Raw genomic sequence first — 57,671 nt, forward strand, 5'->3', positions numbered from 1 at the left:
GGGTGGCCCAGCGAGATGCCCGAGCCATTCGGGTTGACCTTGGCCGGGTCCAGGCCCAGCGCCTTGGTCACGGCGCAGGCCTGCGCGGCGAAGGCCTCGTTGGCTTCGATCACGTCCAGGTCCGCCACCTGCAGGCCGGCGCGTTCCAGCGCGATCTTCGTCGCCGGCACCGGGCCGATGCCCATGGTCTTCGGATCGACACCGGCATGGCCGTACGAGACCAGGCGCGCCAGCGGCTTCAGGCCGCGGCGCTCGGCCTCGGCGCGCTCCATCATCACGGTCAACGCGATGTGCTGGGCCTGTGGGTCGAACAGACCGAAGGCGCCAAGTTCTGGCTCAAGGTCTTCAATGAACTCAAGAACCGAGGCTGCCAGGACATCCTGATCGCCGTGGTCGATGGCCTCAAGGGCCTGACGGAGGCCGTTGCCGCAGCCTATCCCCGCACGACGGTGCAGACCTGCATTGTTCATTTGATCCGCAACAGCCTGGACTACGCCAACTACAAGGAGCGCAAGGTGCTGGCCCAGGCGCTGCGGCCAATCTACAGCGCAGCCAGCGTGGGGCGAGAAGTACCCGATGATCGTACAGTCGTGGCGACGCGCCTGGGAGCACGTCACGCCGTTCTTCGTGTTCCCACCCGATATCCGACGTGTGATCTACACCACGAATGCCATTGAAAGCTTGAACATGCAGTTGCGCAAAATCATCAAGACCCGGGGGCATTTCCCTTCGGATGAGGCTGCGATCAAGTTGCTATGGCTGGCCCTGCGCAACGTGCTGACCAAGTCCGTTCGTACGACCTATGACTGGAAGTCCGCCATGAATCAGTTTGCTATTCTGTATGGCGAGCGATTTACTGCCGCTCGAGGCTGAAAGAATTCAAAACCGCCTCGCACACAAAAATACGGATAGGCCCTCCGGTACGGGAATGATGGAGGCTCGTCGTCCGCTGTCAATCGGGAGGGCGAGCACGAAGCAGGGTTGACAGACCGGCACGTACCACCGGCGAGCCCGAAGGCTCCCCCGCCACGGCCCGCCCCATAGGGAGCGTACGTAGGCGAAAGACGAGAGGATACCGCTTCGCTGCTCGTCCGGTGTACGTGGGTCAGGCTGTCAAACCTGGTCGACCAATGTGTTGGTGACACATCCAGTCTCCCAGAACAGCTTTCGCGAAGCTATGCGCAAACTCTCAATCTTGGCCATCTGATTGACCACGATTTGTCCTGGCACCTTGAGTTGGACTTTTGGAGATGAATTGCTGTCCCGTCAGAACTATAGTCTTTCGCCCTCTTCTCCCGCATGCCTGAGAATGACAGTAAACCGTTCTAGCGCGAGTGCGATCTCAATAAGCTTCAAAGCGATCACATAGACGGTTTGCATTGTTTGTCGCCAAGCCAGCCTAGTTGGGACACCCCCGGCGGCAACTTAGTCAGCTAGTAGTCCGCGCCGAACGTCGCAAGCAAACTCGCAGTACGGACATCGGAGGCCACTGCCCCGTGGGGCGGCAGGGTGATGCCTATTAGCTATGGAAGCGCCGCGCTGCCGCAGCACATGGTACGCCTCGCACTCATACAAGAACGCCTCTAGAGCAGTTTTAGCGTATCGATATATAAAGTACTCGAAGCGGTAGAGATAGTTATGGGATACCAGGCGAGCCATAACACATCTGTCCGAGCGCCCCACATAGCCAATCTGAAAGTCACTTCCGCAACCAAGCACGTACGCCCCAGGCCTACCCTCTTCTACAAGTGCTCGCACAATCTGCGGTAAGAAAAGGGTAGGGGTGTAGTACAGCATTCGGGCCTCACGACTTTATCGCAGTAGCGAGAGCAACGCCCCACTGGGACCGCAAATTCGTGAATACGTCGTCGTTATCGTCAAAAAAAGATTCTGCCTTGGCGTAACTGAGAATTAGCAGCAAGAGCGCCCTTCTTGCCTGGATTTTCTCCTCTGTGTCAGCCCCTTCGTCGAGCTTGGAGTCCTCAGCCAAAGACGAAATAGTCCCGCACAGGGGCTCAAAGACCTCCTTGTAGAAAGGATGCTGCACGTTGAGTTTCACGATAATCTTGCCTAGAATATGCTCGGTCTCAAAGAAGACGTTCTTCGGAAAGGTCACCGGTACGATCGAGAACGGTTTGCTCTTTAGCTCGTTCTTCTTTTGCTCCTTCTGCTCCGGTGAGGCGACGAAGATATCTTGGTTGGCCACGTCACCCAGCTGCCTTTCCGCTTCCTCTGGCGGCGTATCGACTCCTCGCTTGCCCTTAGGCAGTATCGTCTCAGCTTCCGCCATTGCGCTTTCGGCATCGGCGAACACCCCTTGCTCTCGGTCCTTGCTTGCCGGGTCTTGATTCAAGTCGCGTGAAATTTCCTCGCGGAGTTCTTTTACAGCTCTCCACACTTGCTCTCGAATTTTGTCGCGCAAGGAAGCGATAGGCTCAGCGCCACGCTTGATATAGCGGACATGGAAGTATTCATCGAGCTCAGGCGGAAAGGAGATCTCCAAGCCCCACCAGCGATCGATTTCCAAGGAGCGAGCCTGACCCTTTTTGCCTAGTATGAAAGGCACCGTTCCATACAGCACCTCACGGTCCGCCCTTAGGATCGAGACGCCCTCATTTTCGTGAATCTTTCGGTCTCGTGCGAACTGCGTTCCGCCCGAGTTTTTTGCAGAACGCCATTCCTTTGGCAATAGCGTAAGCTTTAGCTTAACTTTCGCGGTTTTGCCAGGCATGTTCGGCACGGCTAGTTCGAATTCGGTTTCGCCCTTGAGTTTAGCCTTGATGTCGAGCTTACCGGCTTTGTGCTCCGGGTACGTCGGCTCCATCAAATAGAGAGGATCATGCAGGAAGACAGGCTCACCATTTAGCCAAAAATTCCGCCCGGCGTCGATGAACTTGCGATAAGTGCGTCCGAGGAAGCCCATCAAAGGTTTGATCTGATCCGAGGCGGAAATTGGCTTATCGTATTCAACTGGTGCAGTTTGTAATCGGTCACAGTTTGAGATAATCACTACGGTGCCACCGGAGTCTGCAAGCAACTTGTTAAAATGCCCCGGCGGGTCCTTCGGATGGGGTTCAGGAATTGTGACCTGTGTCTTGTTTGCGATCTCGTCCAGATCAATGTATGTGAACAAGAATGGCTCGTCTCCGCTCGATCTCGCGTATACCTCAACCCGACGACCAAGCGAGATCGCACCCAAGGTCATGCCTACCCCAAATCTGCCGATTCCCGACTTGCCACTTGGCTTGGGTTGTCGCAGGGATTCACCGAGGACAAGGCACCGATGCAACACGTCCTTGGACATCCCTTCACCGTTGTCGACGACGGCGATCTGGGATATTACCTCCACAGATTTGGAGCCGAGTTTCTTAATCTCGTTTTCCGTAAAAACCCATACGTCCGCTGCTCCCGCCTCTACTGAATTATCGATCGCTTCGCCCATACCGTGGGACATGTCGTATTCCGCATAGCGAAGAGACTCGAGCATACGGTCAAGGCGAACCGGAAAGACTTTTTCCTTCATTGTGGCGCCAACTAGGCTCAGGGCATCAGCGTTGGAAGTTCGTTGGGAGGAGGGGATTGTGGTTGGAGCGGCTTGCATTTTTTCTCTCGCATGAGTTGACGGGTGAGCGAGCCCGAAACCGGCACCTAGAAATAAGAAAACCCGCCTCGCGGCAGGTCTCTCGGAATCAGGATGGCGTTGGAGCTAAGACTCACCAAGCACGGAATGACCGCCGCCTGCGCATCAGTTAGCTCGTTCGACGATTCTGTTCCCACGTGCCTTACGGCCACGTGCGACTTGTCGGACTCTCAAGTAGTCAAGGACAGCAAGAACCATTTTCAAAACATGCTACGTGCGGCATCGCACATATTCGCCATTCAAATACTATGAGGTGTAAGGCACGTTAAACTGCGGCGCAGCGAGCCGGAGATCATATGGCGTATGTGCTCGCGAGCGGAGCGGGCGGGTGGATCCGAGGGTCCCTAACCGTATCCGCTAGCCCAGAGCTGGAATGAGCCCAATAGGTTACTTTGCTCGGGACCGGCATCGGAAAGTAACCACATACTGTACAAATGTACAGTATAGTGACGCTGTGGCAATTTCGCATTCAGGTGGTTCGTGTCGAACTGGTGGCTACCGCCAGTTCCGCATAGCCGCTAAAATGGCGCAATGAAGACATCTCAGCAATCGGCGACTCCCATCCACTTCTCTGGCCACGAGACCTTCCCTCTTCGCCAAATGTGGCTTAAGAAGGCCTTCGATCAGGCTATCGAGGGAGGAAAGGTCCCTAAGTCCACATTTACTGACGAAAAAGCCATTGCTTCGTTTGGCGTTGGTAAGAACATGGTCGCTTCGATCCGACATTGGGCGATGGCCTGCGATGTGATTCGTGATTCAGTAGACGATCCGGACTCCTTCGTCATCTCCACAATCGGCCGGGAGATTTTGTCTGATGGAGGGCTTGACCCTTACGCAGAGAACCCCGCTACGGCATGGCTCGCTCATTGGTGCTTGGCCGGCGAAGGCAAGCGCTCGACCACGTGGCGCTGGCTCTTCAACCATGTGACAACACCGACTTTTACACGCCAAGAGCTCGAGCCGATGTTGGAGGTCTATGCTCGCAAGCTAGCCCCGCAGCGACGATTGTCTGCATCCACGCTTTCGCGTGACTTAGAGACATGCTTAAGAAGCTACGCGCCGAGGTTTGCCGGCGGTACGCCAGAGGACTTTGCTGAACCGCTGCTTGGAGAATTGGGCTTGCTGCAAGAGGTTCATAAGGGCCAGTACGCTTTTCGGCGAGGACCTAAGGTAACGCTGCATGATGGCCTGTTTGCTTATGCCCTGCTGGACTACTGGGAGCGATCTGCTCCGGGGCTTAGTTCGCTGGCATTCGAGACGGTCGCTTATGGAGAAGGCGCTCCTGGACGTGTGTTCAAGCTCGACGAGGACTCAGTCGCAGAAAGGCTGATGGCTCTGTCCGACCTCACCAATGACCACTTGGCCTGGACGGACACGGCGGGCCTCCGCCAAGTCCATAAGAAGACCGGCGACAGCGAGACTTTGCGCCTGAACCTAATTCGAATTGCATATGAATGACAAGGACTACCTCCTGTCGGATATTGTCCGAATTTCGCGGCACTATCAGCGCTCGATTCGCGTCGATGCGGACCTGGGCCGCAAAGACGCCCTTAGCGGGTATATCCGTAATGCCACCGCTACCGCTGTTCTGGACAGCATGGCCATCCAACTGGCAGAAACAAATCAACGCTCATTCACTTGGACCGGCCCATTCGGAGGAGGCAAGTCGTCTCTAGCAGTTGCGCTCGCGAGTGCGTTGCATATTGACAAGTCTTTGCGAGCACTGGCTCGCAAAGCTCTCGGTCTCGACTCTATGCCCGCTTTCGACCGAGCTTTCCCCGCGCGAAAAGGCTGGCTAACCGTTCCCGTTGTCGGAAAGCGCGGAAGCGTTGTAGCGGAGATTAATTCTTCCTTGCGAAAAGCCAAGGGAAAGGGCACAGACCATCGCAAGATTTCACCGACCGCGCTAATCAATGAGCTTTGCCAAACTGCAGAAGACCGCTCCCTAGATGGGGTTTTGGTCATTCTGGATGAGATGGGCAAGTTCCTGGAAGCATCTGCCCTCGGCAATGGCGATGATGTTTATTTTTTTCAAGAACTGGCAGAAGCTGCCGCTCGTGTCAATGGCCGGCTGGTCATCGTTGGCATTCTCCATCAATCCTTCGCTCAGTACGCCGCGCGACTTGGAATCGATACCCGGGACGATTGGTCGAAGGTGCAAGGTCGCTATGTGGACTTACCGTTCGTTGCCCCAAGCGACGAAGTCGTAGAATTAATCGGTCGAGCGATTGAAACTGACAGAAGCCCAGAGTGGCGGTTCGACGCGTCTCAGGTCATCGCGAACTCGATCCGATCGCGCCGGCCGGCTGTTGGTAGCAAATTCGCAGAATCTCTTGCCCGATGCTGGCCTTTGCACCCATCGATGGCCGCGCTTCTTGGCCCGATTTCTAAACGGCAATTTGGTCAGAACGAACGCAGCATCTTTGGATTCCTATCCTCCATGGAACCAAATGGGTTCCAAGCCTATCTGCGCTCCACCGAAGTGCCCGAAGCTACTTGGTATCGACCAGACAATTATTGGGACTACCTCCGAGCGAACCTTGAGCTTTCGATCCTTGCATCTCCAGACGGCCACCGCTGGTCGCAAGCAGTCGAGGCAATCGAACGCACAGAAGCCAAGACGGGCGATCCGTTCCTGGTTCAATTGATTAAGAACATTGCCATCATTGACCTTTTCCGCAATGGCTCTGGCCTTGCAGCTGACGCTACCGTCCTTGGTGCAATCTTTTTCAAGCGCCCGGCGGACGAAATTGAGAAGGGGCTGGAACAGCTAGCGCTTATGCGCGTTGCCCTTTTTAAGAAGCACATCGGCGCTTGGTCGGTATTCGAAGGCAGTGACTTCGACATTGATTCTGCAATCGCTCAGACTCTGGCGTCCTCGCCAGGCGTGGACTTCGCTCACCTATCCCAGCTCATGGGCTTACATCCGGTAGTAGCGAAGCGCCACTACCATGAGACTGGCACAATGCGCTGGATGAACCTATCGTTGCATCGGCTTGAGGACGCGGAGCGCTTGGCAAACAACTATGCTCCATCCAAGGGAGAGTTCGGATTGTTTGCGCTCGCACTGCCCGGTCGCGGGGTGAGCTATAAGAGCGCGCTGAAGCGAGCACAAGAATGGGCACGCAAGGATCCATGGCCAGTGCTTATTGGAATTCCGAAGAACCATGCGCGCATTGAGGAATTGAGCTCTGAGCTCCAAGCACTAGAAAGCGTCAAGAACCGGCATGAGCTTGGCGGCGATGCCGTGGCACGTCGTGAAGTCCATGCGCGTCTAGCCGCAGCTCAGGCGAACCTGGAAGAGCAGCTGCAAGCGGCCATAAGTGGCGCTCATTGGTTCGATGGCGGGGAGGCGCCGATGGATACCGGGTCACGCCTATCGGCTGTAGCTTCGGAACTTGCGGATGAGCTTTATGCGTATTGCCCTTCTGTTTGGAGCGAGCTTGTCAACCGGGATAGCGTGTCAAGTAACAGCGTCAAAGCCCGCCGCGATCTCCTGCATCGCATGCTCGACTTCGAAGGTTTCGAAAACTTGAGTATCGATGGCTTCCCCGCAGAACGTGGTCTCTATGAAACGCTCCTGAGAAGCACTGGCTTGCATCAAGAGGGCGACAACGGACAGTGGCGTTTCTCGCCCCCAGACAGTAATGATCCGCACTCATTTGCCAAGCTTTGGCAGGAGACACGCAATCTTTTTTCTGACGCGGCCTCCAAGGTTAAGGCGAGTTCGATCCACGAGCTTTGGTCCTCACCTCCATATGGGCTAAAGGTAGGTATTCAGCCAGTTCTCTTCGCTGCCTTTGTATTGGCTCACAAATCGAACATCGCCGTCTACAAGGATGGGATATTCATTCCGCGATTGACCGATGCCGATATTGACGAATACTTGCAGGATCCAAAGCGATTCTCCCTTCGCTGGATCGTTATCGACGAAGAGCGAACACGGATCCTGAAGGGGATATCGCAAATCCTGGCTGATGTTGGACATGCCTCAGAGGCGAATGATCCATTGGAGGCGGCACGTGGTCTCGTAGCACTGGTGTTCAATCTTCCCGCCTGGTCGCAGCGCACACAACAGCTTAGCGAGCAAACGCGAGCAGTACGCGACATCTTGCTTAAAGCCAGCGATCCCCATAAGGTACTTTTCGTTGATCTTGTCACGCTGCTCGATGCAAGCAGTGCAAAGGCCTACATAGCAGCCCTTCGACAGCCTATTGAAGAACTTGCAGGGGCGTACGATGCAATGCTACGAAAGGTGGAGGCAGCAATGTTGCTAGCTTTGGACGCTCCTGCGGAGCAGCTTGATAGGCTACGGGCTCGCGCAACAACCGTCGCCGGCCTAACCGGCGATTTGCGGCAGGATTCATTCGCAACTCGCCTGGCCAAGTATGACGGTGCGCGCCTAAGCATCGAAGGCGTCCTGAGTTTGGCGGCCAATAAGCCGCCTCGCGACTGGACCGACATGGATATCGATGCCGCAATGCTCGAAATGTCAAAAGTGGCACTCCGCTTCCGGCAAGCCGAAGCGTTTGCGTCTATCAAGGGTCGCAATCCCACCAGCGAAGCAATTGCTGTGGTCATTGGTGCTGGGTCAGCAACCAAAACTATCTCGCGATCGTTCTCGATCTCGGATCGACACCGCCAGGCGGTCGAAACGAAGGCGGCTGAGCTTGCAAAAGAGCTTAAAGAGCAAGGCTTCGAGACCGATGTACTTCTAGCCATCCTCGCAAAGGCAGGAATGCGCGTGGCAATGGAAGATAAGGAGGACGCCAATGGCTGATCGACACGTGTTGGGGCTCTCAGGCGGCAAGGACAGTGCAGCACTTGCAGTATTCATGCGCCAATACCATCCGGAGCTCGACATCGAGTATTTTTTTACCGATACGGGCAAGGAACTTCCTGAGGTCCATGAATTTCTTGGTCGCCTGGAAGGCTACTTAGGTAAGCCGATCATCCGCCTTAATCCGCGACGTGATTTCGACTTCTGGCTGCGCGAGTACAACCATTACTTGCCTTCTCCACAGACTCGCTGGTGCACTAAGCAACTTAAACTCGTTCCGTTCGAGCAGTGGATCAGACCTATGCTCGCAGCGGGGGATTCTGTAACGTCATATGTCGCCATCCGGGCCGACGAAGAATACCGTGAAGGCTATGCGTCTAAACAGAAGAACCTATTTGTAAAATTGCCCTTTCGTGAGTCCGGGATTGACAAGGCTGGCGTTACAGAAATCCTCGAGTCATCGGGCGTAGGCTACCCAAAGTATTACGAGTGGCGTTCCCGCAGCGGGTGCACATTCTGCTTTTTTCAACAAAAGATTGAGTGGGTGCGACTGAAAGAGCGACACCCGAAGGCTTTTGAAGAGGCAAAAGCCCTGGAAAAAGATGCCATTGAGCATGGCTCTCCGTTCACCTGGTCCGACCGTGAGTCCCTTTCTGAGTTGGAGCGGCCTGAACGTATGGCGCAGATCGTCGGAAGCTATGAGGTTCGCAAAGCCCGGCTACGTGCGAGCATTCCAATAAATCCACTTCGGCCCGCGAGGCCGAATCATGAAGACATTGATGATGTTTACGGTGACGACGAGGGGGGCGGGTCCTGCCTGATTTGCCACAAATAATGTCAGCTCATATGCACACGTTTTGCAGTCCCGCTTCCACGCGGCGCTCTTTCCGTTGAAAAAAATTCCCCTTTTTTGTTTCGAAAAAGGGGAATTTTTCATTTGACGTTTCAACAACAGCGGCCCCATTACTACTGGGGCGCCTGTCTCGACTGTCATACCAAACTGTTAAGTAGGATCTGGTGACTCACCACTCTCAGGATCGACCGAGCTTGCCGACGGGACGCCTGGCTCAAAGATACTCCTTGGCAACTTTACCTTTTTTCCGATTAAAGACGAAAGAAACTCTTCATACATTTCTTTTGATTTATCAAGAATTTCATCTTTTATATCCGCGTCGACGTCCGCCTCGGGAACTCGCTCATCTTCACAATAACTACGCAAACGCCTTCTGAAAAGTGCCTGAGCAATTTGCTCCCGTCCAGACTTGCGTTCCACGTCAATCAGCGATTTGATTTCCTCGCTGTCCGTCTCCCAGAGCTCGATCAGAATATAGCGATACTTCGGCCACTCAGCAGGTTGCAGTTCGGCAGGCAAGACTACCTGTCGGAATGTCGGGCCACCAAGAACTAGCTTGACCTCCGATTCGATTTCCAGGAGGCCCTCGAACGTATGTAAGAGGCGCTTCAAATCCTCAGCATTCCGCGGAGCAAAGAGCTTGTTCAAGGCCGCAATATACTGGTCCAGTAGCTCGACCGTCGATTTATCCACACCGCCTAATGCTTCCTGTACCGCTTCGGCATATGTGCAGACCAAAGCAGTTTGGAAGGCAACCGTCGAGAACACATTGTCGTACAAACGGTCCACAGCTTCTCGAACTGGCTTTACAACATGGCCATCAGCAATGAATTTCTTCTTAGCTTGCGGGCTAAGCTGTTCAAGCATGTAGTTGGCACGTTCGGCTTTCATCGACTCGACCATTTCCCGACGGCTTCGCACGACTCCGTCGACGCGTGCGAGCGTCTCTTTCAGTTCTGGTGTAGTCCAACCGGGCTCTTTGTCAATTACGCGTCGATATAGGCCCTCTCGAAAGTCGTCGAAGGTCCGAGCCGTTGCTTGACCATCGAAGAGCATTCTTTCCAACACCATATCCCGCCGGCCTGTCAGCTCTTTATTCAGACCGATTGCCGCTCGCGAGAAAGCCACCAAGGGATGAAATTTCCCAAACACCCGATCAACAATTGGTACATATAGATTTCGCCATTTTTTTCGAAATACTTCGGCGATCTCATCAGAATAGTTAAATCGAGTATTGAGCTCCTTCTGATCTGCGGTGAGCTCATCCTTGAGCCCTAGGCGTTCAAATGCTTCATCAAGTCGCTTTCTAGGCGCCCCAACCTTACCCCGGGCACCAATCCCTCGTACCGGCGCAGTTGACATAAGCAAGTGCTCAATTGAGTGGTAGAGGTGACTGACGCCTGTGAAGGCGACGTCGCTGCCAACTTTTACACGATCCCCCTCCTGATCCAATTCAACATTCCAAATTCGAAGTCCAGTATCATCCTTAGGACCAAGCCCCTTGATGAACGATAACGTTTCTCTCAAACATTCAGCTACAATATCCTGGTCATTTAGAAGCTTATTGCGCGAATCGGAAACCTTCTTTGCCGTCTTATTTAAAGTCAGAAACACACGCCGGGCAGCTCTTACCACGTCAACATCTTTAGTCTGACTTCCGTCAAGCTCCGGGAACGTACAAATTAGAACCGGGAGCTGAAGCTCGTTGAGGTTATATGCGCGAATCTCTTTGTCGGGCCAGACTTGATAGTAACCCTCATAAGGGCTGCGGCGAGCATCGGACCACCCCCCTTTCATGTTGCGGTAGAGAGCAAGAAGTGCCATTGCGCGGTGTTGGCCATCCACGATAGCAAGGGCGCAATTGTCACGTGCTAAACTTAGCCGCGCTCCATCCGAAGAAAGGTAATTACCATCCTTTGAGTACTGAAAGAATTCAAACTGCTCATCACCAGACAAACCCGCCGTGATCCGGTGTTCTGTATGGCCACTATGGAGCGATGACGGTAAATCCGAGCGCTGGATGGCACGATAGTACTCATCTGGAACGCGGCTGTTAGGCTTCAATGGCAAAACAACAGCCACGATCGGAGGAAAAAGCTTAATTTGCCCGGACGTGGAGGAATCAAGCAGATATGGAATTAGCTCCAGCGACACTCTAGCGTCGTCGATGTCGCGTTGCATTATTTCCTCAAATCCGAGCTGCTTGAGGTCAAAAACCTCTCTAACCGGAGCCAGCATGTCGAGCAACTGAGTTTGCCCCTGCTTTTCCGAAAGTGTAACGTGAGTCAGGAGATAGCGAACCTCCACACCGGCTGACTCACCACTTTCCGAGCTTACCCGGAACGTTCCGACGGTACCGTTGAGATGCACATCTAGTGCGCTTCTGTTCCCTGAAAGTAGTGCCATGTCAGTTGCGTCCGAAGATTGGGTAATTGATACGGTTGAGAATGTTCTCGATGTCGTTATGCTCGCCGCTATCCACATGCACTTCGGCAATATGCACAAATAAGTTTGTGGGATCGAAATTACGAGCTACGATCTGATTCGCAAAACCGGCTTCCGTTGGCTCATTAAAACCTGATGCGGACCAGTTGTCACGAAGGTCGACGATTTTAGCCTTATGCTGCTTTAGCCTATTACGTAAGTTTGAGGCCATGCCTATGTACAGGGGAGCCGTAAACCAGGGTGCAGCTGTCTTGAGAACTTCGGAAACGGCTTTGAGACGCTCAGGATCTTGAACGAGGCGTGCGATAAGCGAGTCGGATTTGGCGGGCTCATGCACAACTTCGCCATGGAAGCGAGGTTTGAGCGGGCCTCTCAGGCTGACTTTATACGGCGTCTCACGATAAGGGCTAAATATGAAGCGCTCGACAATTGCCTCAACCTCGGCGCGAGCATACAGCTCACCTCGCTCCTTAGCTTGATTGATGCGCTTTATAGCATCCTCGATATCAGCTTTGGATATCGTGATATGCGAATACCAAGCGTAGACGCCTGCCGTTTCCGGTGCTGCCTCAATCTCAGACCAGCTCAACGCACGACCGCGCTCAACGTTCATGAGTGACACACCGGCTTCGCCATGCATTCAGAAGTACATTTCATCTTTTTGTTACGTAACTCTGAGGGCATAGCCAAGCAATTAACGCGAGAAATAGTACTTCACGCGAAACACTGATCGCTACGCATCCGTCAGTGGCGTTTCAAGTAGCGTAACTTGCCATGCACCTATTTCGCTCAACGCAAATACTCTATATTCAGTCAACGGAGTCGCACGTATCAAGGGTTCGCCAATAAACGCAAGCCCTTGATCCGAACGAATTATAGTTGCAAGAACACATCCATTTCGCTGCTGGACACAACTGATCAGACGTCGATATTTTGTGCTACCAACGCATTCCTCTCAATAAAGTTCCGCCGCGGCTCCACCTCATCCCCCATCAGCGTGGTAAAGATCTGGTCCGCCGCAATAGCATCCTCAATCTGCACCTTCAGCAGACGGCGTTGCGTAACGTCGAGGGTCGTCTCAAACAACTGCTCAGGGTTCATCTCACCAAGACCCTTATAGCGCTGACGCGACACACCACGTTCGGCTTCGGACAGCAACCACTGCATAGCCCCATGGAAGTCATTGACAGTCTGATCCCTCAGCTTGTCACCTTCCCCGCGCTGCACCTTGGTCCCCTCAGGCGTCAGCCCCTGGAAAGTCTTAGCCGCATTGGAGAGCGCAGCATAATCCGCCCCATGAACAAAATCCGCATCCAGATGCGACAACCTCACATTGCCATGATGACGACGCGCAATCATCAGCCGATGCTTGTCAGTCTTCTCATCAAACTGCGCATACACATCAGCCGTACCATCATCATTCACGGCCGCGCCGAGCAGCGTCTTGGCATGCATCTCAGCCAGCTTGGCCTTCAGCGCCACGGCTGAGGCTTCCGCCGCAGCGGCACTGTCCAGATCCAACGCCACGCCGTCCGCAATGGCTCGCAGGGCGTCCGTATCAACAATACGTGACAGGCGGCCAATCACGCCTTCGGTCAGCTGATACTGCCGCGCCAGCTCAGTCAGCGCATCTCCACTGATCTCCGACCCATCCGGCCGCACCAGCACAGCCTTCTCCATCGCCAGCTTCAACAGATAAGCATTGAGCTCGACATCATCCTTGATATACCGCTCTTCTTTGCCATGCTTGATCTTGTACAGCGGCGGCTGCGCGATATAGACATAGCCGCGCTCGATGATGTCGGGCATCTGGCGGTAGAAGAACGTCAGCAGCAGGGTGCGGATGTGCGAGCCGTCCACGTCAGCATCGGTCATGATGATGATGCGGTGGTAGCGCAGCTTGTCCAGGTTGTAGTCGTCCTTGCCGATGCCGGTGCCCAGCGCGGTGATCAGGGTCAGCACTTCCTGGCTGGACAGCATCTTGTCGAAGCGGGCGCGCTCTACGTTCAGGATCTTGCCCTTGAGCGGCAGGATGGCCTGGAACTTACGGTCGCGGCCCTGCTTGGCGGAGCCGCCTGCGGAGTCGCCCTCCACCAGGAAGAGTTCGGACTGGGCGGGGTCTTTTTCCTGGCAGTCGGCCAGCTTGCCGGGCAGGCCCATGCCGTCCATCACGCCCTTGCGGCGGGTCATTTCGCGGGCCTTGCGGGCGGCTTCGCGGGCGCGGGCGGCGTCTACGATCTTGCCGCAGATGGTCTTGGCGTCGATGGGCGTTTCCAGCAGGAAGTCGGTCAGGGCCTTGCTGACGAGTTCTTCCACGGGCAGGCGCACTTCTGACGAGACCAGCTTGTCCTTGGTCTGCGAGCTGAACTTGGGCTCGGGCACCTTCACGGACAGCACGCAGGCCAGGCCTTCGCGCATGTCGTCGCCGGTGGTTTCCACCTTGGCTTTCTTGGCGACTTCGTTTTCTTCGATGTACTTGTTGATGACGCGCGTCATCGCGGCGCGCAGGCCGGTCAGGTGGGTGCCGCCATCCCGCTGCGGGATGTTGTTGGTAAAGCAGAGCACTTGCTCGTTGTAGCCGTCGTTCCACTGCATGGCCACTTCCACGCCGATGCCGTCTTTTTCGGTGTTGGCGTAGAAGATGTTGGGGTGCAGGACGGTCTTGGCGCGGTTGATGTACTCGACAAAACCCTTCACGCCGCCGGAGAAGGCAAAGTCTTCTTCCTTGCCGGTGCGCTGGTCGACCAGCTTGATATGGACGCCGTTGTTCAGGAACGAGAGCTCGCGAATGCGCTTGGAGAGAATCTCGTAGTGGAACTCGACGTTGGTGAAGATTTCTTCGTCGGCCAGGAAGTGGACTTCGGTGCCGCGCTTGTCGGTGGCACCGATGACCTTCATCGGGGAGACTTCAACGGGCTGGCCGTCGGGGCCGGGCACGGTCTCGATGATGCGGTTCTGCACATCGCCCTTGGCGAATTCGATGAGGTGGACCTGGCCGTCGCGGCGCACGGTCAGGCGCAGCCACTTGGAAAGTGCGTTCACGCAGGACACGCCCACGCCGTGCAGGCCGCCCGATACCTTGTAGCTGTTCTGGTTGAACTTGCCGCCGGCGTGCAGCTCGGTCATGGCAATTTCCGCCGCGCTGCGCTTGGGTTCGTGCTTGTCGTCGAACTTGACCAGGGGCGGAATGCCGCGGCCGTTGTCGACGATGGAGATCGAGTTGTCGCTGTGGATGGTGACCTGGATCTCGGTGCAGTAGCCGGCCAGCGCTTCGTCGATGGAGTTGTCCAGCACCTCGAAGACGAGGTGGTGCAGGCCGGTGCCGTCGGAGGTGTCGCCGATATACATGCCCGGGCGCTTGCGTACCGCCTCCAGGCCTTCCAGGATCTGGATCGAGGAGGCTCCGTAGGTGTTTTCCTGTTGCGGTTTCTGCTGTTCGGTCATGTCTTTCCTACTTGCGGCGAATACGGATTTCGGGCCGGGCCGGCATGCTCTGGATGCTGGCAGCGGGGCGCGAAGGGTCCGCATGGCGGGTTACTAAAAACGGCAAAAGGGGCGGATCGTCATATCGATCCTGCCCCCGCTGCGGGATGCTCATCCCCAGGACTTCCCGGCCGGGCCGGGTGTCAATGCGTGCCGTTTGCTGCTCCGGTAGCTCGTCTTCTGCGTGTCCTGTTACCGGATCATCAGATGCGCATCGGCATGACGACGTACTTGAAGTTGTCGTCTTCCGGCACGGTGATCAGCGCGCTCGAATTCGAGTCGCCGAGGCTGACCTGCACCTGCTCGCTCTTCAGGTTGGCGAGTACGTCGAGCAGGTAGGTCACGTTGAAGCCGATATCGAGCGCGTCGCCCGAGTAATCGAGTTCCAGCTCTTCCTGCGCCTCTTCCTGGTCGGCGTTGGTGGAGCTGATCTTGAGGACGTGCGTGTCGAGGATGCAGCGCACGCCCTTGAATTTGTCGGTGGTCAGGATCGCGGTGCGTTGCAGCGCCTGCTGCAGCCGCACGCGGTCGATCGCGAAGGCGTTCTTGTAGCCCTTGGGGATCACGCGCTGGAAGTCGGGAAACTTGCCTTCGACCAGCTTGGAGATCAGTTCGATATTGGCGAACGTGAACTTGACCTGGTTGGCGGCCAGCTGCACCGTGACCGGATCGTCGTTGTCTTCCAGCAGGCGCTGCAGTTCCAGGATGGTCTTGCGCGGGATGATGACTTCCTGGCGCGCGCCGACGCCGGCGGCTTCGTTCTCCAGCTCTACGCCGCAGTAGGCCAGGCGGTGGCCGTCGGTGGCGACTGCCATGACCTTCTTGCCTTCCACCACCAGCAGCATGCCGTTCAGGTAGTAACGGATGTCCTGCTGCGCCATGGCGAAGTGGACCATTGCCAGCAGGTGCTTGAAGGTCTTCTGCGGCAGCGTGACGCTGGCGTTGAATTCGCTGGCTTCGGCAACGGTCGGGAATTCTTCGGCGGCGAGCGTCTGCAGTGCGAAGCGGCTCTTGCCGGATTGCACGGTCATGCGCTTGTCGTTGAGCGACAGCGCAACGTCGCCGTCGGGCATGGCACGCAGGATGTCGAGCAGCTTGCGCGCGGCCACGGTGGTGGCGACGCTGTCGTTGCCGACGCCGCATTCTGCATGCGTGGTGATCTGGATTTCGATGTCGGTCGACAGGAAGGACACGTTCGACCCGGACTTGCGAATCAGCAGGTTGGCCAGGATCGGGAGGGTGTGGCGGCGCTCCACGATGCCGCTCACGATTTGCAGCGGACGCAGCAGGTTGTCTCGCGAGGTTTTGACCAATTGCATTGAATTTATCCTTCGTCGTTTGTAGTCGGCGACCGCAGAACGCAAACAACTCCGAATTCACTTAGGAATCAAGGAGTTAATGTGCCATTGTACCAAGGATAAGCCGCTGCGGTGAAGCGGGGCGGGACCGGCTGGCGGGCCAGCTGTGCACAAAAAGCCACGCTGGTGCCTTGGTGCGCTTTGGCGCACTTGCCATCCCGTCCCGACTCACCGCAAAGCCTTATCGGTGGCCACTTTCCGGACTGTTGCTCCGGCGACGCTGACGTTAATTCCCCAGGCGCCACGGGTTGTCCGTGGCGCGCACCCTACAGTATGCCAGCCTCGGAGGGCCGGCCCTTCAAAATGCGCCTTTCCCGGTCTACGGCCGGGAACGACCATGCATCAGCCCTTGAGCGTTTGCTCCAGCACGTGCAGCTCATGGTTGAGTTGCGCATCCTTGCTGCGTTCGTCGGCGATCTTGCGCACGGCGTGCAGCACGGTGGTGTGGTCGCGGCCGCCGAACAGCTCGCCGATTTCCGGCAGGCTCTTCTGCGTGAGCTCCTTGGCCAGGTACATCGCGATCTGGCGCGGACGGGCAATATTGGCAGGCCGCTTTTTCGAGTACATGTCAGCGACCTTGATGTTGTAGAAATCCGCGCAGGTCTTCTGGATGTTCTCCACCGAGATCTGGCGGTTCTGCACTGTCAGCAGGTCCTTCAGCGCTTCGCGCGTCACCTCGATGGTGATGTCCTTGCCGTGGAAGTTGCTGAACGCCAGGATCTTGCGCAGCGCGCCTTCCAGCTCGCGCACGTTGGAACGCAGGTGCTTGGCGACAAAGAAGGCGACTTCTTCCGGAACGTTCACGTTCTCGGCGGCGGCCTTCTTCATCAGGATCGCCACGCGCATTTCCAGCTCGGGCGGCTCGATCGCGACGGTCAGGCCGGAATCGAAGCGCGAGATCAGGCGATCGTCGATGCCGGTGATTTCCTTGGGGTAGGTATCGCTGGTGATGATCACCTGCGCCCGGTTGGCGATCAGGGCCTCGAAGGCGTAGAAGAACTCTTCCTGCGTGCGGTTCTTGCCGGAGAAGAACTGGATATCGTCGATCAGCAGCAGGTCGAGCGAGTGGTAGTAGCGCTTGAACTCGTCGAACGCCTTGCGCTGGTACGCCTTCACCACGTCGGACACGTACTGCTCGGCGTGGATGTAGCGGATGCGCGCGCGCGGGTTCTCCAGCAGCATGTAGTTGCCGATGGCGTGGATCAGGTGGGTCTTGCCCAGGCCCACGCCGCCGTACAGGTACAGCGGGTTGTAGGACTTGCCGGGATTGTTGGCGACCTGGATGGCGGCGGCGCGCGCCAGCTGGTTGGCTTTACCCGTGACGAAGTTGTCGAAGGTCAGGATCGGGTTCAGGCGCGAGCGCTCGTGGACCGTGTCGCTGGGCTGGTGGCCGGGCATGCCGTTGGGGCCGCCCATCGGCGGCTGCGACTGCGGCTGCGGCGCGCGGTAGGAGCGGGCGCTGACTTCGGCGGGGTCCATGTGGACCACGTCGATATCGCCCATGTCGTTGGCATGCTGGCCTGGATGGTTGCCAAGCGGGTTGCCGTGGCCGCCGTGCTGGCCGGGATGCTGGCCGCCCTGGCCCATGCCGGCCATTTGCGCGCGGGCATTCGCGGGCACCGGTGCGGCGGACAGATTTCCATAGGGCGGCTGGCCCATGCCGTAGCCGGCGGGCGGATAGTCGCCATAGCCGGACTGGCCGGCCATGGGGTAGGGCGCCTGCGCGGCCATCTGCTGGCCGCCCGGATAGCCACCCATGCCCGTACCCGGGGCTGCGTGACCGTCCACGCCCATGGCGCCGCCCTGCGGGTGCGCGCCCGGCCCGATGGCCGGTTGCGGCGCCTGCATATAGGCGGCGGCACGGCCGGAGGCCGCGGGATCGAGCACGAACTGGACGGTGACCTGCGCTTCCCAGTATTCGCAGGCCAGTGCGGTGATGCGCCCGGAGAACTGGCTCTTGACCCAGTCCAGCTTGAAACGGTTGGGCGCAGCAATCCGCAGCGCGTGCGTTTCTTCATCGAACGCAACGGGCGCCAGCGGCTTGATCCACGTTTTGAACTGTTGCGGCGTCAGCTCGCGCTCGAGTTGCGCGGCTGCCGCCTGCCAGAAATCTTGCATTGTTTGTTGTTTAGTAGTGGCACCCGGGGATCGCGGCCCGGGCACGTCACAAGCGGCGTATACGTCGCGTCGACCGGGCCTTGCTCGCCGAACTGGTAATCACTACCGGTTGGCGTACCCCCGCGGCATGCCATGCGCCAGCCAGCGAGCGACCAGCTCGCCGCACTGAGCGTGCGTTAACTCATGCGTTTTCGCGGAGGGGGCCCGGGTTGCGCCTGCGCCACGCAGCCCGTGATGTGTTTGGACCGGGATTGTACCCCCGCCCCTGAGTTATCCACAAAGGATAAGTCTGTGGACAACTTGTGCAAATTCAGTGGATTGTTGTGCACAACCCGTGCTGCAGTGCGGGGTAGCGGGCTGTGGAAAGCCGCGAAACACCAGGCAAAACAGGGACTTTGGGCTGGGTTGTCTTATATGTTGGCGGCGCCTCGGGCACAAAAGTTTATGCACTGGCCACTGTGGACAATGATGCACTGACAGGTTCTTCGGTTTGTGGCATATGTGTCGGCGCACAATGCCGTTTACCTTGACACCTTCTTTAAAACTGGGTTAAATGCCGGGTTCTGCGATGCGGCAGGGGATCACGTATGCGCATCGCCGGGTCTGGCCTGTTCGTGCCGTCCGCGCCCACAGGCCAACGCCTGCACTGCGCCGCCGGCCGGCAGCAAGACAGAACCAGAATCGTCGGCATTACCGCGGCAGTTCCTTGCCAGCGGCAGCCCCATGCGAACCATACGCGGCGGCCACGGCACCCCGGCACCGGCCGAAGCCGGGCACGCCCAGATCAACCAGAGAGTGCAACATGAAACGTACCTACCAACCTTCCGTTACCCGCCGCAAGCGTACCCACGGTTTCCGCGTGCGCATGAAGACCCGTGGCGGCCGTGCCGTCATCAACGCTCGCCGCGCCAAGGGCCGCAAGCGCCTGGCCATCTGAGGCCCGGGCAACCGGCCTGACGGCGCCAGCGGCGCCGTCGATGCCTCTTGCCTCGGGTCCAGGGCGGCCTGCGCAGTTTGCGCCGGGTTGCCGCCGGGTCCAGCTAGTCAGTCAGCAGTATCTCTCGCCAGCCTTGCCCAGCGTGTCAGCCCATGCCTTCCCCAAAGCCGCGAGGCTAACAAAGACGGATGAGTTTTCATCCGTTTTTGCTTTGCGGCCCCGGCGGCGCAGCACGCATTTCGTGCTGTACGTGCGCGCCAACGGCCAGGCCGAAGCCCGGCTGGGCGTGGTGGTGGGCAAGAAGTTCGCGCCGCGCGCCGCCGAGCGCAACCTGGTGAAGCGGATGGCGCGCGAGCTGTTCCGCCAGCGCCGCGAGGAGCTGGCGGGTCGTGATGTGCTGTTGCGCCTGCAGGCAAAATTCCCGCGGGCGGAATTTGCCACGCGCACGGCGGTCCGACAGGCGTGCGCGGCGGAAATCGCCAGCCTGCTGGAAGTGGCGGCCAGGCCGCTGCCGCCGCCGCCCGCTGCCAACCCTGCACCGCCCGCCCCGCCGCCGGCTTCTGCCCCGCAGAGCCAGCCACCGGGCCTTTAGGCCTGACGGTCTCATCATGAAGCGAATCCTGCTAGCCCTGCTGCGTATCTACAAGATCGCCCTGAGTCCTTACCTGGGCTCGCAGTGCCGCTTCCTGCCGACCTGTTCCGACTACGCCCGCGACGCGATCGTCCATCATGGCGCCGCGCGCGGCAGCTGGATGGCCGCCTGCCGGCTGTGCCGTTGCCATCCCTTCGCCCAAGGCGGGTATGATCCCGTGCCGGGCACGGAAACCGACACAGCCGGGGCGGACTCCGCATCGGGCCGTTCCGTCCATGCCGCGGCAGGCCATGCGCCCCATGTGCCTGCAGCGATCCGTCTGCCCAGACCCTGATTTCTCCGACCACAGCCAGACATGGATATCAAACGCACCATCCTCTGGGTCATCTTCTCGATGTCCCTCGTGCTGCTCTACGACAACTGGCAACGCTCCCAAGGCCACGCGTCGATGTTCTTCCCGAGCGCGACGCAGCAGCAGGGCGCTTCGGCGCCGGCCGCCAGCGGCGCGGCCGCGCAGGGCGACGTGCCCAAGGCCAACGTCCAGCCTGGCGCAGCCGCCCCGGCCGCCGGCGCTGCGCCGCAGGCCGCCGCCCAGCCCGCCGGCGAAAAGATCGTGGTGACCACCGACACGGTGCGCGCCGAGATCGACACCGCCGGCGGCATCGTGTCGCGCCTGGAGCTGCTCAAGGAGCTCGAAAAGGACGGCAAGCCGGTGGTGCTGTTCGAGCGTGACAACGTGCACACCTACATGGCGCGCTCGGGCCTGATCGGCGGCGACCTGCCGAACCACACCACGGTGTTCACCGCTGCTCCCGGTCCGCGCAACCTGGACGGCGCCGAGCAGCTGGAAGTGGTGCTGACCGCCGAGAAGAACGGCGTCAAGCTCACCAAGACCTATGTGTTCCGCAAGGGCAGCTATGTGGTGGACACCAAGTTCGCGGTGACCAACGCCGGCACCGCGCCGGTGTCGCCGACGCTGTACCTGGAACTGGCGCGCGATGGCAGCAAGATCGAGCAGTCGCAGTTCTACAGTACCTTCACGGGCCCGGCGCTCTATACGGACGCGGACAAGTACCACAAGATCAGCTTTGAAGACATCGCCAAGGGCAAGGCTACCGTGCCTGCCGCCGCCAACAACGGCTGGGTGGCGATGGTGCAGCATTACTTTGCCTCGGCCTGGATCCCGCAGACCGGCAAGGAGCACAGCTTCTACGTCCAGCAGATCGATCCGAACCTGTACCGCGTGGGCATCCAGCAGCCGCTGGGCGAAGTGGCCCCGGGCGCCACGGTGAGCACCGATGCACGCCTGTTCGCCGGCCCGCAGGAAGAACACATGCTCGAGAAGATCGCCCCGGGCCTGGAGCTGGTGAAGGACTACGGCTGGCTGACCATCCTGGCCAAGCCGCTGTTCTGGCTGCTGGAGAAGCTGCACGGCTTCCTGGGCAACTGGGGCTGGTCGATCATCGCGCTGACGGTGCTGATCAAGCTGGTGTTCTTCCCGCTGTCGGCGGCGAGCTACAAGTCCATGGGCAAGATGAAGGACCTGCAGCCGCGCATGACCGCGATCCGCGAGCGTTACAAGAACGACCCGCAGAAGATGAACCAGGAGATGATGGGCCTGTACCGCACCGAGAAGGTCAACCCGCTCGGCGGCTGCCTGCCGATCGTGATCCAGATCCCGGTGTTCATCGCGCTGTACTGGGTGCTGCTGTCGTCGGTCGAAATGCGCGGCGCGCCGTGGCTGGGCTGGATCAAGGACCTGTCGGTGCCGGATCCGTTCTACATCCTGCCGATCGTGATGGCCGTGTCGATGTTCGTGCAGACCAAGCTGAACCCGACGCCGCCGGATCCGGTGCAGGCCAAGGTCATGACGATCATGCCGCTGGTGTTCTCGGTGATGTTCTTCTTCTTCCCGGCCGGCCTGGTGCTGTACTGGGTGGTGAACAACATCCTGTCGATTGCGCAGCAATGGCAGATCAACCGGATGCTTGGCAAGGGCAAGACGGCGGTGGTGGCCAAGAGCTGATTGCCTGTTGCGTTGATGTAGTCAGCGGAAAGCCCGGCGGAGTCGCCGGGCTTTTTGTTTTTTTGTTTGATGACTGACAGGCGTTGATTCCCTGGCGGTTTGCTCCTCTCCCGCAAGCGGCGAGGGGAGCCGCGTTCGTGCGGTGTTGGCTGCGGCAGGCGTTTTGCAGGCGTATGCTACTGGCCTGCGCCTCAACGTCCGGAGATCCCCATGAGCTGGTCCGCCCGCCAATACGTTGCCTTCGAAGACGAACGCACCCGTCCCGTGCGCGATCTCGTCGCCGCCATCCCGAACGAGATCGTGCGCAATGCAGTGGATATCGGCTGCGGCCCCGGCAATTCCACGGAGGTATTGCTGGCGCGATATGCCGGCGCATCGATCACCGGCCTGGACAGCTCCGACGACATGGTCGAGGCCGCACGCAAGCGCCTGCCTGACGTGCAGTTCCGCGTGGCCGACATCGGCACCTGGGACGATCCCGGCCCGTACGACGTGATCCTCGCCAACGCCGTGCTGCAATGGCTGCCCGACCACGCCAGCCTTTTTCCCAGGCTCGTCTCCAAACTCTCGGAAGGCGGCACGCTGGCCGTGCAGATGCCCGACAACCTGGAAGAGCCCGCGCACCGGCTGATGCGGCAGGTGGCGGCGGAAAGCCCGTGGGCGCAGCAGCTGGCCAGCGCCAGCAAGGCGCGCGCCGAGCGTTCGCCGGCGCAGTGGTACTACGAACTGCTGCGCCCGCTGTGCCGGCGCGTGGATGTGTGGGTGACCACCTACCATCATCCGCTGGCCGGCGGCGCGGCGGCGGTGGTGGAGTGGTTCAAGGGCAGCGGCCTGCGGCCGTTCCTGCAGCCGCTGGACGAGGCCGGGCGCCTGGCGTACCTGGCGCGCTATGAAAGCGAGATCGCGAAGGCGTATCCCGCGCTGCCCGACAAGTCGGTGCTGCTGCCGTTCCCGCGGCTGTTTATCGTGGCGACGCGCTGATCGCCATCTGCCGCACCAGCCGGCTCAGGCCGGCTTGTGGCACACCGCCTCGATGTTGTGCCCGTCCGGGTCCAGCACGAAGGCGCCGTAATAATCCGGGTGATAGTGCGCCCGGAGCCCCGGCGCGCCATTGTCCCGTCCGCCCGCCTCGATCGCGGCGCGGTAGAACTTGTCCACAAGCTCGCGGCTGTCCACGCGGAAGGCCACGTGGATCGGCGGCCGGTTGGGCTCGCCGCGGTGGATCCAGAAATCCGGCTTGCCCGGCGGCCCAAAGCCCGCCACGTCGGCACTGCCCGTGACGCTGGCCGGAAATTCCTTGACGAGGCCGTAGCCGATGGCGCCGAGCGCAGCCAGGTAGAACGCGCGGCTCTTGCCGTAATCGCTGACACTGGCACCGGTATGGTCGATCATGCTTGGCTCCTTGCAGGATTGGGATTGGACTCAGGCCAGGTCCAGCACGCTCATGGTGGCGTTGAAGCGGCTTACCAGCACCGTTTCGCCATGCACGTCCGCAAACAGATCCGCCTCGACCACGATGATCGAGCGGCCGGACTTGAGCACGTCGGCGCGGCAGCGCAGCCGGTCGCTGCGCACGGCCCTGAGCAGGTTGATCTTGAATTCCGCGGTGACCACGTGCTGGCCCGCTTCGAGGATGGTGGTGGCCGCCGCGCCCGCGGTGTGCTCGGCCATGGTGGCCTGCACACCCGCGTGGACGATGCCGCCGTGCTGCAGGTGACGCGCGGTGATCGCCAGCGTCGATTCGCACCAGCCCGGCCCGCAATCCGCCAGCGCGATGCCGACATCATTGACGAAGGCGGCCTGGCGGAAGCCGGCCGCGATGGTGTCGCGCAGCAGGAGACGCTCCTGTTCGGTGGTCATGGCGGGTCCTCGTACGGTCACTGCTACGGTCACTGCATCACCAGGCGGTGTGCGCATTGCAGCGCGACCGCGGGCCGCTGTCAACCGCGGCAGCGCCTGATGCGCCGCCCGGGCACGTTCGCGCGTGCCGTCGCCTACACTGGTGGCATCTGCGTCTCCACCGGCGCGCCTGACCGCATGAAGACCGCCATGACTGACGCCCAGCCGCCCACGCTGCGCCGCAAGACGCATCCGGTCGTTGCCTTTGCCGCGCTGACACAGGCCAGCCTGGCGCGGATCGACACGTCCCTGCAGGATCTGCTGCACCGCGACGAAGCGGAAGACCTGCACCAGCTACGCGTAGCGGTGCGCTATGCGCGCGCGGTGCTGTGGGCGCTCGCGCCAGCGCTGCCACTGCTGGAGCGCGAGCGTTGGAAGCGCGAACTGCGCACGCTGGCGCGAGCGACCAGCGAGGTGCGCGACTGGGACGTGTTCCTGGCCGAGACCGTTGCCCCGGCGCACGGGAAAGCGCCGGACGATCCGGTGCTGGCCGCCGTGGCCGAGGTTGCCGCCACACGGCGCAACAGCGCTCGCGCGGCCATGCTGGCGACACTGGTCAGCTACCGCGACGGACAGTTGCCTGTCGTGCAACGCGATCTCGCCCACCTGGGCCACCTTGCGGAAAAGGTCGCCGCCCGAGGCAAGGCCGGGCGGCGCGACCGCCTGGGCCCGTTCGCAAGCCAGCGTGTGCGCCGCGGTCGCAAGCGATTGCTCGCGCTGAAGCAGGCCGCACAGGGCGGCGACCTGGGCGCGGTGCATGACCAGCGCATCGCGGGCAAGCGGCTGCGCTACACGATCGAGGCGCTGGCACCGGTGCTACCGTCGCGCTATACCAGGCGGCTGCACCGCAAGCTGATCAGGCAGCAGACGCGGCTGGGCGGCTTTGTCGACGCCATCGTCGCGCGCCGGCTGATGTGCGAGTGCCTTGACGTGGCGGAGCTGCCCGACGACGTGCCGCCGCCACCGCCCGGCGCGAGCTGACGCCCCGCCCGACATGGCGGCCGACCCACCGCGCCGCGCGGCGCTCCTGCAAGTGCAACCCGCGCCACGCCAACTGCAATCGATCTGCGACAATACCGCATGACTGCTACCCAGGTTCCCATTGCCGCCATCGCCACCGCGCCCGGACGCGGCGGCATCGGCGTGGTGCGCGTCTCGGGCTCCGATGTCGGCCCGGTCATGCGCGCCGTCTGCGGCCAGGCACTGAAGCCGCGCCATGCCACCTACCTGCCGTTCCTCGACGGCCACGGCAAGGTCATCGACCACGGCCTCGCGCTGTACTTCCCCGCGCCCAATTCATACACCGGCGAAGAGGTGCTGGAGCTGCAGGGCCACGGCGGCCCGGTGGTGATGCAGATGCTGCTGACGCGCTGCCTGCAGGCCGGCGATGGCATCGGCCTGCGGCTGGCCGAGCCGGGCGAGTTCACGCGCCGCGCCTTCCTCAACGACAAGCTCGACCTGGCGCAGGCCGAGGCGGTGGCCGACCTGATCGAAGCCAGCACCGAAGCCGCGGCACGCTCGGCGGCGCGCTCGATGGAAGGCGAGTTCTCCAATGCGATCCGCAAGCTTGTGGACAAGGTGATCCACCTGCGCATGCTGGTCGAGGCCACGCTGGACTTCCCCGAGGAAGAGATCGATTTCCTGGAGCAGTCCGACGCGCGCGGCCAGCTTGCGGCCATCCGCAATGATCTGGGCGGCGTGCTGGCGCAGGCGCGGCAGGGCGCGCTGCTGCGCGAAGGCTTGTCGGTGGTGCTGGCGGGCCAGCCTAACGTGGGCAAGTCTTCGCTGCTCAACGCGCTCGCCGGCGCCGAGCTTGCCATCGTCACGCCGATCGCCGGCACCACGCGCGACCGCGTGCGCGAGACCATCCAGATCGACGGCATCCCGCTGCACATCATCGACACCGCCGGCCTGCGCGAGAACGCCACCGATGAAGTCGAGCGCATCGGCATCGACCGCACCTGGGACGCGATCCGCCGCGCCGACGTCGTGCTGCACCTGGTCGACGCCACCGACTACCTGCGCCACGGCCTGTCCGAGATCGACGACGCCATCGACGACCGGCTCAGCGGCCATCTGCCACCGGGCTCGCCGATCGTGCGCGTGGTCAACAAGATCGACAAGGCGCCGGCAGTGGGCGACACGATGTTTGGCGGCAACCGCCCGCACGTTGTCGCAGCGAACGGGCCAAACCCGACGGAGATCTGGATCTCTGCCCGCACTGGTGCAGGCATCGAACTGCTGCGGCGCGAGTTGCTGCGGCTGGTGGGCTGGCAATCCGGCAACGAAGGCACCTTCCTCGCGCGCGAGCGGCATCTGACGGCGTTGCGCAATGCGCAGTCGCACCTCGATATTGCGGCGGAACAAGCCGAGCATCAGGCGCAGGCGCTGGATTTGTTTGCGGAGGAACTGCGGCTGACGCAGGAGTGCCTGAACAGCATTACCGGGGAGTTCACCAGTGATGATTTGCTGGGGACGATTTTTACGCGGTTTTGTATTGGGAAGTGAGGCGGTCGCAACCGGAACGCGCCACCATCCTCTCCCATGCGCCTCACCCTCATCACCTTCGGCACCCAAGGCGACTGCCGCCCCATCGTAGCCCTCGGCCTGGGCCTGCGTGACGCCGGGCATGACGTGCTGATGCTTGGCGAACGCGCCGCGGCACCGCTGGCCGCCGGGCATGGCCTGCCGTTCGCGCCGATGGCCGGCGACATCCAGCAAACCCTGCAGCCCGGCGGTGCCTTGCACAAGCTGATGACGGAGGGCGGCAACGTGGCCGAGGCCACGCGTGCGTTCGGGCGCATTGCGGAGGAGAACACCGAGGCGTGGATGGCGCAGCTGGCGGAAGCGGCGCGCGATGCGGATGGCATTGTATTTTCGGGGCTGACGGCTTATGTGGCGCTGTCCGTGGGCGAGCAGCTCGGCAAGCCGGTGATCGGCGCGGGCATGTTCCCGATCTCGCCGACGCGGGATTTCCCGTCGGCCCTGTTGCCGCCGTTGCGCATGCCGGGCTGGGCCAACCGGGCCAGTCATGCGGTGATCAACTTCGTGCTATGGCGCATGTTCCGCAATGCCACCAACGCGGCGCGCGCGAAGCTGTTCGGCGTGGCGCCGCGCCGGGCGATGTGGCGCGATTTCCCGTCGCTGTACGCGATCTCGCCGCACCTGGTGCCGCGCCCGCGCGACTGGCATGCGGACTGGCTGGTGACCGGCGCGTGGAACATGCCGGCGCAGCCAGCCTGGAAGCCGGGCGCTGCGCTGCGAGACTTCCTGGCGGCCGGCGCGCCACCGCTGTATATCGGCTTTGGCAGCATGGCGGGCTTTGACCGGCAGAAGGTGGTCAAGGCCATGCTGCAGGCCGTCGATGGCCGGCGCGCGCTGTTCTATCCGGGCTGGTCGGGCATCGATGTGTCGGCGCTGCCAGCCAACTTCCATGTGATCGGGGCCACGCCGCATGACTGGCTGCTGCCGCGCGTGGCGGCGGCGATCCATCATGGCGGGGCCGGCACCACGCACGCGGTGGCGGCGGCCGGCGTGCCATCGATCGTGCTGCCGTTCGCGGGCGACCAGTTCTTCTGGGCGGGACGGCTGGCGGCGCTGGGCGTGGCGCCGGCGTACGTGCCGGGGCACAAGATCGACGCAGCGCGGCTGGCGTCGATGATCGCCTTTACCGAGCGCCCCGAGACGCGCGGCAAGGCCGCCGCGCTGGGGCGCGCCGTTGCGGCGGAGCGCGGGGTGGAGCACGCGGTGGCTGCAATCGGGCGCTTCTGCGCTTCGGGTGGCGCATAATCGCGCTTTCGCCTTTTTGCATGCTCCCAGGCAGACCGCCAGATGTTGAACCGTACCCAGCAGATCCTCGTTGCCATCGTCGCCGTGGCTGTCCTTGGCATGTTGTGGCTTGCCGGCAATGACCGGCATGAAGACGCCGCCGCACCCGCTGATTCCGCAACGCCGGCGCAGGCCAGCGCGCCCGTTGCCACGGCCAGCGATGTGCGCGGCGTGCCGCGCGACGGCACGCTGGACCCGGTCAGCATCGACCCGCAGCGGCCCGCCGACCGCCTGCCGCAATACCAGGCCGGCACCATCCTGGAGGACTACCGCAACGATCCCAAGGCCGCGGATGCGCGTTACCTGAACCGCTACGTGATCGTCGAAGGCGTGGCCAGCGGCGTGCGCCGCGAGGGCGAGCAGGTGTTTGTCGATATTCGCACCAACGATCCCGCCGCCAATGTGCGTGCCTTGCTGCTGCAACGGCAGATCTGCGGCCCGGCGGGCCGGGTCTGCGAAGTGGAGGCCCGCGCCACCATGGTGCGGCGCGGCCAGAAGGTGGCGGTGGAGTGCAACGGCGCGGGCGTGGCCGATGGCGTGCCGCTGCTGCGCGACTGCCTGCTGCGCGGCGGCGCCAACTGAGCGCAAGCCTGAACCGGAGAACCTGCGATGCAATCCGTGCTGTCCGTGCTTGCGCTCATCATCCTGGCGGCGACCGCCGCCGGCCTGGCTTCGCCGCGCTGGCTTAGCGAGACCCTGCTGGGCGGCCGGCCCGTGACGCGGCTGCAGGTCGCGGTGGTCGGGCTGTGCCTGGCTGCGTTCTGCCTGATCCTGGTGGGCCGGCTCGCGCAAGGCGGGGCGGGCGGCTGACGCGCCACGCCGGCGCAGCAGCGCCGGTTTTGCGTCTCTGTTCCGGGAATTGGCCGGCGCCGGCAGCGCCTACAGTGTGAAGGCACACTGCCCGCATTGCGCGCCGGCGGCAGTGCCCCAAGCCATCCAGGATTCCCATGAACAAAGCCCTGCTGGCCGCCAGCGTCGGCCTGCTGCTGTGCGGCTGCTCGACCTACCAGGCCGTGACCCCGGTCGACCGCCCCGACCGCTCCGATCCCAATACCGCGTTCCAGGTGCCCGCCGGCGGCGGCCCGCGCGGCGACTACGGCGCCAACGGCATGCTGCTGTGCGTGGTGGTGAACCCGGTGAGCGGCAACAACTATGTCGAGGCCTTCCGTGCCTCGCTGGAACACCGCAACTTCGAAGTGAAGATGCTGCAGGCCGAGGCAGCGTCGGCGATGGCGTGCCCGATGGTGGCGTATTACAGCGCGCGCAGCGCCTGGTTCTGGACGTCATACCTGGACAGCGTGGACATCACAGTCTTTCGCCAGGGCGACCGCGTCGGCAAGGCGATCTACAGCGCCAACCGCAGCGCGGGCGGGCTCAACCTGAGCAATCTCGTGGACCCGGCGTCCAAGCTGAACGAGCTGGTCGAGCAGCTGTTCCCGGGCATGCTGCCGCCGCCGGCGCCGTCGGCGGGCACATTGCCGGCACCGACGGCGGGAGCCTGATCAGGCAGACCCTGACCTTCCAACCCGGCTCAGCGTTCGAGCCGGCCCAGCCGCACCACGGTCACACCGGGGCGAAGCTGGCGCAGCGAAGGCATCACCAGCACGCAGTCGGGATACGGCGTCACCACCGGCTCGCCGTCGCGCCAGCCGATGACCGCGCCGGCGTCGGCAAAGGTCTCCAGGCCGGTATAGGGGCCGGCAAAGCGGAAATCCATGCCGGTGGCGACCACCGGCTCGGTCACGCGTACCACCCGCTGCGCGGCGGGCAGCGGCTGCAGCCAGCCGGCGGGCAGGTCGGCGGCGTCGACCACGCCGGCGTGCAGCAGGAAGCGCGCGGTGCTGTCCTGCGCCACCGTCACGGCAGCCGGCTCCCAGTGCTGGCCGCATTCGATCAGCAGCGCATTGCGCGGGCTGGCGGGATCGCCAAAGCCGTCGTAGTCGCGCATGCGGCGGCCTTCGGGATGGCCTTCGTCGACGATCACGTCGGCCGGCGCGCCCAGCGCGCGCGACAGGGCGATGCCCTTGTCGAGCGGGCCCGAGACGATCAGCGGGCGGCTTTTCTCATGCATCGAATGCAGGTCGAGCAACAGGTCGACGGTGTCGATCACCGGGCGCATGGCGCGCGCGCGGCGCAGCTCGGAGGAATCGCGGCTGGTGTCGTCCAGCGTGGCGGCGGTCCATACGCGGTTGAAGTCCTGGTCGACAAAGCGCGAGGCGTCGGGCCGGGCCGGGTCGAAGCTGTGATAGGCATCGACGTTGGCGAAGGCCAGCGTCAGGCGGCCGCGGCGCGGGCGCAGGTTGTGGTCGAGCAATGCCTTGACGGCGATGGCGCCGCAGACCTCGTTGCCGTGGGTCAGGGCGTTGACCATCACGTGCGGGCCGGGCTGGCCGCTGTCGAAGGAGTACAGGTAGGGGATGCCGCTGTTGCCGGAGGCGTAGGGGCGGATGTCGGGGAAGGCGACGTCGACGGGGTAGGCGTCGAGGTGGGCGGGGTGGGTCATGGAAATCAGGTGCTCACAGGGTGCGCATTGGGTCGGTGCCTGGCGGGTCGTTTCTATTTGGTGTGTCGTGGGTACTGGCAGGCGCTGGCAGCACCGACACCCATCCCTCACTCACGAATCCCAGCCGTCTGCACAATCGTCCGATAACGCCCCGTTTCACGCTTGATAAAGCTGCCGAACTGGGAAGGATTGCCCGGCGTCACTTCCACACCAGCCTCGGCCAGCTTCTTCTTCACGTCCGGCATCGCCAGCACGGCCTGCATCTCGTTGTTCAGCCGCTCCACTACCGGCTTGGGCAGGTTGGCTGGCCCCATCAGGCCGAACCACACCCCCATGTCGACGCCCTTCAACGCCGGCGTCTCCGCCAATGCCGGCACGTTCGGCGCCACCGCGGCGCGCTTGGCGCCGGTCACACCATAGGCCTGCACGCGGCCCGCCTGGATATGCGGCAGCGCCGACGACAGCACCATCACCGCCAGGTCGATCTGGCCGCCGAGCAGGTCGGTGGCCATGGCCGATGCGCCCTTGTACGGCACGTGCGTGATATTGACGTTGCCCTGCTGCTTGATCAGCTCGCCGGCCAGGTTCAGCGGCGTGCCCACGCCTGACGACGCATACGACAGCTTGCCCGGCTGCGCCTTGGCCAGCGCGATCAGCTCGGCGGCGTTCTTCGCCGGCAGGCCCGGCTTGCCGACCAGCACCATCGGCTGGGTGCCGACGAAGGTCACGGGCGCCAGGTCCTTCTCGCCGTCGTAGCGCACGGCCGGGTTGGTCAGGCGAGCGATCGAGACCTCGCTGCCGGATCCCATCAGCAGGGTGTAGCCATCTGCCTCGGCCTTGACCACCTTGGACGCGCCGATGGTGCCGCCGGCGCCGCCCAGGTTTTCGATAACCACGCTCTGGCCCAGGCGCTTGCCCAGCTCCGGCGCAATGGTGCGGGCGACGAGGTCGACGCTGCCGCCGGCGGTATAGCCCACCACCAGCGTGATCGGCTTGGCGGGCCAGGTGCCGGCAAAGGCGCCGCCGGTGGCGGTGGCAAGGCAGAGTGCGGCAGCGGCAGCGCGCAGGATGGTCTTCATGGTCTTCATGGTCTTGTCTCTGGGGGTTCCGGAATCTATGTTGTGACCGGATGTTAGAGAGCGCGCGGCCCGGCCGGCATGCGGCTTTGGCAAGTGGGGTTGCCGATTCGGCAATGGCCGCAGCTAGCGCGGCGCCGCCACCGCGGCGCGCCAGAACGCCTCGGCCAGCGGCCGCATCGGCGCGCGCGGGCGGTACAGGCGGATATCGAGGGCAAGGTCGCCGCCATCGTCGGCCCCCGCAGCAGTGGCGCCGATCGCGCGCACCAGCCGGCCCGCGTGCAGGTCGTCGGCAATGAGCCGCGCGGGCAGCCACGCCAGCCCCATGCGCTGGCGCACCATCTCATGCACCGACTCGGCAAAGTCGCTGACCGCGATCACGTCCAGCCGCGGCGCCAGCTTGCGGCGCGCGATCTCCTGGTTGACCATGCGCCCCAGCGTCAGCGTCTCGGCATAGGCGATCATCGGCACCGGCTTTTCCTTCGCTGCCTTGCCGGTGCGCAGCCGGTGCAGCGGTGCGCCGTGCGCGTCGGCGGCGCTGACGCACACCAGCCGCTCCACGCCGGCCAGGTGGAACTGGTAGCGCGCGTCGTCCAGCATCACCGGCAGGTCGGGCGGGCTGTAGCACAGCAGGAAGTCGGCATCGCCCTCGGCAAACATCGCCAGCGCGTCGTGCATGGGGAAGGTCGACAGCCGCGTGCGGAAGCCTGCCGCGGCGGGGTCGCCGCGCAGCGTCTCGCGCAGGCCGGACAGCCACGCCGGCACCATCGAGCGCGCCAGCGTCTTGCCGGTGGCGATGGTCACGGTGCTGGCGTCGGCCCGGTGCGCGGCGCGCAGTGCCAGCCGCGTTTCATCGAGCGTGCGCAGCGCGCCCTGCGCGGCTTCCAGGAACAGCCGGCCCTCGGCGGTCAGGCGCACCGGGAACACGCTGCGGTCGATCAGCGGGGCGCCGGCCCATACTTCCAAGGCCTGCATGCGCCGGCCGAACGCGGGCGGGGTCACGTTGCGCAGCTCGGCGGCGCGCGCCAGGCTGCCGGCCTGCGCCAGGCAGACGAAATCTTCGAGCCAGCGGATATGCATGGAAGGCGGGCGGGTGGGGTTGGTCTGCCCTCATTATCGGCAAAACCAGCACGGGTTTTGCTACGCCTGCGCGACCCGGCGGCGCCAGCCGTGCGGCGTCTCGCCGGTCCAGCGCTTGAACGCGTGCGTGAATGCGCTCTGCTCGGAATACCCCAGCCGCAGCGCGCACTGCGCCAGGCTGACCGCGGGATCGGCCAGGTATTGCTCGGCCAGCGCGCGCCGCACGTTATCCACAAGCTGTGAATAACTGATGCCCTGCGCCTGCAGGCGGCGCTGCAGCGTGCGCACGGGCAGCCGCAGGTGCGCGGCCACGTCGGCGATGGGCAGCTCGCCGTCCTGCAGGCGGGCGCTGATATAGGCACGCGCCTGCGCCAGCTCGTCGGCGCCGGCGGGGACGCAAAGCTGCAACTGAGAGTCGGCGATGCGCGTCATCTGCGCCTGCATGCCGGCATCGGCCTGCAGCGAAGGCAGGGTCAGCAGCGCCTGGTCGATATGCATGGCATGGCGCCCGGTGCCGAAGGCGACCGGGCAGCCGAACACCTCGGCATGCAGGCTGGTGTCGGCCGGCGCGGGGTGCGGGAATTCAACCTGCGTGGCGAAGTAGCGCTCGCCGATCAGCCAGCGCGCGAACACCGACCAGGTGGCCATGTGCAGCTCATGCGCGTGGCGCGACAGCGGGCCGTGCTGCGCGGTCCAGGTCATGCACGCCATGCCCGGCGCTTCGACCAGGCGGGTGCGGCCGATATCGTTGGCCAGCACCTCATAGCGTATGCCCTGCAGGATGGCGTCGCGCACGGTCGGCGTGGTCAGCACCACATAGCCCATCTCGGCATAGTGGCGCGGCACGAAGGCGGCCCCGGCACGCAGCCCGACATGCGGATCGCCGGTGGCCTCGCCGAGCCAGTCCAGCAGCGCAAGGTAGGCGGCACCCGGGATGCGCGTGGCGATCGGCGCACCGGTGGCGCCGAGGATGCCGGCCGCCACGCCGACGGCGCGCAGCTGGTCGGCGGCGGCAATGCCCTGGCGTTCGCCGTGGTCGAGCACGGCGCGAAGGTAAGCGAGCGACACGGTGCCGGATACCGTGGCACCGCCGGCGGGCGGGATGGCGCGTGGCATCAATTCACCTGTCATGCGGAATCAAGACGGGGCTCCGATCTTTATCCAAACTACAGGTAGCGTCAATGCGGAGTCATCCGCCCCGACAACAACACCGACGCACAGGAGACACCCCATGCCCCCGCATTCCCAACCTGCGCCACACCGGCGCGCAGATGCCGGCGCCGAGGCGCTGCACGCGCTACACGCTCTCTCGCGCCGCGGCTTCCTCAAGGTCGGACTCGGCTTCTCGGCCGCGCTGGCGTGTACCGCGCTGGTGCCGTCGCTGGCCGGATGCAGCGCGGCCGATGCCGCGCCGCAGGCCGGCATGGCCTGGCTGCGGCCCGACGACGTGGCCACGTTCCGCGCGTTGCTGCCCGCCGTCGTCACCGAACTCGCCGAGGCGCCGCCGCCGCGGCGCGAGGCCCTGGTGCAGGAGACACTGCGCAATATCGACACCAGCTGCGCCGCGATGAACGCCGGCGCGCAGGCTGAGCTGCGCAAGCTGTTCGGCCTGCTCGCCAGCACGCCGCTGCGCTGGGCGCTGGCCGGCATCCGCCAGTCCTGGGACGCCACCACGCCGGAACAGGTCCAGGCCTTCCTGGAACGCTGGCGCGCCAGCCGGCTGGCCACGCTCAATGCCGGCGCGGTGGTGCTGGTCAAGCTCGCCAGCGTGAGCTACTACGTGCTGCCCGCCGCCTGGGCCGGCAGCGGTTATCCCGGCCCCAATGCGCCGGTCTACAAGGCGCTGCACGCCTGAATACAGACATGGCCATCGACAATCTCTACGATGCCGGCATCGCCGCCGGCTGGAAGGTGCTGGATGCCGCCACCTTTACCGCCTCCCGCACGCTCGACGCGGACGTTGTCATCGTCGGCAGCGGCGCGGGCGGCGGCATCAGCGCCGAAACGCTGAGCCGCGCCGGGCTGCGCGTGGTGCTGCTGGAAGAAGGCGCGCTGCGCACCTCCGACAGCTTCCGCGACATGGACGAGAACCGTGCCTACCGCGAGCTGTACCAGGAGGCCGCGGCGCGCACCACCGCCGATGGCGCCATCGCCATCCTGCAGGGCCGCGCCGTCGGCGGCAGCACCACGGTGAACTGGTCGTCCAGCTTCCGCACGCCGCCGCAGACGCTGGCGCACTGGGCCGGGCACCATGCCGTCAGCGGCCACGCCGAGGCCGACATGGCGCCGTGGTTCGCGCAGGTGGAAGCGCGCCTGGGCATCGCGCCCTGGGCCATGGCGCCGAATCCCAACAACGACGTGCTGCGCCGCGGCTGCGAAAAGCTGGGCTGGGAGTGGCACGTCATCCCGCGCAACGTGAAGGGCTGCTGGAACTCGGGCTACTGCGGCTTCGGCTGCCCGGTCAATGCCAAGCAGTCGATGCTGGTATCGACCATCCCGGCGGCGCTGGCCGCAGGCGCGACGCTGGTGCACCGGGTGCGGGTGCGCACGCTCGGACACGACGGGCAGCGCGTGCAAGCGGTCATCGGCGAAGCGCTCGGCGCAGACGGTTATACGCCCACCGGCGTCGGCGTGACCGTGCGCGCGCGGCACGTGGTAGTCGCCGGCGGCGCTATCAACACACCGGCGCTGCTGCTGCGCTCGCGCGTGCCGGACCCGCATGGGCGGCTGGGCGTGCGCACGTTCATCCATCCGGTGAATATCAGTGTCGCAGTCATGCCGGAGAAAATCGATCCCTATTATGGCGCGCCGCAGTCGGTCGCCTCCGACCACTTCCAGTGGGCCAACGGCGCCACCGGCCCGATGGGCTACAAGCTGGAGGTGCCGCCGCTGTTCCCCGGCATCAGCGCCGGCGTGCTCAACGGCATGGGCGACGCGCTGCGGCGCGATATCGCGCAGCTGCCCAATACCAACGCCATGCTGGCGCTGCTGCGCGACGGTTTCGTACCGCAGAGCGAGGGCGGGCGCGTGCGGCTGGCCCCCGACGGCAGCCCGCTGCTCGACTACGAGATGAGCGACTACGCCTGGGACGGCGTGCGCCGCGCCTGGCTGAGCATGGCACAGGCGCAGTTCGCCGCCGGCGCGGTCAAGGTGCGGCCGGCCCACCTGGACGCCACCGACTACCGCAGCTGGCCAGAAGCGCGCGACGCGATCGCGAAGCTGCCGCTCAAGCCGTTCCGCACGGCGCTCTTCACCGCGCACCTGATGGGCGGCTGCGGCATGAGCGACGACGCCCGCCGCGGCGTGGTGGACAGCCACGGGCGCCACCACCAGCTGGAGAACCTGTCGGTGTTCGACGGTTCGGTCTTTCCGACCAGCGTGGGGGCCAATCCGCAGTTGTCGGTGTTTGCGCTGACGGCACAGAATGCAGATGCGCTGGCTCGAAATATCACGGCATGATGGATCGGCGCCGCTGTGATGCAGGCGAAAAAAAACCAGTGGCGCTGCCACTGGTTTCTTCGCTTGAGCTGCTTGCTCCCCCTCCCGCTTGCGGGAGAGGGGAGCAAACCAGCAGTGAGCGTTACTGCGTCACCGGTTGCTGCGCCGCTGGCGCTGCCTGCTGCGCCACCGCGCTGTCCGCCTTCAACCCGCCGCCCAGCGCGCGATACAGGTCGATCGCGTTGTTCAGCCGCAGCTGCCGCGCCTGGATCAGCGCCTGCTCCGCGGTGAACAGCTGGCGCTGCGCGTCGAGCTCGTCCAGGTAGCTGGCCACGCCGCTGCGAAAGCGCAGGCGCGACAGCTCGTAGCGCGCGGCTTCGGCATCGCGCACCTGTTCCTGGCCGGTGACCTGGTCTTCCAGCGTGCCGCGCGCCACCAGCGCATCGGCCACTTCCGCGAAGGCCGTCTGGATGGTCTTCTCGTAGTTGGCGATCTGGATGTTCTTGCGCACGTTGGCCAGGTCCAGGTTCGACAGGTTGCGGCCATAGTCGAAGATCGGCAGCGTCAGCTGCGGCGCGAACGACCATGCGCGTGTGCCGGCATCGAACAGCCCCGAGAACGTCGGGCTGATGGTGCCCACGCTGGTGGTCAGCGTGATGCGCGGGAAGAACGCGGCGCGCGCCGCGCCGATATTGGCGTTGGCCGACAGCAGCTGCTGCTCGGCCTGCCGGATATCGGGACGCTGCTCCAGCAGCTCCGACGGCAGGCCCGCCGGGATATCGCTGATGATGCGCTCGTCCGACAGCCGCATCGGCTCGGGCAGGTTCTCGATGGTGCCGATGGGCTTGCCCACCAGCACTTCGAGCGCGTTCTGCGCCTGCGCGCGCTGGCGTGCCAGCTGCGCCGCGGAGACGCGTGCCTGCGCCACCAGCGATTCGTTGTCGCGCAGGTCCAGCGCCGAGGTGGCGCCGGCGTCAAAGCGCTTCTTGGCCAGCCCGTAGGTGCTTTCGCGCGCCTGCAGCGTGTTGCGTGCCAGCTCGTACTGCTCGGCAAAGGAGCGCTCGGCCAGGTAGGCCTTGGCGACTTCCGACACCAGCGAGATATACGCCGAGCGGTGCGCTTCTTCGGTGGCGAAGTACTGCGCCAGCGCGGCGTTGGACAGGCTGCGCACGCGCCCGAAGAAATCGAGCTCGTACGACGAGATGCCCAGGCCGACCCGGTAGACCTCGGTCACCCCTGGCTGGCCCAGCACGGTGGCCGCCTCGGCCGGGGTGGTGCGGGCCCGCGTATAGCCGCCTTCCACGTTCACCGTGGGCAGCAGGTCGGCGCGCTGCACCTGGTACGTGGCGCGCGCTTCCTCGATGCGCAGCGCGGCCTGGCGCAGGTCGCGGTTGTTATCCAGCGAGGTGGCGATCAGCGCCTGCAGGCGCGGGTCGCGGAAAAACTCGCGCCAGCCGATGTCGGTGGCGCGGCGGGTCTCGCCGCTCTTCACCTCGGCGGTGGCATAGCCCTCCGGTGCCACCGGGAAGCTGTCTGCCACCGGCGGGGCGGGGCGGTCATAGTGGGGTGCCAGCGTGCACCCGGTCAGAACGCCGGCCACCAGCAGCAGTGTGGTCAGGGTCTTGGTCATGTCAGATTTCCTCTTGCGGGTCATGCCACTTCTTGTCCAGCATGCGCTGGCGCTGGCTGCCCTTGAAGCGCTTGCGCACCACCACGAAGAAGACCGGCACCAGGAAGATCGCCAGCACCGTGGCCGTGATCATCCCGCCCATCACGCCGGTACCGATCGCGCGCTGGCTGCCCGAGCCCGCGCCGGTGGCGATCGCCAGCGGCAGCACGCCCAGGATGAATGCCATCGACGTCATCAGGATCGGGCGGAACCGCAAGTGCACCGCTTCCAGCGTGGCTTCGACCAGGCCCTTGCCTTGCGCCTGCAGGTCCTTGGCGAATTCCACGATCAGGATGGCGTTCTTCGCCGACAGGCCGATCGTGGCGATCAGGCCCACCTTGAAGTACACATCGTTGGGCATGCCGCGCAGCGTCACGCCCAGCAGCGCGCCGAGCACGCCCAGCGGCACCACCAGCAGCACCGAGAACGGGATCGACCAGCTCTCGTACAGCGCGGCCAGGCACAGGAACACGATGATCAGCGACAGCGTGTACAGGATCGGTTCCTGCGAGCCGGCCAGGCGCTCTTCATACGACTGGCCCGACCACTCGAAACCGAAGCCCGGCGGCAGCTTGGCGAAGTTCTCTTCCATCGCGCGCATGGCCTCGCCGGTACTGCGTCCCGGCGCGGCCTGGCCCGCGATCTTCACCGCCGGCATGCCGTTGTAGCGCTCCAGGCGCGGCGAGCCCATGATCCACCTGGACGTCGCAAACGCCGCGAACGCCACCATGTCGCCGTTGCTGTTCTTCACGCGCAGCTTGGTCAGGTCATCCGGCAGGCGGCGGTCGGCGCCGTCGGCCTGCACGATCACCTTGCGCACCCGGCCTTCATAGATGAAGTCGTTGACGTAGCTGGAGCCGAACGCGATCGACAGCGTCGAGTTGATCTCGGCCACCGACACGCCCAGCGCTCGCGCCTTCTCGCGGTCGATGTCGATCTGCAGCTGCGGCGCGTCTTCCTGGCCTTCGGGGCGCACGCCCATCAGCACCGGGTTCTGCGCGGCCATGCCGAGCATCATGTTGCGCGCTTCCATCAGCTTGGCGTGGCCCTGGCCGGTGCGGTCCTGCAGGCGGAAGTCGAAGCCCGAGGAGTTGCCCAGCTCGGCGATCGCCGGCGGATTGAGCGGGAAGATGATCGCGTCCTTGATGAACGACAGCGCGCCGAAGGCACGGCCCACCAGCGCCTGCGCGTTCTCGCCCTCGCCGGTGCGCTCCTTCCAGTCCTTCAGGCGCACGAACGCGATACCGCCGTTCTGGCCGCGGCCGAAGAAGGAGAAGCCCGCCACCGTGATCATCTGGTCCACCACCTTGCTTTCCTTCTGCAGGTAGTAGTCCTCGATCTGCTTGAGCACGCCGATGGTACGGTCCTGCGTGGCGCCGTTGGGCAGCTGCACCACCGTGATCATGTAGCCCTGGTCTTCATCGGGCAGGAACGACGACGGCAGGCGCTTGAACAGCACCACCACGCCGGCGATGATCAGCGCGTAGATGATCAGGTAGCGGCCGGTGCGCTTGAGGATGCGCGCGACCACGCCCTGGTAGCCGGTCGACGCGGTAGCGAAAGTGCGGTTGAACCAGCCGAAGAAACCCTTCTTCTCATGGTGATGGCCGGCTTCCACCGGCTTGAGCAGCGTCGCGCACAGCGCCGGGGTCAGCGTCAGCGCCAGCAGCGCCGAGAACGCCATCGAGGCGATCAGCGACAGCGAGAACTGGCGGTAGATGTTGCCCACCGAGCCCGAGAAGAATGCCATCGGGATGAACACCGCGGTCAGCACCAGCGTGATGCCGACGATGGCGCCGGTGATCTGGCCCATGGCCTTGCGTGTCGCTTCGCGTGGCGAGAGTCCTTCCTCGCTCATGATCCGCTCGACGTTTTCCACCACCACGATGGCATCGTCCACCAGGATACCGATCGCCAGCACCATGCCGAACATGGTCAGCACGTTGATCGAGAAGCCGAACGCCAGCAGCGCGCCGAACGTACCCAGCAGCGCGATCGGCACCACCAGCGTCGGGATGATGGTGGCGCGGAAGTTCTGCAGGAACAGGTACATCACCAGGAACACCAGCACCACGGCTTCCAGCAGCGTCTTGATCACTTCCTCGATCGAGATCTTGACGAAGGCCGAGGTGTCGTAAGGCACCGTGTACTGGTAGTCAGCCGGGAAGGTCTTCGACAGCTCTTCCATCTTGGCGCGCACCGCGGTGGCCGTGGCCAGCGCGTTGCCGGTCGGGGCCAGCTTGATGGCGATGGCCGCCGACGGCTTGCCGTTGGTGCGGGCCAGCGTCGAGTAGTCGGCGCCGCCCAGTTCCACGCGGCCCACATCCTTGATGCGCACCGACGAACCGTCGGGGTTGGTGCGCAGCAGGATGTTGCTGAACTGCTCGGGCGTGGACAGCCGGCTTTCGGTGGTGACGGTGGCGTTCAGCTCGGTGCCCTTGGGCGAGGGCGTGCCGCCCAGTTCGCCCACGGCGACCTGCACGTTCTGCTCGCTCACCGCGGCGGTCACGTCCAGCGGCGTCAGGTTGTAGCCGGTCAGCTTGGACGGGTCCAGCCAGATGCGCATGGCGTACTCGGTGCCGAACAGGTCGGCCTGGCCCACGCCCGGCACGCGGCGGATCGAGTCGATCACCTGCGCCGAGACATAGTTGCCGAGCTGGATCGCGCTGGCCGTGCCGGACTTGGACGACACGGTCAGGAACATCATGTAGTTGTTCCCGGCCTTGTCCACGCGCACGCCCTGCTGGCGCACCTCCGCCGGCAGGCGCGCTTCCACGCGCTTGAGGCGGTTCTGCACCTCGACCGAGTTCAGGTCGACGTTGGAACCGGGCGCGAACGCGATGGTGATCGTCGCCAGGCCGGTCGATTCGCTGGTCGAGTTGTAGTAGAGCAGGTTGGGGGCGCCGTTAAGCTCCTGCTCGATCACCGAGGTGACGGAATCCTCCAGCGTCTTGGCCGACGCACCCGGATAGGTGGCCGTGACCGAGATCGTAGGCGGCGCGATGTTCGGGTATTGCGCGATCGGCAACTGCATGATCGACAATATCCCGCCCAGCACGATGATCAGCGCGAGCACCCACGCGAACACCGGCCGGTCGATAAAAAACTTGGCCATAAGACTGGCTCCCTCTTTGTCTAGCCCTGTGTGCCGCGGCGGCTGGCTTCAGCCGCCGCGGCGCGGCGGTTTCAGCCTTGCTTGCCCTCGGCCTTCGCTTCCTGCTTCGCTTCGGCCTTGGGGGCCGAGGCCGGGGCAGCAGAAGCCGCAGCCGGCATGGCGGCCGGCGCCGAGGCACCCGCCTGCACGAACGGCACCGGCCTGGCCGGCGCGCCGACCTTGACCTTCTGCAGGCCCTCGACGATCACCTTCTCGCCGCCCTTCAGGCCTTCGGTCACGATCCAGCGGTCGCCGATGGCCTGCGGCGCCTTGACCGGCACGGAGGCGACGTTGCCGTCGTTGCCAACGACCAGCACGGTGGCGCCCTGCGCGCCGCGGATCAGCGCCCGCTGCGGCACGGTCAGCGCGTTCTCATCCACGCCCTGCTCGATCTTCACGCGCACGAAGGTGCCCGACAGCAGCTCGCGCTTCGGATTGGGGAACTGCGCGCGCAGCGTGATCGCGCCGGTGGTCGGGTCGACCGTCATGTCCGAGAACAGCAGCTTGCCGGTGTGCTCGTACTCGCGGCCGTCTTCCACGTACAGGTGCACGTTGGCGCCGCCGTTGACGCCCTTGACGGCGCCCGACTCGATGGCGCGTCGCAGGCGCGTGACTTCCGAGGCCGGCTGGGTGAAGGTGACCCACATCGGGTCGACCTGCTCCACCAGCGCCAGCTTGGTCGCCTCGCCCTTGCCCACCAGCGCGCCCTCGGTCACCAGCGCACGGCCGGCGCGGCCGCTGATCGGCGCGGTCACGGTGGTGTAGCCCAGGTTGATCTGGGCGGTGCGCACGGCGGCCCTGGCCGATGCCACGTCGGCGTTGGCCTGGCCGGCGGCGGCCACGGCGTCGTCGTATTCCTGCTTGCTGACCGCGTTGACGGCCACCAGCGGCTTGTAGCGCTCGGCCTTCAGCCTCGCAGTGACGGCGTTGGCCTCGGCGCGCTGCAGCGCGGCCTGGGCCGACGACAGTTCGGCCTGGTAGGGCGCCGGGTCGATGCGGAACATCACCTGGCCGGCCTTCACTTCGCCGCCCTCGGTGTAGTTGCGCGACAGCACGATGCCTTCGACGCGAGCGCGCACTTCGGCCGTGCGCACGCCTTCCAGGCGGCCCGGCAGTTCATTGACGACGGCGACCGGCGACGGCGTCACGGTGACCACGCCCACTTCCGGCGGGGGCGGGGCACCGCCCTCGGCCTTCTTGTCGCCGCAGGCAGTGAGCGCCAGCGCCGACAGCGCAGCGGCTGCAAAAGTGGCAACGCGACTGATATGTTGGGACTTCCTCATCGATAACCCCATGATGGCAATTTGAGATCTGCCGCATCGCCCCGGCCTGACATCTCAGGAAAGCGAAAACGACGCAGCCCGCCGCAATATTTGCAGCGGATAAAAGCGTGATGCTAGCCACAAATCGCGTCGGCGCGGTGACGAATACGACGAACGGTGGCTTTTATATGACGACTGGATTGCCGTCCGGCTGGCCTGCGCAAGGAGTCGCCCAGGGTGCTGGCTATGTCACAGGGGGCGGCTGGCCGAAAGCCGGGCGAGCGCGTATTATATATACATTCAAGCATGTATGTTAAAGTCGATTCATCAGCAGGGGCTTTCACATCACGCCGGGCGGGTCCGATGCGAACCATCGGATCCCAGCGAAAAGCCGGCCAACCTGATCCGGTATCCGGCGCAAACCGCCGACTCGGGTTAGGATGCGCGCCGTCCTGTCGGACCCAAGGGCTTGCGACAACATAGCCATGTGACGACAACGACCCGCCGCGCACCTTGCGCGGCACCGGGGAGATTCAACACGCCGGACCGTGGACACCGTGTCCATGCGCCTCCGGCATATGAGACAGAAATGGTCAGACGCACCAAGGAAGAGGCGCTAGAGACGCGCCACCGGATTCTCGACGCGGCCGAAACCGTGTTCCACGCCCGCGGCGTGGCACGGCCGTCGCTGGCCGACATCGCCGAGGCGGCGGGGGTCACGCGCGGCGCGATTTACTGGCACTTCAAGAACAAGAGCGATGTGTTCGCCGCCATGTGCGACCGCGTGCACCTGCCCGTGGAAGCGCTGTGCGATCCGGAGCGGATCGCGCGCCAGGAAGACCCCCTTGGGGGCGTGCGCGACATCTGCGCCTACGTGATGCGCCAGACCGTGGTGAACCCACGCCTGCGCCGCGTCTTCGAGATCATCTTCCACAAGTGCGAGATGGTGCAGGACAACGGAGCCATCTTCGAGCGCCAGCGCCAGTCGCACAAGGAAGGCCTGGTCAAGATCCGCGAGCACCTGCGCCTGGCGCGCGAGCGCGGGCAGCTGCCGGCCGACCTCGACCTGGATCTCGCCGTCAATGCGTTCCACGCCTGCATCGGTGGCGTGCTGGCGCACTGGCTGTTCTCGCCCGAGGACTTCGACCTCGACGCCAACGCCGAGCGCATGGCGGATGCCTTCATCGATACCCTGAGATTGTCCCCCGCGCTGCGGCTCGGCTACGTGCCGCGCCCGATGGCGCAGCTCGACGACGAACTGTCGACGCTGTGCGAGCAGGCCTGCCAGAAGGAAGCCGCGGGCCTGGACACCAGCGACCTGGTGCCCTGATCTCCTGACTCCCCTGGCTCCCCGAAACCGGCCTGGGTGCTAGCCGCGCACCGCTTCGTGCCAGCGCGCCAGGAAGGCGCGCTTGCGCAGGGTGTCCTGCGCGGCCAGCAGGCCCGGCCCCACGCTGATCGGCTTGAGCGCGTAGCCCAGGCGCTCCGACAGCGCCGCGGCGGTGTGCACGCTGTCGGTATCGGTGCGGATGGTATAGAGCTGCGTGGTCGACTTGGCCAGCAGCGCCTGGCCCTCGCGCGACAGCAGGAAATCCAGCCACAGCCGCGCCGCATTGGGCCGCGGCGCGCGCCTGGCGATAAACGCCACCCGCGACATCACCAGCGTGTAGTCGCGCGGCGCGATCACGTCGATCGCCGCGCCGCGCTCCATCAGCGACAGCGCGTAGGAACCCAGCAGGTTGTACCCCATCACCAGCTCGCCGCTGGCGATGCGCTCGACCATCTCCGCGGTCGACGACGACAGCTGCACCCCGGCGCGCCCCAGCGCTTGCGCCAGGTACCAGAACTCGCTGCCCATGCGCGCGTCCTGCTGCGCCAGCAGGTAGCCCACGCCGGAGCGCTCCACGTCATACGTCACCACCTTGCCGCGCCAGCGCGGCGCGTTCTCCTGCAGCAGCCGCGCCAGCCCGGTGCGGCTGCGCGGCGCGCGCATGCCGGCGAAGTGGTGGCGGTTGTAGACGATCACCGCGGGCTCGAAGGTGGTGCCCCAGGCCTCGTCGCGCCACACCGCCCAGCCGGGCAGGCCGGCGCGCTCCGGCGAGGCGTAGCGCTGCGCGTTGCCGTCGTTGACCAGCTTGATCTGCAGGTCCATGGCGGTGCTCCACAGCACGTCGGCATAGCGCGCGCCCGGCGCCGGGCGGCCGCTGCCGAGCGCGGCGGTTTCGGCGAGGAAGCGCTGGTTCAGGTCGACGGTGTTCAGGTCTTCATAGCGCACCCGGATGCCGGGATAGCGCGTCTCGAACGCCGTGATCAGCGGCTGCGCCACTTCCAGGTCGGTCGAGGCATAGACCACCACCTCGCCTTCGCGCAGCGCGCGGGCAATGGTGGCGTCATACCCCGACGGATAGCCCGGCGGCGGCGCCGGCAGCATGGACTGGGCCTGAAGCGGCAATGACAGCGAAGTCCCGGCAAGCAGCGCGGCACCGGCCAGCCGGCGGCGCCGCGGTGAGGCGGGTGACGGGTGTGATGCGTGACGTGATGCGGGAAGGGCGGGCGACCCATGCGCCGCGGGCGGCATGGAAGCGGACTGCTGGGGCGGACGCTTGGGCACGGTGATCGGGAACTGGGGGGACGGCCCTGCAGCGGGCGCGCCGGGACAGGCGGGGCGGGGTTATTATAGGCGCCCGCGGCAGGCGCGCCATAGCGCTGGGGCCGCCATGCACAACCGGCAGAGGAGGAGGACCGGCATGCGCATCCTGCTGGTGGAGGATGAAGTCGAACTGGCACGCTGGGTCGCCCGCGCACTGGAGCAGGGCGGATTCGTGATCGAGCACGTCGCCGACGGCCTGCAGGCCGAGGCACGGCTGCAGGCCGAGGAATACGACGCGGTCGTGCTCGACCTGCGCCTGCCCGGCAAGGACGGGCTGGCCGTGCTCAAGTCGATGCGCGGGCGCGACGACCGCACCCCGGTGCTGATCCTGACCGCGCAGGACACGCTCGACGAACGCGTGCGCGGCCTCAACCTCGGCGCCGACGACTACCTGCCCAAGCCCTTCGCCATCGCCGAGCTGGAAGCGCGGCTGCTGGCGCTGATCCGCCGCAGCCGCGGCCGCGCGCACCCGCGCCTGCAATGCGGCACGCTGGTGTTCGACGGCGAGACGCGCAGCTTTACGCTCGATGGCCAGCCGCTGGCGCTGACGCCGCGCGAATCGACGCTGCTGGGCGCGCTGCTGGCGCGCAGCGGCCAGCCGCTGACCAAGGCGCAGCTGCTCGACAAGGTGTTCTCGCTCGACGCCGACGTCTCCCCCGACGCGATCGAAGTGCTGGTCTACCGGCTGCGCAAAAAGCTGGCCGGGCACGGCGTCACCATCGTCACGCTGCGCGGCTTCGGCTACCTGCTGGAGCCCGAGGCCGGGCGCTGACATGCGCTGGATGGCAGGGAATATGCGCATGGGTCCGCGCCATCCCATACTGCTGTGGCGGCGCGGCAGCCTGCGCCGCCAGCTGCTGTTGCTGCTGGTGCCGGCGCTGGCGGCGATGATGGCGATCGACACCTGGCTCAGCTACGGCACGCTGCGCGACGCCGCCAACCGGGCCTACGACCGCTCGCTGTACGGCTCGATCCGCACCATCGACAACGCCATCGGCATGGCCGGCGAAAGCGTCCAGCTCACGCTGCCCGACGCCGCCATGGAAATGTTCGAGAGCGCGGCGCAGACCCATGTGTACTACCGCGTGTCGCTGGAGCGCGCCGGCAAGGTGGAGACCATCACCGGCTACGACGACCTGCCGCTGCCCGCCGGCAACCTCGTCAACAACCAGCCGCGCTTCTACGATACCGAGTACCTGGGCGAAGCGGTGCGCATCGGCGTGATGGCGCGCCCCGTGTACCGGCCCGATGCGCGCATGCGCGTGATCATCCAGGTTGCCGAGACCGCCGAGCCGCGCAGCGCGCTGATCGCCACGGTGTGGCGCAGCGCGCTGGCGCGCGACCTGATGCTGATCCTGCTGAGCGCCGCGATCCTGGTGGGCGGCGTCACTTACGTGCTGCGCCCGCTCAAGCGCGTGCGCGACGACGTCGAGGCGCGCTCGCCCGACGACCTCGCGCCGCTGTCCTTCGAGCGCGTGCCGTCCGAGGTGCGGCCGCTGGTCGACGCGGTCAACCTGCACGTGTCGCGCTCGGCGGCAATGGCGCAGGCGCAGGCGCAGTTCATCGCCGATGCCGCGCACCAGCTGCGCACGCCGCTGGCAATCCTGAAGACGCAGGCCGAATACGCCCAGCGCCAGCTGCGCGACCCCGATCCGGAAGCCGCGCGCCGCGCCGCGGGCGAGGCCGTGGGCGGCATCGTCACGCAGCTGGAGCAGGCCGCGCGGCTGACCAACCAGCTGCTGGCGCTGGCGCGGGTACGCCAGCACCATGGCGAGAATGCACAGCCGGGCGAGGCCAGCGACGCCATCGACATCATCGACGCCGTCGCCGTGGCCGAGCAGGTGGCGCTCGACTACCTGCCGCTGGCGCGCGGCAAGCAGCAGGACTTCGGCTGGGAGCCGGTGCCGGGGCTGAAGCTGCCGGTGCGCGCCGATCCCGCCCTGCTGCGCGAGGCGCTGGCCAACCTGGTGCACAACGCGATCCAGTACTCGCCGCGCGGCAGCCGGATCACCTTGTCGGCAAGCCGCAACGACGAAACGGCCTGCCTGGTCGTGGAAGACGACGGGCCGGGCATCCCGGCCGAAGAGCGCGAGAAGGTCTTCGCGCGCTTCTACCGCCGCGTGGGCAACGCCGAGCCCGGCTCGGGGCTCGGGCTGGCGATCTCGCGCGAGATGGCGTCGCGCTTCGGCGGCACGGTGGAGCTGGGCGACGGCGCGCAGGGCGTTGGCGTGCGCGCCGTGCTGAAGCTGCCGGTCGGTGATTGAACCCGAGTAGCGCTCAATAGCGCTCAGCCGAACAACTCCTCCGCCACCGTCGGATGCAGCTGCACCGTGGTCTGCAGGTGCGATTCACGCACGCCCAGGCGCAGCGCCACCGCCAGCGCCTGCACGATCTCCGGCGCGGCGTTGTCCATCAGGTGCACCCCCAGCACGCGCCCGCTGCGCGCGTTCAGCACCAGCTTGAACACGCTCTGGTACGCCGTGCCGCCGAAGCGGTTCTCCAGCGAGACAAAGCGCTTGACCACGGTGCGGATGCGCTCGGGCTTGCCGGCATCGGCGATCGCCTGCGCCTCGGTCATGCCGACTGCGCCGATGGCCGGTTCGCTGAACACCGCGGTGGGCACGAAATCGAAGTCGGCACGCTCGCCGCGCCGGCCATACAGCCGGTCGGCCAGCCAGCGGCCCTGCGCGGTCGCCACCGGCGTCAGGTGCAAGCCGTCGGTGGCATCGCCGACCGCATAGATCTTGCGCACGCTGCTGCGGTACTGCTTGTCGACATGGATGCCGCCCTTGTCGCCAAAGGCCAGGCCGAGTTCTTCCAGCCCCAGCCCCCGCACATTGGAGATGCGCCCGATCGCCGCCAGCGCGGCCTGCGCGCGCACGGCCTCGGTCTGGCCGGGGCGGTCGGTGGGGCGGTAGCAGACTTCCACCGCGCCATTGGCCTGGCTGAGCAGGTGGACTTCGGCATTCAGATGCAGGCGCACGCCGCGCGCCGTCAGCGCCTCGGCCAGCGCAGCGCCGATCTCATGGTCGAAATGCCGCAGCAGCCGGTCGCCGGCGACGATCAGGTCGACCTTGACGCCATAGCGCGACAGGATCGATGCCAGCTCCACGCCGATATAGCCGCCGCCGATCACCGCGACCGAGGCGGGCACGGTCTGCCAGGTAAAGACATCGTCGGAGCTGGCCGCCAGTTCGCCGCCGGGCACGTCCAGCGGGCGCGGGCGCGCGCCGGTGGCGATCAGGATGCGGCGCGCATGGATGGTCTCGTCGCCGACGCGGACTTCATCGGGCGCGGTGACGCGCGCGTCGCCACGCAGTATCTCCACGCCGGATTCATGCAGGCGCTGGGTGTAGCCCGCGTTCAGCCGCGCCACCTCGGCATTGACGCGCACGATCGCGTCGCGCCAGTCCTCGTGCCCGCCGGTGTGCGACAGGCAGCCCGACAGGATCGCTGCCCACGAGGCGCCATACGACAGCATCTTCTTCGGTACGCAGCCGCGGTTGACGCAGGTGCCGCCGATGGCATCGCGCTCGACCAGGATAACGCGCGCACCGTGCGCCGCCGCGCGCCGCGCGCAGGCCACGCCGCCGGAGCCGCCGCCGATCACCACCAGGTCGGCGTCGCGCGCCTTGCCGTTGCGGCGCTTGCCTCCCTGGCCGCGGGCGCGCGGGACGCGCTCGACGGGTGGCGCAGCGCTGACCTGGCGGGCACGCCTCGGTTCGTTGGTCCCCTGCGTTGCGGTGGGGGTTGTCTTGCGCTCGGTCATCCATGCCTCCTGTCGCGGCACGCGGGCCGCATCGACAATCGATCGGGCCGGTGCCACAACACGAAGCTAGGCGGCCGGCCGCAGTTCGGTATTCAGGATCGACGGCCACTCGCGCAGGAAAGTTTCCCCGTCGCGGCGGCCGAGTTCGTAGGCGTGCGTCATGGCATCGGGCCGGGTGTAGTCCCAGCTCGAGATCGGCACGCGCTCCGAGGGCTGCAGGTACAGGCGGCGCTGGCCGCCTTGCTCGATGACGAAACGGCGCGGGCGCGGATAGAGCCGCGTCACCAGCACCAGCACATTGCCCGGCGCGGTGTCGAGCGCATCGACCGGTACGTTATCCACAAGGCCGCCGTCGAGCACCGGCCGGCCGTCGCGGCGCAGCACCGGCGTGAACGGCGGCGTCGACGCCGACTGCAGCAGCAGGTCGGCCAGCTGCTCAGGCGAGGCGCAGTCCTGCGCGCGCACGAACTCGGGCCGGAAGCCAAGCTTGCGCCCCAGCCGCGGGTGCAGCGTCTTGAGCACATGCTTGTCGATGTTGTAGGCCAGCAGGCCTGCGGCCACCGCCAGCCGCGGACCGCTCCAGCGCGGGATATGCGCCACGCCGATGCGGATCTCGGGCGCCTGTAGAAGCTGCGCCAGGCGGCCGTCGGCAAAGATCGTCAGCAGCGCGGTGCGGTAGATACCGTAGTGGGGAAACACGCGCTCGTTGCGCAGCAGGTTGCCCCAGTAGGCATTGCGGCGGTTGTTGGACAGCACCTCGCGGTAGTAATCCATGGTCTGGTGCGAGTCATGCGCATAGACCATGCACGCGGTGGCCGCGCCGGCCGAGATGGCCGCGATCACCCGCGGACGCAGCTGCAGTTCGGGCGCGACCATGTCCCACCAGCCCGCCTGCCACCAGCAGCGGTTGCCGCCGCCGGCAAAGACGACCTGGTCGAAGGGATTGGCGGGATGGGCGGGACTGGTGCCCGCGCTGGCTGGCATCAGAGCAGCGCGTAGGTGGTGGTGGCCTGCACCGCGAGCTTGCCGTCGGTGCCGGTCAGCTCGATCTCGCCGAACACCACGGTCTTGCCCAGGCGCAGCACGTTGGCGCGCACCAGCACGTCGCCGTCGATCACGGGACGCATGAAGTTGGTGGTGAGCGAGACCGTGGTCATCGGGCGGAAGCCGCCGAGCGCACTCGCGACGGCAACGATCATGGCGGTATCGGCCGCCGACATCAGCACCTGGCCGCAGACCACGCCACCCGCGTGGCGAAATGATTCGTTGAAAGGCAGGCGCAGCGTTACGCCTTTTGCATCGACGGCTTCGGCCCGCAGGCCGAGCTGGCGCACCCACGGCGCCAGCACGCGCTCCAGCGTGGCGTCGATGTCGGCAAGGGCAAGTTGCGGTGATGCTTCAGACATGGCGGTCCTCGTTCTTGTATCCATGTTCCTGGCCGCACCCGTGGCCGACCGTGGCCGACCTTACGCTGTCTCCCCCGGCGCGACGCGATGCTTCAGGCAATGATACAGGGGGCCGGTGGCAAGCACCACGAAGGCCATCCGGATCACATGGAAGGCCGTCACCAGCGGCACGCCCAGCTCCAGCACCTTGGCGGTGATGCACATCTCGGCAATGCCGCCGGGCGTGGAGGCCAGGATCATGGTGGCCGGGTGCGCGCCCGACAGCGCAGCCAGCGCCCAGCCGAACAGCGCCGACACCACCAGCGCCAGCACCGTGTACAGCGCCACGCCCGACAGGAAGCGCGGCGCGGTGTGCAGGAACTCGCGCGAAAAGCGCACGCCCAGCGACACCCCGATCAGCAGCTGGCCGGCGCGGCTCATCCAGGCCGGGATCGCCGACAGCTCGATGCCCGATGCCGTCAGCACCGCGGCCGCCAGCAGCGTGCCGATCACGAACGGGTTGGGCATGTTCAGGCGCCTGACCAGCAGCGCCACGCCCAGCGTGATTGCCACCAGCGCCAGCAGGCCCGGCGCGCTGACCACGCGCGGCCCGGGGATGTACGTGTCAAGCCCATGGATGCCGCCGTACTGGAAGATCGCCGGCACCGTCACCACCACCATCAGCACCCGCAGCGAATGCGCCGCCGCGACCTGGTCGATGCGCGCGCCGTTGCGCTCGGCCAGGTTGGCCATCTCGGAAGCGCCGCCGATGGCTGTGGAAAAGTAGGCGGTCTTGAAGGCGACCCCGGTGGTCCGGCGCAGCATCAGCGCGCCGCCCGCGCCCATCGCCAGCGCGAACAGCGAACCGGCGACGATGTACGGCAGGAACTCCACCAGCCGCGCCACCACGTCGGGCGTGAAATACAGCCCGAGCGAGGCGCCGATCACCCACTGCCCGGCATTGCGCGCCTGCGACGGCGCGCGCAGGTCGGCGCCCCACATGCGTGCCGAGGCGACGGCCAGCAGCGGGCCGATCATCCACGGCAGCGGGGTATGCAGGACGGTGCAAAGCAGGGCGGCGGCCAGCCCCAGTGCCAGCGTGGGCACCGCGGACAGCCAGCGGTTGGCGGCGAGACTCATCGGTCAGCGGCCTGGCGCGCAGGCGCCGGCGCTTGTTGTTTTAAGGGGATGGAAATGCAAAGGGCCCGCACGCCATGGCGCCGGGCCCCGGAAACTACCGCATGCTAACGCGCATCACGCCGCGTTGTCAGCCTGCGCATGCGCCGAGCCGCGCGCGGCATGCCAGCGCAGCAGGCGCGGGATCACCACCACCGCCACGGTCAGCGCCAGGATGGTGGCCGAGATCGGCTGGCGCACGAACAGGCTCCAGTCGCCCTGGCCGATCGACAGCGCATTGCGCAGCTGCTTCTCCGCCATCGGTCCCAGGATCATGCCGACGATCACCGGCGCGGTCGGGAAGTCGAAGCGGCGCATCACCATGCCGAGCAGGCCGACCACGAACAGCAACAGCAGGTCGAACCACGACTGGCGGATGCCGTACGCACCCAGGCCCGCGAAGATCAGGATGCCGCCGTACAGCAGCGGCGTGGGCACGCGCAGCATGCGCACCCACAGGCCGATCGCCGGCAGGTTCAGCACCAGCAGCATGACGTTGCCGATATACAGCGACGCCAGCAGGCCCCACACCAGGTCGCCCGAGGTCTGGAACAGCATCGGGCCCGGCTGCAGGTTGTAGTTCTGGAACGCGGCCAGCAGGATCGCGGTGGTGTTCGAGGTGGGGATGCCCAGCGTCAGCAGCGGGGCCAGCGTCGCGGTCACGGCCGAGTTATTGGCGGCTTCCGGGCCGGCCACGCCTTCGATCGCACCGACCTTGCCGAACTCTTCCTTGTGGTCCGACAGCTTCTTCTCGGTCGCATACGACAGGAAGGTCGGGATCTCGGCGCCGCCCGCGGGGATCAGGCCGAACGGGAAGCCGATAAACGTGCCGCGGATCCACGCCGGCAGCGAACGCTTCCAGTCCGACTTGTTCATGTGGACCGAGCTGAGTTTGTTGAAGGTGCCGTCCGGCTGCGGGAAGAACGCATTGAACAGGGCCTCGCCCACGGCGAACAGGCCGACGGCCACCACCACGATGTCGATGCCGTCATACAGCTCCTGCACGTTCATCGAGTAGCGGGTCTGGCCCGACAGCGAATCCATGCCGATCAGCCCGATGCCCAGGCCCAGGAACAGCGCCGTCATGCCGCGCAGCAGCGACGAGCCCAGCACCGCGGAAACCGTGGTGAAGGCCAGCAGCATGATCATGAAGTACTCGCCCGGGCCGAACTGCAGCGCCACGTCGGCCGCCACCGGCGCGAACAGCGACAGCATCACGGTGGCGATGGTGCCGGCCACGAACGAGCCGATCGCCGCGGTCGCCAGCGCCGGGCCGGCGCGGCCGTTCTTGGCCATCAGGTTGCCTTCCATGGCCGTGACCATGGTGGACGATTCGCCCGGCGTGTTCATCAGGATCGACGTGGTCGAGCCGCCGTACATCGCGCCGTAGTAGATGCCGGCGAACATGATCAGCGCGGCGGTGGGTTCGACCTTGGCGGTCAGCGGCAGCAGCATCGCCACCGTCAGCGCGGGGCCGATGCCCGGCAGCACGCCGATGGCGGTGCCCAGGAAGCAGCCCACCAGCGCCCACATCAGGTTGATCGGCGTGATCGCGACGGCAAAGCCGTGCATCAGCATGTTCAGCGTTTCCATTCGAAGACTCCTTGCTGGACGGGCGGGCTCAGAAGCCGGCGATGGGGAGCAGCGGCAGGTTGATGCCGAGCAGGAATTCAAACAGCGCCCACATCGGCACCGTGATGCACAGGCCCACGATCAGGTCGCGCACGATGCGGCGGCTGCCGTAGCCGCGCGCCACGCACATCATCAGCAGCGTGGAAGAAAACACGAAGCCGAGCGTGCCGATCAGCGCCATGTTCAGCACCAGGCCGGCGGCCACCCACAGGAAGCCCTTGAAGTTGTGCGGCGCGCTGGGCAGTTCGGCATCTTCCTCCGGCATGTTGTGGAAGCCGCCGCGCACGCCCTGCCACGTCAGCAGCGCGCCGCACACCGCCAGCCCGACGGCCACCAGCGTGGGCACGAAGCGCGGCGACAGGCCGGCATAGCCCTCTTCGCCGGTAATGCCCGACAGGCCGAGAAAGAAGAACAGCGAAAGCGCCAGGACGGCAACGCCGATGGCAACGTGCGAGGGTTTCATGGAGACTCCTTGGCCTTTGTCGCCAGCAAGGGGGCTGGCGTCCGCGACGCTGGCTTAGCTAAGCTTGCGGCCCGCGCGGCAATGAGGCCCGGCGACATATGGTTGTTGTCTTCGGTATCGCAGGTGGACACCGGGCCCCATGCCGTTTTCCTGCCGCCGGGATCGCCGGCGGTGTTGGCAGGCACGACAGGTAAAGCGGTTTGATGCGGTTTTCTGATGCGGTAACGGGGGGGTTCACAGGCCGCGCCGGCTTGGCGCGGCAGCGGGCTTTACTTGGCGACGCCCAGCTCGCGCAGCGTGCCGCCCAGGCGGGTCGATTCGCTGTCGACAAACTTGCCGAACTCATCGCCGGTCAGCAGGAACGGGGTCCAGTCGTTCTTCTGCAGCGTGTCCTTCCAGGCCTTGCTCTCGGTGGCCTTGACCACCGCATCGATCATGGCCTTGCGCTGCTCGGGCGTGGTGCCGGGCGCGCCATACACGCCGCGCCAGTTGTAGATCTCGACGTTGACGCCCTGCTCCTTCAGCGTCGGGATGTCGGCGGTGCGGTCCTTGGAGGTCACGGCCAGCGCGCGCATCTTGCCGCTCTTGATGAAGGGCAGGAATTCCGACACGCCGGCGATGCCCACCGTCACGTGGCCGCCCATGATAGAGGCCGAGGCTTCGCCGCCGCCCTGGAACGGCACGTAGTTGATCTTCTTGGGATCGACACCGCTCTCCTTGGCGACCAGGCCGGCCAGGATATGGTCGATCGAACCCTTGGAGCCGCCGCCCCAGCTGACGCTGCCCGGGTTGGCCTTGAGCTGCGTGGTCAGGTCCTTGATCGACTTGATCGGCGAGCTGGCCGGCACGGTGATGACCATGGTGTCGGCGAACAGGCGCGCGATCGGCGTGGCGTTCTTCAGCGTGACCGGCGGCTTGTTGGTCTCGATCGCGCCGACCATCACGGCACCCACCACCATCAGCGCGTTGGGGTTGCCCTTGTCGGTGTTGACGAACTGCGTCAGCGCGATGGTGCCGCCGGCGCCGCCCTTGTTGTCGTACGAAGCGGTCTTGGCCTGGCCGGCTGCGATCATCGCGGCGCCCAGCGAGCGGCCGGTCTGGTCATAGCCGCCGCCGGGGTTGGCGCCGATCATGACCTTGACGCTGTCCAGCGCGTAGGCGGGCGCGGCAACGACGGTGGCGGCAACGGCGGCCGATGCCAGCGCGGCATGGGCAAAACGGGAAATCGAACGGCGCATAGCGGTCTCCTTGGTTGTACCGGTGATCGCTTGCCAGTCACTGGCTGGCCGCGATCCGACCCGGGGGTTCCGGCGGCAGCCTGAGCGTTGCTGGGGACTGGGACACGGCTTGCCGGCGGCGCACGGGGCGCTGCCGGGCTTGTCTCCTGTCCGGGCGCAGCGGGGCGTGGCCGGGACTGTTCTTGGATTATTGGTGAACATCAGACCGGGGTTAGCGGTCATGGGGCGGATTCTAGGCGGGGGAAACTGTCAAAAGGCTGTCAAAAGTGGTGGGAAGGGGTTGGGGTTTACGTGGATAGCGGGGGATTGGCATGTGGACGGGCGGGAGAGGGCCCGCGCATCCGGGGACTGCAGCCCTGCAATAGCTCAATAGCGCTCACCCTGCAGGCACCGCCTGCAAGCAAGGATCCTTGCGCGCCACCGCCGGCACCACCACCGCCAGGTCGAACTCGCCGTCCGCCGCCGCGCTCTCCACGTAGCCCACGCTGACAACCTTGCCGGCCTCGCCAGTAAGCCAGCGCGGCACCCCCACGTCGCGCCGCACATGCCCGTTGCCCGCAATCAGCACCGCGCCGCGCTGCGCGTAAGGCCGCAGCGCCCGCGCCATCACCGCGTCGCGCGCCGCCTGTGCCGCCAGCATGCCGGGCAGCATTGCCTTGGGGAAATTGCCGCAGTGCCCGCGGTCAAGCACAGCGGTCTGCGCCGCCACCAGGTCAGGCGGCAACTCTCCCGTCAGGCCAAGCTTCTCCCGCTCGTGCGCCGGGAACAGCCCGTCCAGCCCACCGCGCACGATCTTCCCCGCATCCGCGCGCGACAGGTTAGCCGCGACCAGCGGCAGGTCGTACTGCAGCGCCAGCGCCACCACCGGCCGGTACAGCGGCCACTGCCAGGCACCACCGCCGGCCTGCGCGATCAGGTAGTCGGCATCCTTGGGCCGCTCCTTGCGGGCACGGTCGATATCGGGCTGCCGTTCGCGGTCGAACTGCTCCATGGCGATGGCCGGACGCCAGCCCTGCTCGACCGCGCGCGTCAGCGCGGCCAGCCGCTGCTGCTGTCCGGCGGCATTGTCATGGACCTCGCCCAGCAGCACGTAGGGCTTGCCGGCAAAGCCGGCGCTGACGGCAGCCGGCGAGGGGCCCGAGGCAGCACAGCCTGCGGTCAGCAAGGCGGCAGCTGCGGCCAGCATGGTCGGAACGCGCAAGCGGAATGACATCACGCGGCTTCCTTTTTTTCTTGTTTCGTTCGTTAGCATGGATCCGGCTAGCGCCCTCAGTGCTGCCGCACCGTCTCCCCAGGCACCTTCTCCGGCAGCTTGTTGCCTTCCGAGTCGATCTGCAGCGGCCCCGTGCCCGAGAACCTGTCCAGCGCCAGGTAGATCACCGGCGTGATGAACAGCGTAATCACCTGCGAGAACAGCAGCCCGCCGACCACCGCCAGGCCCAGCGGCTGGCGCAACTCGGCGCCGGCGCCGAGGCCCAGCGCCAGCGGCAGCGCGCCCATCACCGCGGCGAAGGTAGTCATCATGATCGGACGGAAGCGCAGCAGGCATGCCTGCCGGATTGCCCTGGCCGGCGTCATGCCTTGCTCGCGCTGCGCCGCCAGCGCGAAGTCGATCATCATGATCGCGTTCTTCTTGACGATGCCGATCAGCATCAGCACGCCGATGACCGCGATCAGCGACAGCTCGATATTGAAGACAAAGAGCGTCAGCAGCGCGCCGACCGCGGCCGACGGCAGTCCCGCCAGGATGGTCAGCGGGTGGATGTAGCTCTCGTACAGCACGCCCAGCAGCGTGTAGATCACCGCGATGGCCGCCACCAGCAGCACGATCTGCGTGGCCTGCGATGACTGGAACACCGCCGCGTCGCCGCCCCAGCTGGTGAAGATCGACGTCGGCATCGCGATCTCCTGCTTGTAGCGGTCGATGCGCGCCGACGCGTCGCCCAGCGCCGCGCCCGGCGCAAGGTTGAACGACACCGTCACCGACGGCAGCTGCCCCTGGTGGTTGACCGCGATCGGGCCGACGCGGCGCTCGGTGGTGGCGAACGCCGACAGCGGCACCATCTGGCCGGTCTTGCTGCGCACGTAGAGCTTGGCGAACGCGGTCTCGTCGACGCGGTCGAGGTCGGCCGCCTGCAGGATCACGTAGTAGTTGTCGATCGGCGTGTAGATGGTCGACACCTGCCGCTCGCCGAACGCCGAATACAGCGCGGTGCGCACGTCCTGCATCTGCACGCCGAGCGCGTTGGCCTTGTCGCGGTCGATCGACAGGTGCGCCTCCAGGCCCGACTGCTGCGAGTCGCTGGTGACATCGCGGAACAGGCTGTCGGCGCGCATCTTCGCCATCAGCTTGTCGGAGTAGTCCTGCAGCTGGCCGGCCTTCACGCTTTGCAGCGTGTACTGGTAGCGGCTCTTGCTCTGGCGCCCGCCGAGCTGCAGGTTCTGCACCGGCGCGAAATACACCGCCAGCCCGGGCACGCCGGCCACGTCGCGGCGCAGCGACTCGATCACCTTGGGCATCGCGTTGCGCTCGCCGCGCGGCTTGAGCTCGACGAACATGCGCCCGGTGTTGATGGCCGGCGACGGGCCGCCGCCGATCGCCACCACGATGCTCTTGACCGCGGGGTTGGCGCGCATGCGCTCGGCCGCATCGCGCAGGCGCTCGGACATGGCATCAAAGGAAATGTCCTGCGGCCCTTCGGCATTGACGCGGATCTGGCCGATGTCTTCCTCCGGGAAGAAGCCCTTGGGGATCGTGACGAACAGCACCGCGGTCAGCACGAAGGTCAGACCCGCCGCCACCAGCACCGTGCGCCGGTGCGCCAGGCACCAGTCCAGTCCGCGCGCATAACGGTGCAGCGTGAACTCGAACAGGTTCTCGAACCACTGCGTGGAGCGCATGCCGATGGTCTGCCTCTGTGGCACGGCAGGCTGCGCCAACGCGTGGTCGCCATAAGCGTGGTGCGACTCGTCGACCGGCACGTTTTCGGCCGACAGGAAACGCGCGCACAGCATCGGGATCAGCGTCAGCGACACCGCTGCCGACACCAGGATCGACAGCGACACCACCGCGGCGAACTCGTGGAACAGCAGCCCGATCACGCCGGGCATGAAGAAGATCGGGATAAACACCGCCACCAGCGAGATCGAGATCGACAGGATGGTGAAGCCCATCTCGCGCGAGCCCACCAGCGCGGCCTTCAGCGGCGGCACGCCT

44 protein-coding genes and 2 pseudogenes (1 of these 46 only partly in view) are annotated in these 57,671 nt (G+C 64.9%); 20 read left to right on the forward strand and 26 right to left on the reverse strand.

Annotated elements, in window-relative coordinates:
* Positions 1-287 (reverse strand): annotated as a pseudogene (locus ACAD63_RS00015) (acetyl-CoA C-acyltransferase); the annotation flags it as partial.
* On the opposite strand from ACAD63_RS00015, the pseudogene ACAD63_RS00020 reads away from it, so the two are divergent.
* Positions 213-873 (forward strand): annotated as a pseudogene (locus tag ACAD63_RS00020) (IS256 family transposase); the annotation flags it as partial. The pseudogenes ACAD63_RS00015 and ACAD63_RS00020 overlap by 75 nt on opposite strands.
* Before the next feature lie 931 nt (positions 874-1,804).
* On the opposite strand, the gene ACAD63_RS00025 reads toward ACAD63_RS00020, so the two are convergent.
* Entirely contained in the window at positions 1,805-3,523 is a 1,719-nt protein-coding gene (locus tag ACAD63_RS00025) for an ATP-binding protein (protein ID WP_434033265.1), read from the reverse strand.
* Positions 3,524-4,171: 648 nt separating this feature from the next.
* On the opposite strand from ACAD63_RS00025, the gene ACAD63_RS00030 reads away from it, so the two are divergent.
* From ACAD63_RS00030 to ACAD63_RS00040, 3 genes are read left to right on the forward strand one after another with little or no spacing between them, the layout of a single operon-like run.
* Positions 4,172-5,098 carry a DUF4007 family protein gene (locus ACAD63_RS00030; protein ID WP_434033266.1) on the forward strand — a complete coding sequence of 309 codons (927 nt, stop codon included), beginning with the start codon at positions 4,172-4,174 and terminating at the stop codon, positions 5,096-5,098.
* Positions 5,091-8,420 (forward strand): ATP-binding protein, encoded by a 3,330-nt coding sequence (locus tag ACAD63_RS00035; RefSeq protein ID WP_434033267.1) that lies wholly within the window; start codon positions 5,091-5,093, stop codon positions 8,418-8,420. The genes ACAD63_RS00030 and ACAD63_RS00035 overlap by 8 nt, the downstream gene beginning before the upstream one ends.
* The gene (locus tag ACAD63_RS00040; protein ID WP_434033268.1) at positions 8,413-9,255 is read left to right on the forward strand and encodes a phosphoadenosine phosphosulfate reductase family protein; all 843 of its coding nucleotides are present in this window, start codon (positions 8,413-8,415) and stop codon (positions 9,253-9,255) included. The genes ACAD63_RS00035 and ACAD63_RS00040 overlap by 8 nt, the downstream gene beginning before the upstream one ends.
* A gap of 168 nt (positions 9,256-9,423) precedes the next feature.
* Here the strand turns inward: ACAD63_RS00040 and ACAD63_RS00045 are convergent, their stop codons facing one another.
* From ACAD63_RS00045 to dnaA, 5 genes are all read right to left on the reverse strand, one after another.
* The gene (locus ACAD63_RS00045; protein ID WP_434033269.1) at positions 9,424-11,679 is read right to left on the reverse strand and encodes a hypothetical protein; all 2,256 of its coding nucleotides are present in this window, start codon (positions 11,677-11,679) and stop codon (positions 9,424-9,426) included.
* Position 11,680: 1 nt separating this feature from the next.
* The gene (locus ACAD63_RS00050; protein WP_434033270.1) at positions 11,681-12,331 is read right to left on the reverse strand and encodes a hypothetical protein; all 651 of its coding nucleotides are present in this window, start codon (positions 12,329-12,331) and stop codon (positions 11,681-11,683) included.
* A 305-nt stretch (positions 12,332-12,636) separates the two neighbouring features.
* Complete coding sequence (gene gyrB, locus ACAD63_RS00055) at positions 12,637-15,162, reverse strand: DNA topoisomerase (ATP-hydrolyzing) subunit B (protein WP_434033271.1); 2,526 nt, start codon at positions 15,160-15,162, stop codon at positions 12,637-12,639.
* 242 nt (positions 15,163-15,404) lie between these two features.
* Positions 15,405-16,520 (reverse strand): DNA polymerase III subunit beta, encoded by a 1,116-nt coding sequence (dnaN, locus tag ACAD63_RS00060; protein ID WP_116320112.1) that lies wholly within the window; start codon positions 16,518-16,520, stop codon positions 15,405-15,407.
* 381 nt (positions 16,521-16,901) lie between these two features.
* Positions 16,902-18,677, reverse strand: a complete 1,776-nt coding sequence (gene dnaA / locus ACAD63_RS00065; protein WP_434033272.1) for a chromosomal replication initiator protein DnaA — start codon at positions 18,675-18,677, stop codon at positions 16,902-16,904.
* Between the two features lie 802 nt (positions 18,678-19,479).
* On the opposite strand from dnaA, the gene rpmH reads away from it, so the two are divergent.
* The 5 genes from rpmH to tam all read left to right on the forward strand — a co-directional run bounded on the left by rpmH (position 19,480) and on the right by tam (position 23,213).
* Entirely contained in the window at positions 19,480-19,614 is a 135-nt protein-coding gene (rpmH, locus tag ACAD63_RS00070) for a 50S ribosomal protein L34 (RefSeq protein WP_008650850.1), read from the forward strand.
* Between the two features lie 142 nt (positions 19,615-19,756).
* On the forward strand, positions 19,757-20,206 hold the full coding sequence (rnpA, locus tag ACAD63_RS00075; RefSeq protein ID WP_434033273.1) for a ribonuclease P protein component: 450 nt from the start codon (positions 19,757-19,759) through the stop codon (positions 20,204-20,206).
* A 16-nt stretch (positions 20,207-20,222) separates the two neighbouring features.
* Entirely contained in the window at positions 20,223-20,540 is a 318-nt protein-coding gene (gene yidD, locus ACAD63_RS00080) for a membrane protein insertion efficiency factor YidD (RefSeq protein ID WP_133096641.1), read from the forward strand.
* A 21-nt stretch (positions 20,541-20,561) separates the two neighbouring features.
* Positions 20,562-22,232, forward strand: coding sequence for a membrane protein insertase YidC (yidC, locus tag ACAD63_RS00085; protein ID WP_434033274.1), 1,671 nt, complete (start codon positions 20,562-20,564; stop codon positions 22,230-22,232).
* 210 nt (positions 22,233-22,442) lie between these two features.
* Entirely contained in the window at positions 22,443-23,213 is a 771-nt protein-coding gene (gene tam / locus ACAD63_RS00090) for a trans-aconitate 2-methyltransferase (protein ID WP_434033275.1), read from the forward strand.
* Positions 23,214-23,237: 24 nt separating this feature from the next.
* Here tam and ACAD63_RS00095 read toward each other — a convergent pair whose 3' ends face one another.
* Positions 23,238-23,624, reverse strand: coding sequence for a VOC family protein (locus ACAD63_RS00095; RefSeq protein ID WP_434033276.1), 387 nt, complete (start codon positions 23,622-23,624; stop codon positions 23,238-23,240).
* A 30-nt stretch (positions 23,625-23,654) separates the two neighbouring features.
* Positions 23,655-24,092, reverse strand: a complete 438-nt coding sequence (locus ACAD63_RS00100; protein WP_434033277.1) for a PaaI family thioesterase — start codon at positions 24,090-24,092, stop codon at positions 23,655-23,657.
* Between the two features lie 189 nt (positions 24,093-24,281).
* Here ACAD63_RS00100 and ACAD63_RS00105 point away from each other — a divergent pair, with 189 nt between their 5' ends.
* From ACAD63_RS00105 to ACAD63_RS00130, 6 genes are all read left to right on the forward strand, one after another.
* The gene (locus ACAD63_RS00105) at positions 24,282-25,112 is read left to right on the forward strand and encodes a CHAD domain-containing protein (protein WP_195427725.1); all 831 of its coding nucleotides are present in this window, start codon (positions 24,282-24,284) and stop codon (positions 25,110-25,112) included.
* A gap of 99 nt (positions 25,113-25,211) precedes the next feature.
* A complete protein-coding gene (gene mnmE, locus ACAD63_RS00110) occupies positions 25,212-26,639 on the forward strand; it encodes a tRNA uridine-5-carboxymethylaminomethyl(34) synthesis GTPase MnmE (protein WP_434033278.1) in 1,428 nt (475 codons plus the stop codon).
* A gap of 36 nt (positions 26,640-26,675) precedes the next feature.
* Positions 26,676-27,920, forward strand: coding sequence for a glycosyltransferase (locus ACAD63_RS00115; protein WP_135706190.1), 1,245 nt, complete (start codon positions 26,676-26,678; stop codon positions 27,918-27,920).
* A gap of 42 nt (positions 27,921-27,962) precedes the next feature.
* Positions 27,963-28,541 (forward strand): OB-fold putative lipoprotein, encoded by a 579-nt coding sequence (locus ACAD63_RS00120; RefSeq protein ID WP_434033279.1) that lies wholly within the window; start codon positions 27,963-27,965, stop codon positions 28,539-28,541.
* 27 nt (positions 28,542-28,568) lie between these two features.
* Positions 28,569-28,769: a hypothetical protein gene (locus tag ACAD63_RS00125; protein ID WP_029046432.1), complete on the forward strand. Its 201-nt coding sequence runs from the start codon at positions 28,569-28,571 to the stop codon at positions 28,767-28,769.
* Between the two features lie 137 nt (positions 28,770-28,906).
* Positions 28,907-29,461, forward strand: a complete 555-nt coding sequence (locus tag ACAD63_RS00130; RefSeq protein WP_135706188.1) for an Sbal_3080 family lipoprotein — start codon at positions 28,907-28,909, stop codon at positions 29,459-29,461.
* Between the two features lie 29 nt (positions 29,462-29,490).
* On the opposite strand, the gene ACAD63_RS00135 is transcribed toward ACAD63_RS00130, so the two are convergent.
* The 4 genes from ACAD63_RS00135 to ACAD63_RS00150 all read right to left on the reverse strand — a co-directional run bounded on the left by ACAD63_RS00135 (position 29,491) and on the right by ACAD63_RS00150 (position 33,734).
* Positions 29,491-30,462, reverse strand: a complete 972-nt coding sequence (locus ACAD63_RS00135) for a M14 family metallopeptidase (protein WP_434033280.1) — start codon at positions 30,460-30,462, stop codon at positions 29,491-29,493.
* A 107-nt stretch (positions 30,463-30,569) separates the two neighbouring features.
* On the reverse strand, positions 30,570-31,541 hold the full coding sequence (locus ACAD63_RS00140) for a Bug family tripartite tricarboxylate transporter substrate binding protein (protein WP_434033952.1): 972 nt from the start codon (positions 31,539-31,541) through the stop codon (positions 30,570-30,572).
* Between the two features lie 123 nt (positions 31,542-31,664).
* Positions 31,665-32,618, reverse strand: coding sequence for a LysR family transcriptional regulator (locus ACAD63_RS00145; RefSeq protein ID WP_133096626.1), 954 nt, complete (start codon positions 32,616-32,618; stop codon positions 31,665-31,667).
* A gap of 60 nt (positions 32,619-32,678) precedes the next feature.
* Positions 32,679-33,734 carry an AraC family transcriptional regulator gene (locus tag ACAD63_RS00150; RefSeq protein WP_434033281.1) on the reverse strand — a complete coding sequence of 352 codons (1,056 nt, stop codon included), beginning with the start codon at positions 33,732-33,734 and terminating at the stop codon, positions 32,679-32,681.
* A 115-nt stretch (positions 33,735-33,849) separates the two neighbouring features.
* Here ACAD63_RS00150 and ACAD63_RS00155 point away from each other — a divergent pair, with 115 nt between their 5' ends.
* Together ACAD63_RS00155 and ACAD63_RS00160 are read left to right on the forward strand one after the other, a co-directional pair.
* The gene (locus tag ACAD63_RS00155) at positions 33,850-34,473 is read left to right on the forward strand and encodes a hypothetical protein (protein WP_434033282.1); all 624 of its coding nucleotides are present in this window, start codon (positions 33,850-33,852) and stop codon (positions 34,471-34,473) included.
* 8 nt (positions 34,474-34,481) lie between these two features.
* Positions 34,482-36,077 carry a GMC family oxidoreductase gene (locus ACAD63_RS00160; protein ID WP_135706184.1) on the forward strand — a complete coding sequence of 532 codons (1,596 nt, stop codon included), beginning with the start codon at positions 34,482-34,484 and terminating at the stop codon, positions 36,075-36,077.
* 121 nt (positions 36,078-36,198) lie between these two features.
* Here ACAD63_RS00160 and ACAD63_RS00165 read toward each other — a convergent pair whose 3' ends face one another.
* The 3 genes from ACAD63_RS00165 to ACAD63_RS00175 all read right to left on the reverse strand — a co-directional run bounded on the left by ACAD63_RS00165 (position 36,199) and on the right by ACAD63_RS00175 (position 42,162).
* Positions 36,199-37,686, reverse strand: coding sequence for an efflux transporter outer membrane subunit (locus ACAD63_RS00165; protein ID WP_133096622.1), 1,488 nt, complete (start codon positions 37,684-37,686; stop codon positions 36,199-36,201).
* Position 37,687: 1 nt separating this feature from the next.
* A complete protein-coding gene (locus tag ACAD63_RS00170; protein ID WP_434033283.1) occupies positions 37,688-40,840 on the reverse strand; it encodes an efflux RND transporter permease subunit in 3,153 nt (1,050 codons plus the stop codon).
* Positions 40,841-40,911: 71 nt separating this feature from the next.
* Entirely contained in the window at positions 40,912-42,162 is a 1,251-nt protein-coding gene (locus tag ACAD63_RS00175) for an efflux RND transporter periplasmic adaptor subunit (protein WP_135706182.1), read from the reverse strand.
* Between the two features lie 568 nt (positions 42,163-42,730).
* Between ACAD63_RS00175 and ACAD63_RS00180 the strand changes: the two genes are divergently transcribed.
* Positions 42,731-43,471 carry a TetR family transcriptional regulator gene (locus tag ACAD63_RS00180; RefSeq protein WP_133096619.1) on the forward strand — a complete coding sequence of 247 codons (741 nt, stop codon included), beginning with the start codon at positions 42,731-42,733 and terminating at the stop codon, positions 43,469-43,471.
* A gap of 39 nt (positions 43,472-43,510) precedes the next feature.
* Here the strand turns inward: ACAD63_RS00180 and ACAD63_RS00185 are convergent, their stop codons facing one another.
* Positions 43,511-44,572 (reverse strand): ABC transporter substrate-binding protein, encoded by a 1,062-nt coding sequence (locus ACAD63_RS00185; protein WP_205751643.1) that lies wholly within the window; start codon positions 44,570-44,572, stop codon positions 43,511-43,513.
* A gap of 316 nt (positions 44,573-44,888) precedes the next feature.
* On the opposite strand from ACAD63_RS00185, the gene ACAD63_RS00190 reads away from it, so the two are divergent.
* Both ACAD63_RS00190 and ACAD63_RS00195 read left to right on the forward strand, forming a co-directional pair.
* Complete coding sequence (locus tag ACAD63_RS00190; protein ID WP_063239986.1) at positions 44,889-45,563, forward strand: response regulator; 675 nt, start codon at positions 44,889-44,891, stop codon at positions 45,561-45,563.
* A 28-nt stretch (positions 45,564-45,591) separates the two neighbouring features.
* Positions 45,592-47,055 (forward strand): sensor histidine kinase, encoded by a 1,464-nt coding sequence (locus ACAD63_RS00195; protein WP_135706181.1) that lies wholly within the window; start codon positions 45,592-45,594, stop codon positions 47,053-47,055.
* 23 nt (positions 47,056-47,078) lie between these two features.
* Here the strand turns inward: ACAD63_RS00195 and ACAD63_RS00200 are convergent, their stop codons facing one another.
* From ACAD63_RS00200 to ACAD63_RS00240, 9 genes are all read right to left on the reverse strand, one after another.
* Complete coding sequence (locus ACAD63_RS00200) at positions 47,079-48,560, reverse strand: dihydrolipoyl dehydrogenase family protein (RefSeq protein WP_434033284.1); 1,482 nt, start codon at positions 48,558-48,560, stop codon at positions 47,079-47,081.
* A gap of 66 nt (positions 48,561-48,626) precedes the next feature.
* Positions 48,627-49,544 (reverse strand): patatin-like phospholipase family protein, encoded by a 918-nt coding sequence (locus ACAD63_RS00205; protein WP_135706179.1) that lies wholly within the window; start codon positions 49,542-49,544, stop codon positions 48,627-48,629.
* Positions 49,544-49,966 carry a PaaI family thioesterase gene (locus tag ACAD63_RS00210; protein WP_116320087.1) on the reverse strand — a complete coding sequence of 141 codons (423 nt, stop codon included), beginning with the start codon at positions 49,964-49,966 and terminating at the stop codon, positions 49,544-49,546. Before ACAD63_RS00210 ends, ACAD63_RS00205 begins: the two co-directional genes overlap by 1 nt.
* Positions 49,967-50,026: 60 nt before the next feature.
* Positions 50,027-51,085, reverse strand: a complete 1,059-nt coding sequence (locus ACAD63_RS00215) for an AbrB family transcriptional regulator (protein ID WP_135706178.1) — start codon at positions 51,083-51,085, stop codon at positions 50,027-50,029.
* Between the two features lie 114 nt (positions 51,086-51,199).
* Positions 51,200-52,714, reverse strand: a complete 1,515-nt coding sequence (locus ACAD63_RS00220) for a tripartite tricarboxylate transporter permease (RefSeq protein WP_133096613.1) — start codon at positions 52,712-52,714, stop codon at positions 51,200-51,202.
* A gap of 28 nt (positions 52,715-52,742) precedes the next feature.
* Positions 52,743-53,216 (reverse strand): tripartite tricarboxylate transporter TctB family protein, encoded by a 474-nt coding sequence (locus tag ACAD63_RS00225; RefSeq protein ID WP_135706177.1) that lies wholly within the window; start codon positions 53,214-53,216, stop codon positions 52,743-52,745.
* A 269-nt stretch (positions 53,217-53,485) separates the two neighbouring features.
* Entirely contained in the window at positions 53,486-54,454 is a 969-nt protein-coding gene (locus ACAD63_RS00230) for a Bug family tripartite tricarboxylate transporter substrate binding protein (RefSeq protein ID WP_029046453.1), read from the reverse strand.
* A 376-nt stretch (positions 54,455-54,830) separates the two neighbouring features.
* A complete protein-coding gene (locus tag ACAD63_RS00235) occupies positions 54,831-55,667 on the reverse strand; it encodes a ChaN family lipoprotein (RefSeq protein WP_434033285.1) in 837 nt (278 codons plus the stop codon).
* Between the two features lie 56 nt (positions 55,668-55,723).
* Positions 55,724-57,671 carry the 3' portion of an efflux RND transporter permease subunit gene (locus tag ACAD63_RS00240; RefSeq protein ID WP_434033286.1) on the reverse strand. The gene runs 1,250 nt beyond the window's last position, so 1,948 of the gene's 3,198 nt are visible here — the last part of the coding sequence; its start codon lies beyond the right edge, outside the window — the gene reads right to left on this strand; its stop codon occupies positions 55,724-55,726.

It is taken from the genome of Cupriavidus sp. a3, from assembly GCF_051015765.1.
In the GTDB taxonomy this organism is placed as follows: Bacteria; Pseudomonadota; Gammaproteobacteria; order Burkholderiales; family Burkholderiaceae; genus Cupriavidus; species Cupriavidus oxalaticus_A.

Bases quoted from the DNA above. Each gene is read 5' to 3' on its own strand.
- ACAD63_RS00225 (WP_135706177.1), bottom strand. From the start codon at position 53,216: ATGAAACCCTCGCACGTTGCCATCGGCGTTGCCGTCCTGGCGCTTTCG.
- ACAD63_RS00210 (WP_116320087.1), bottom strand. From the start codon at position 49,966: ATGTCTGAAGCATCACCGCAACTTGCCCTTGCCGACATCGACGCCACG.
- ACAD63_RS00150 (WP_434033281.1), bottom strand. From the start codon at position 33,734: ATGCCACGCGCCATCCCGCCCGCCGGCGGTGCCACGGTATCCGGCACC.
- ACAD63_RS00040 (WP_434033268.1), top strand. From the start codon at position 8,413: ATGGCTGATCGACACGTGTTGGGGCTCTCAGGCGGCAAGGACAGTGCA.
- ACAD63_RS00170 (WP_434033283.1), bottom strand. From the start codon at position 40,840: ATGGCCAAGTTTTTTATCGACCGGCCGGTGTTCGCGTGGGTGCTCGCG.
- ACAD63_RS00180 (WP_133096619.1), top strand. From the start codon at position 42,731: ATGGTCAGACGCACCAAGGAAGAGGCGCTAGAGACGCGCCACCGGATT.
- ACAD63_RS00205 (WP_135706179.1), bottom strand. From the start codon at position 49,544: ATGCCAGCCAGCGCGGGCACCAGTCCCGCCCATCCCGCCAATCCCTTC.
- ACAD63_RS00030 (WP_434033266.1), top strand. From the start codon at position 4,172: ATGAAGACATCTCAGCAATCGGCGACTCCCATCCACTTCTCTGGCCAC.
- ACAD63_RS00215 (WP_135706178.1), bottom strand. From the start codon at position 51,085: ATGAGTCTCGCCGCCAACCGCTGGCTGTCCGCGGTGCCCACGCTGGCA.
- ACAD63_RS00100 (WP_434033277.1), bottom strand. From the start codon at position 24,092: ATGACCACCGAACAGGAGCGTCTCCTGCTGCGCGACACCATCGCGGCC.
- dnaA (WP_434033272.1), bottom strand. From the start codon at position 18,677: ATGCAAGATTTCTGGCAGGCGGCAGCCGCGCAACTCGAGCGCGAGCTG.
- dnaN (WP_116320112.1), bottom strand. From the start codon at position 16,520: ATGCAATTGGTCAAAACCTCGCGAGACAACCTGCTGCGTCCGCTGCAA.
- ACAD63_RS00190 (WP_063239986.1), top strand. From the start codon at position 44,889: ATGCGCATCCTGCTGGTGGAGGATGAAGTCGAACTGGCACGCTGGGTC.
- ACAD63_RS00140 (WP_434033952.1), bottom strand. From the start codon at position 31,541: ATGAAGACCATCCTGCGCGCTGCCGCTGCCGCACTCTGCCTTGCCACC.
- ACAD63_RS00235 (WP_434033285.1), bottom strand. From the start codon at position 55,667: ATGTCATTCCGCTTGCGCGTTCCGACCATGCTGGCCGCAGCTGCCGCC.
- gyrB (WP_434033271.1), bottom strand. From the start codon at position 15,162: ATGACCGAACAGCAGAAACCGCAACAGGAAAACACCTACGGAGCCTCC.
- ACAD63_RS00230 (WP_029046453.1), bottom strand. From the start codon at position 54,454: ATGCGCCGTTCGATTTCCCGTTTTGCCCATGCCGCGCTGGCATCGGCC.
- yidC (WP_434033274.1), top strand. From the start codon at position 20,562: ATGGATATCAAACGCACCATCCTCTGGGTCATCTTCTCGATGTCCCTC.
- rpmH (WP_008650850.1), top strand. From the start codon at position 19,480: ATGAAACGTACCTACCAACCTTCCGTTACCCGCCGCAAGCGTACCCAC.
- ACAD63_RS00200 (WP_434033284.1), bottom strand. From the start codon at position 48,560: ATGACCGAGCGCAAGACAACCCCCACCGCAACGCAGGGGACCAACGAA.
- tam (WP_434033275.1), top strand. From the start codon at position 22,443: ATGAGCTGGTCCGCCCGCCAATACGTTGCCTTCGAAGACGAACGCACC.
- ACAD63_RS00155 (WP_434033282.1), top strand. From the start codon at position 33,850: ATGCCCCCGCATTCCCAACCTGCGCCACACCGGCGCGCAGATGCCGGC.
- ACAD63_RS00135 (WP_434033280.1), bottom strand. From the start codon at position 30,462: ATGACCCACCCCGCCCACCTCGACGCCTACCCCGTCGACGTCGCCTTC.
- ACAD63_RS00120 (WP_434033279.1), top strand. From the start codon at position 27,963: ATGTTGAACCGTACCCAGCAGATCCTCGTTGCCATCGTCGCCGTGGCT.
- ACAD63_RS00050 (WP_434033270.1), bottom strand. From the start codon at position 12,331: ATGAACGTTGAGCGCGGTCGTGCGTTGAGCTGGTCTGAGATTGAGGCA.
- ACAD63_RS00105 (WP_195427725.1), top strand. From the start codon at position 24,282: ATGACTGACGCCCAGCCGCCCACGCTGCGCCGCAAGACGCATCCGGTC.
- ACAD63_RS00165 (WP_133096622.1), bottom strand. From the start codon at position 37,686: ATGACCAAGACCCTGACCACACTGCTGCTGGTGGCCGGCGTTCTGACC.
- ACAD63_RS00195 (WP_135706181.1), top strand. From the start codon at position 45,592: ATGGGTCCGCGCCATCCCATACTGCTGTGGCGGCGCGGCAGCCTGCGC.
- ACAD63_RS00115 (WP_135706190.1), top strand. From the start codon at position 26,676: ATGCGCCTCACCCTCATCACCTTCGGCACCCAAGGCGACTGCCGCCCC.
- ACAD63_RS00035 (WP_434033267.1), top strand. From the start codon at position 5,091: ATGAATGACAAGGACTACCTCCTGTCGGATATTGTCCGAATTTCGCGG.
- mnmE (WP_434033278.1), top strand. From the start codon at position 25,212: ATGACTGCTACCCAGGTTCCCATTGCCGCCATCGCCACCGCGCCCGGA.
- ACAD63_RS00220 (WP_133096613.1), bottom strand. From the start codon at position 52,714: ATGGAAACGCTGAACATGCTGATGCACGGCTTTGCCGTCGCGATCACG.
- ACAD63_RS00125 (WP_029046432.1), top strand. From the start codon at position 28,569: ATGCAATCCGTGCTGTCCGTGCTTGCGCTCATCATCCTGGCGGCGACC.
- yidD (WP_133096641.1), top strand. From the start codon at position 20,223: ATGAAGCGAATCCTGCTAGCCCTGCTGCGTATCTACAAGATCGCCCTG.
- ACAD63_RS00145 (WP_133096626.1), bottom strand. From the start codon at position 32,618: ATGCATATCCGCTGGCTCGAAGATTTCGTCTGCCTGGCGCAGGCCGGC.
- ACAD63_RS00185 (WP_205751643.1), bottom strand. From the start codon at position 44,572: ATGCTGCCGGCGCCGCCGCCGGGCTATCCGTCGGGGTATGACGCCACC.
- ACAD63_RS00045 (WP_434033269.1), bottom strand. From the start codon at position 11,679: ATGGCACTACTTTCAGGGAACAGAAGCGCACTAGATGTGCATCTCAAC.
- ACAD63_RS00175 (WP_135706182.1), bottom strand. From the start codon at position 42,162: ATGAGGAAGTCCCAACATATCAGTCGCGTTGCCACTTTTGCAGCCGCT.
- ACAD63_RS00130 (WP_135706188.1), top strand. From the start codon at position 28,907: ATGAACAAAGCCCTGCTGGCCGCCAGCGTCGGCCTGCTGCTGTGCGGC.
- ACAD63_RS00160 (WP_135706184.1), top strand. From the start codon at position 34,482: ATGGCCATCGACAATCTCTACGATGCCGGCATCGCCGCCGGCTGGAAG.
- ACAD63_RS00025 (WP_434033265.1), bottom strand. From the start codon at position 3,523: ATGAAGGAAAAAGTCTTTCCGGTTCGCCTTGACCGTATGCTCGAGTCT.
- ACAD63_RS00095 (WP_434033276.1), bottom strand. From the start codon at position 23,624: ATGATCGACCATACCGGTGCCAGTGTCAGCGATTACGGCAAGAGCCGC.